Consider the following 56,689-nt stretch of genomic DNA (forward strand, 5'->3'; position numbering starts at 1 on the left):
CAGAATGTCGAGGCGGCCAATCTCTATGTGAAGCTGCTGCGTCAGCAGCCCGATCAGGGACGCTGGTGGCTTGGGCTTGGTGTGGCCGAGGATGGTCAGGGCCACAGCCAGCGTGCCCTCGATGCCTATCGCAATGCCCAGCTGCACGGCAACCTAGGCGAAGCATCCACCAACTGGCTGGAACAACGTATTGGCCAACTAACTCATTGATAAATAGTAGGTTCGATTAGCGAAGCGTAATCGGACGCGGTAACGGGTGTGAAGTAATAGGAATCGGAGTAGCAATGGCACAACCCAGACTGAAAATGCGCCTCGGCGACCTGCTGGTACAAGAGCAGATCATCTCCGATGATCAGCTGCAGCTCGCGCTGCAGCAGCAGCGTCAGACCGGCCGCAAGCTGGGCACCACCCTCATCGACCTCGGCTTTATCAGCGAGGTGCAGTTGCTGCAGTTCCTCGCCCGTCAGCTGGATGTGCCCTTCTTCGATCTCAACAACCTCACCATAGATGCTGCCGCGGTGCCGCTGTTGCCCGAGGTGCAGGCGCGCCGTTACCGGGCGCTGGCGGTCAATCTCACCGACGATCGGGTGACGGTGGCCATGTCGGATCCGGCCGATCTGAGTGCACTGGATGCCATCGCTGCTCTGCTCAGCCCGCGCATCATGGTGCTGGCGGTTGCCCGAGAAGGGCAGCTGCTGGAGTATTTCGACCGGCTCTACCGCCGTACCCGCGAAATCGAGAGCTTCGCCGAACAGCTGCAGGAGGAGTATCAGGACTCCGGCTTCGAGCTGGGCTCCAGCAATCTGGGAGCTAATGATGAGGGGGAGGCGACGGTGGCCAAGCTGCTGCGCTCCCTGTTTGAAGACGCGGTGCAGGTTGGCGCTTCGGATATCCATATCGAGCCGGACGAGAAGGTGCTGCGCATTCGCCAGCGGATCGACGGCATCCTCCATGAAAATATTCTCAACGAGGTGCGCATCGCCCAGGCGCTGGTGCTGCGTCTCAAGCTGGTGGCGGGGCTTGATATTTCCGAGAAGCGCTTGCCACAGGATGGCCGTTTCAACATGAAGGTGCGCGGCCGTGATGTGGACGTGCGGATGTCCACCATGCCGGTGCAGTATGGCGAGTCGGTGGTGATGCGTCTGCTGGATCAATCCTCGGGCATCCTCTCGCTGACCGAAACTGGGATGCCGCCCGATATCCTGACCCGTTTCCGCCGTCAGCTCAAACGGCCACACGGCATGATCCTGGTAACGGGCCCGACCGGTAGCGGCAAGACTACGACCCTCTATGGTGCCCTCTCCGAGCTCAATCAGGCGAGCCAGAAGATCATCACGGTTGAAGACCCGGTGGAGTACCGTTTGCCTCGAATCAGCCAGGTGCAGGTCAACCCCAAGATTGGTCTCACCTTCTCCCACGTGCTGCGTTCTACCTTGCGTCAGGACCCGGACATCCTGCTGGTGGGCGAGATGCGCGACAACGAGACGGTGGAGATCGGCCTGCGCGGCGCCATCACCGGTCATCTGGTGTTGACCACCTTGCACACCAACGATGCGGTGACCAGTGCCCTGCGCCTGATCGATATGGGGGCTCCCGGCTATCTGGTGGCGAGCGCCCTGCGTGCGGTCGTCGCCCAGCGACTGGTGAGACGGATCTGCGAACACTGCGTCGAGGAGAAGGTGCCGGATGAAGGACAGACGACCTGGCTTACCGTGCTCTCGGGAGAGGCCCCCGGTCAGCACACCTATCACAAGGGGCGGGGTTGCCAGAGCTGCAACTTCACCGGCTATTCGGGCCGGATCGGAGTATACGAGTTGCTGGAGCTGGATCAGCCGATGATGGATGCACTGCGCCGCAATGACGCTGAGGGTTTTGCCAAGGCGGCCCGTCAGCATGAGCACTATCGGCCGTTGGCCCTCACGGCCCTCGATTATGCCCGTGAGGGGATCACCTCGGTGGATGAGGTGCTCCGGTTGGCCGAGGATTTGGGGTAAGCGATGGCTAACTTTGCCTACAAGGGGCGCGACAGCCAGGGCAACGCTACCAGTGGTGTTGTTGAGGCGGCCAACGAAATGGCGGCGGCCGAGCAATTGATGCGCCGTGGCGTGATGCCTACCGAGCTCAAACCGGGCAAGGCCAAGGGTGCTGAGCTTAACTGGTCGCTGCTGCTGGAAGGTGGCGTCAAACTCGACGAGCTGGTGATCTTCTGCCGCCAGATGTATGCCCTGACCCGGGCCGGGATCCCGATCTTGCGCGCCATCGCCGGGCTGGAGGAGAGCACCCACAGCAAGCCACTCAAACGTGCACTCCATGCGCTGGGAGAGGATCTTGGCAACGGCCGCCCCTTGTCGAGCTCGATGCAGGCTCACCCCAGAGTGTTCAGCAGTCTCTTTATCGCCATTATTCACGTCGGGGAGAACACCGGTCAGCTGGAAGAGGCCTTCCTGCAGCTTGCCACCTATTTCGAGCTGGAGCTGGAGACCCGCAAGAGGATCAAGACAGCGATGCGTTATCCCAGCTTCGTGCTGATTGCCATCGGCATTGCCATGGTGATCCTCAATATCATGGTGATACCGGTCTTTGCCGGCATGTTTGCCAAATTCGGGGTGGAGCTGCCGCTGGCGACCCGGATCCTGCTCGCGACTTCTCACTTCTTTGTGCACTACTGGTGGCTGATGCTCGCCACCCTGATTGCTATTGTCGTCAGCTGGCGGCGCTGGGTTGCTACCCCCAAGGGCAAGCTGACCTGGCATCGCTGGCAACTCAGGTTGCCTATCGTTGGAACCATCATAGAGCGTTCTCTGCTGGCCCGTTTTGCCCGCAGTTTTTCCATGATGCTTAAAGCCGGGGTGCCGCTCAATACGGCACTGACGCTGGTTGCCGATGCGGTGGATAACGCTTGGATGGCTGGCCGGATCCGTGATATGCGGGCCGGGATCGAGCGGGGCGAGAGCCTGCTGCGCACCGCCAGCAGCAGTGGTCTATTTACCCCGTTGGTAATGCAGATGATTGCGGTGGGTGAAGAGACCGGTCAGGTCGATGACCTGCTCCATGAAGCTGCCGAATATTACGAGCGAGAGGTCGACTATGACCTCAAGAGCCTCACAGCGCGGATCGAGCCGATTCTGATCGGGATTGTGGCGGTCATGGTGCTGATCCTAGCGCTGGGTATCTTCACTCCGATGTGGGACATGATGAGAGCCGTAAGAGGCAAGTAATTTGCTGGCGTAGTTGCGGGGAGTCGAGGGCTGGATGAGCAGACAGGCAGTGCAGGATGACCGCTGGCTCGGCGGCTATAGGCGGATTGCGGTGGTGATTCTGCTGATGATTATTGTGGCTACGCTGGCGCGCACTTATCAGCACAACCGGGAGGAGGCGCAGCAACTCACTCTCACCCTGCTGGGTGTGCAATTTGCCGAACGGGCACAACGTTTGCACGGCCTCTGGCTCGATGAGCGGCGGCCCCAGACGCTCTACGTGGGTGAGCAGGGCTGGCATTTCGATGAGCGAGGCTGGCCGTTAGGTATGTTGCCACTGCAATCCCCTTCCGCTGATTGCCGGCAGCTGTGGCTGGCGCTGATGGGAGAACAGCAGGAGGAGCTGCCTCCTCTGCAGTTTTTGGCCCGCGCTGATGGCAGCGGTTGCGACATCGGGTGGGATGGTTATTGGCTCTTTTATCAATTTTCTGACGGGCGCGTGATTAAATCACCTTGAACAAGGGCGATAACAGGGCCTAACGGCATGATTTTTTTGAGTCTGCATGAAATAATGCAGGCTCTATTGGGGAGGGTGCATGACAATGAAATCAACGGCACTGAGAGTGCCAATGAGAGGGATGATGAAACGGACGGCGGGTTTCTCTCTGATTGAGCTGGTGATCGTCATTGTGATCCTGGGGATCCTGGCGGTCACGGCGTTGCCCCGTTTTCTCGATGTGACTGACGAGGCGAAGAAGGCCAGTGTCGAGGGGGTCTCCGGCGGTTTTGCTACCGGAGTATCTCTGGTGCGGGCCCAGTGGGAGGCTGAGGGACGGGCCAAACAGGATAGCCTCAACACAGTGCTCTATGACGGTTCCCGTTTCTATCTCACAACACCGACCGATACCCAGATCAGCAATGGCGAGTTATCGCCGGGTTATCCGATGGATACCGCGGCTGGCGGCACTCCCGATGTGGATCCTGCCAATCTGACGGCTGCGCGGTGTCTGAAAATTTGGGAGGGGTTGCTGCAAAACCCACCCAAGGCTACGGCCAGCTTCAGTGAAGTGCGCGGTAGTGGTAATGACCTGAAATACTATGCCACCGTGAGCAGTAATGGACTGGATTCGGTCTGCCGTTACTATCTGGTCAATAGTTTAAGTAAGGGCAGCGATGGCAAGTATCAGGATCCGCAAGGCAGTACTGATGCATTTATGAGTTTCAGTTACCGTCCGGCCTCCGGTCAGGTGACCACCAACATTAATTGACAGAGGAAAGTGCAATGAAAAAACAGGCGGGTTTTACCCTGATCGAACTGGTTATCGTGATCATCATTCTGGGTATTCTGGCAGTGACTGCCGCACCCAAGTTTCTGAATCTGCAGAATGATGCAAATGAGGCTGCAGCACAGGGTGTTGCTGCTGCAATCAAAAGTGGAGCTCAATTGGTATATAGTCGTTCAGCTATTGATGGGACTGAGACAAGCGGTGCTTCTTCAGTTGCTGTCGGCACAGAACGAGTAACCACTAAATTTGGTTACCCTACTGCTGATGATGCGGGTATCGGTAAAACCATTACTGTTGATGGCGGTTGGACACAGAATAATGATGGTATCTATAAGTCTAATCAGAACAATAGTTGCCAAGTTATATACACAGCGCCTTCTGTTGCTGGGGCTACATTCTCTGTATCTCTGAGCGGTGCTAGCTGTTCGTAATTGTAATAATAGCGAGGCTTCGGCCTCGCTTTCTCTTTCCCTGATGAGAAGCTCTATGCCTGCAACCAAGGGCTTTACCCTGATTGAACTGGTACTGGTGATCCTGTTGCTCGGGATTCTGGCCGCCTTTGCCGTGCCCAAATGGCTGGGCAAAGGCGGCTTTGAAACTCAAAGTTTGCGTGATGAGTTGCTGAGCCGGCTGCGCTTGGTGCAAACCGTCAATATGCATGAGCCTGCCAACCGCTGCACCCAGCTGGTGGTCGATTCATCCAGTTTTGCTCATATTACCCAGGCTGTTGCCGGCGGGGTTTGTCCTGCCCCCGGAGCTATTGCCAGCTGGAGTGGCAATCAACGCACCCGTGGTCGTCCGGTCGCACCTTCTGCCGGTATGACTATTTCCCTCAATAACAACAGCAGCTTTGTGCTCCGTTTCGATCAGATGGGACGACCAATCGGGGTTTGCAGCGCGGGATGTACCCTGCAGGTAAGCGATGGTCGCGAGACGGGGGCAATCAGGATCGAGTCAGAGGGCTATATCCATGAGAACCCCTGAACGCGGTTTTACCCTGATCGAGCTGATCGTCGGCATAGTGCTGCTGGCGGTGGCGCTGACCGGCATTCTCGGTTTACTCATCAATCAGGCGCCGCAGGCGGTTGATCCGGTGCAGCAGGTGCGTGCCGCCCAGTTGGCCCAGCGCCTGACTGGCGAGATCCTGCAAAAGTCGTTTGATGAGCAGTCGGATCATAATGGCGGGCGTTATCGCTGTGGCGAACAGGTTGCCGGTGTGACGATTGCACCCTGTTCAGGCAGTTATGGTTCTGATGGTGAGCCAGCCCCCTACGCCTACAACGATGTGGATGACTTCGATACGGCAGGCAACTGGCGGGATGCCAGCTGGTTTACCCAGACTTCGTCAGGTATCGGCAGCGCTGAGTATCGCAACTATCAGGTCAAAATCGCTGTCAGTGCCGTTGATTTCAGCGATGGTACCTTCAAGAACTGTACGGCACCCTGCTCGGTAGGCAAGCGCATCGATTTGCAGGTTCGCCTGCCCAATCAGAGCGTGCTCGATTTCTCCTTCTATCGGGGGAATTACTGATGGGCAGGGTCATTCAACGGAGCCGTAGCGCGGCCCCTACCGCTTTGCGCTCAGCCAGCGGTTTTACTCTGGTCGAGCTGGTGATGGTAATTTTGCTGCTCGGGATAATGGCTACCTTTACCAGCCAGTTTATCGGTATTGGCACCCAGATCTACGGCGATGCCAGCAGCCGTGAGCAGCTGATGAGCGATGCCCGCTTTGCCATGGAGCGGCTAAACCGCGAGCTGCGCAATGCGGTGCCCGGTTCTGAGCGGATCGAGACTGCGGGCGGCCTCTGGGTTGATTCCGGTGTCTGCCTGCGCTTCTGGCCCATCAGCACCTCCAGCCGCTACCTTGCCCTGAACAAAACGGTATCAGGCAGCAGCTCCACGCTGGAGCTGGTGATGGCAACGCCTGCCGCTGCGACGGATCCCCTGAGCACTGATGCTACTGCAGTCAAAGTTGGTGACCTGATGGTGGTCTTTCCGTTACCCAATTCCAGTGCGAGTTCCCTGAGCAGTGGTTGCGATTACGGGCGCTGCGTGGCCAACGTCACAGCAGTGCAGACTCCGGTATCCGGTGCACAATCCATCCGCTATACCAGTGCCGAGAGTCTGGCTGGCCTTTCGCCGGGGAGCCGGGTTTACTTTGCCAATCAGCAGGTTCGCTATTGCGTGGAGGGCAGTACGATCACCCGGGCAAGTGCTGCCATCAGTGCATCCTTGCCTGCCACCGGCGTGTTGATGGCCGATTCTCTTGCTTCCGGCAATTTCTATCGGGAAACCTCAGCCTTCAACGCGGAAGGGGAGTTTGGCATGCGCTTCGTATTCGAGCGCAAGGGGGAGTCGGTCACGTTCAACCACAAGATCGAGGTGCTCAATGTCCCTTGATTCGCGCCCGCCCAGAGCTATGCAGGGGAGCGCCCTGATGATCGCGCTCTTCGTCATTGTGGTCATGGCACTGCTGGCTGCGGCCATGGGCCGTTTTCTGGTCGACAGCGGCGAGAAAAATACCGTGGAGGTGCGCAGTGTGCGGGCCCTGCTGGCGGCACAGAGTGGGCTGGAAGTGGCGCTCTATCGGTTGTTTCCCAATCGTACTCTCGCCCAGCCGGCTCCTCCCGCGTTGTGCCCGGCAACCACTACAGTCAACTTTACCGCCAATCCCGGGCTTGCGGGGTGTCAGGCTGTGGTTCGTTGCGGCAGTGTGCCAGTGACCTACAACGGAACCGTGACCAACGGCTATAGACTGGAGAGTGTTGGTACATGCGGAACAAGTGACCTCACCTCGGACAGCCCTGATTTTATGGTGAGCAGAACCGTGATGGTGGAAGCTTTTGATGGAGGTACACCCTGATGCGCAAGGTTTGGTTGATTCTAGCCTTCTGGCTATTCAGTAGTGCAGCCGGGGCGTTTCAGACTATCAACACATCCACCTATTTTCCTGCGGTGGTTCAAGGCCATGGGGGGACCAGCAACTGGCTATGTGGCTGGTTTGGCAACAACTCAACGCTGACCATGTACAACAATACAAGAATTACCGGAACCGGGGGGGCGGCACTCAATTTTTGCTACTCCAACATGGGGTCTGGCATGCCTATCGACAGTTGTGACAATGCCAATACCTCTCGGAGAATGTGTTCTATTGCAGTCAGAACTATTCAGGGGCTATCGACAGGCGGTGGTAATGCTTTTCTGACCGGTAATGGCAGCAGTGGCGGCGTCTCTTTTTGCACTGCCGGGCAAAGTATCAACCTGGGTAGTGCAAGCCAGTACCAGTTTTCCAGTCTATCTCTCTATAACAGTTGTACCGTTACCTTCTCCTCTGCCCGTAGCGATTACCGGATCCAGAAACTGGAAGCGGGTAGCGGTGCCAAGCTGGTGCTGCCAAGCGGGGATTACTGGGTCGATCAGTTGATCCTCAATCAGGGGGCCGAGATCGAGATACAGGGGGATGTGCGGATCTTCGTCAATCAGTCTGCGCAGCTCAATGGCGCCGTTTTGAATCGCTCCAGCATGGGGTCCTTGCTGCTTTTCGGTTATCAGGACATCACGCTCAACAGCGATACCCTGCTCAATGGCTATGTCTATTCAGATGCCTCTCTGGTGATGAACAACACCTCGGTCATCAATGGACGTGCTACCAGCCGCTCCCTGACCATGGCCAGTAGCAGTGCCATTAATGATCAGGCGTTTACCCCGTCACTGACCTGCTTTAGCGATAACTTCTCGTCCGGTACCCTGGGCAGCGACTGGGTGGTGAAAACCAGCAGCGGCTCCTTCACTCCCTCAATTGTCAGTGGTCGCTTGCGTATCACTCAGGCTGTAGGCAATCAGGCTACCTCGACGACCTATCAGCGCCTATTTCCTGCTGCGAGCAATCTGGTGACTATCTCATTTAACCACTATGCATACGGCGGCAACGGGGCTGATGGGATGGCGGTAGTGCTATCCGATGCGACAGTGACACCGCAGCCTGGAGCATTTGGTGGTCCGCTTGGCTATGGTTTCAAGCCAGGTATCTCCGGCTTTGCCGGAGGTTGGTTGGGGATTGGCTTCGACGAGTTCGGTAACTACTCAGGCGAGGGCGGCACGACCAACGTCGGGCAGCGTCGGCAGGCGGTGGCTATCCGCGGTTCCGGTTCGGGAACCAGTGGTTACAACTACCTGAAAGGTACATGTAACAACGGTACGACCAACACAAGCACCAACTGCCTGAGCCCGACGGTCGATGGCAATGGCGGCTCCAATCACAAGTACCAGCTCACCATTGATTCCCGTATTACCGGGCAGTCGTTGGTCAAAGTGGAACGGGATACCGGTAGCGGCTATGTCACACTGATCGACTGGTTCAATGCCCAGAGCCTGAGCGGTCAGTCTCAGGTTCCCAATGACTTCCTGCTTTCTCTGACAGGCTCCACCGGCGGCTCGACGAACATCCACGAGCTCGATAACGTTCAGATTTGTGCTTTGCGATCCAATCCCGTCGGGGTGCAAATCGATCACTTCGAACTTTATCACTCCGGTCAGGCACTCACTTGCAATCCAGAGACGGTGACGATCAAGGCGTGTGCCAATGCAGCTTGTACCACGCTAATCACAGACCCGGTGACCGCGACTCTGAGTATTACCCCTACTTCTGCCAGTAATGGTTGGATAGGTGGCAATACGGTTACTTTTACCGGCGGCACGACAACGGTGCAACTGCGTAACAATACGGCCAGTTTGGTGACCATAGGGGTATCCGGCTCTTCGCCAACGACCAAGCCTTTCAGTACCACACTCTGTAAAGCGGGTAGCGGTACACTCAGCTCGGCGGCCTGCACTCTGAGTTTTGCCGACAGCGGCTTCTTCTTCGATGTGCCTGATACCTATTCCAATCAGCCACAGACGGTCACCATCAAGGCGGTCAAAAAAAGCGATGTGACCAAGCAGTGCGTGCCGGGCTTTGCCAGTCAGACCAAGAGCGTCAAGTTCTGGAGCAGCTATATCACCCCTGCCAATAACCCCTATAACAGCCAGATGAGCGTCAACGGCAGTACGATTGGTGCCAGTCAGGGCGCTGCAACCCCCCTCTCTCTCGCTTTTGATGCTCAGGGGCAATCTTCCATAACGGTCGCGTATCCCGATGCCGGTCAGGTGCAGCTGGATGCCCGCTATGACGGTAGTGGCAATGAAGCCGGCCTGATCATGACAGGATCGGATCAGTTTGTGGCTCGGCCGGTGGGGCTCTGTGTCACCAGCTCCAGTGGTAGCTGTTCCGGCAATTACGCCAATTGCCCGGTTTTCCGAAAAACCGGGGCGACTTTCCCGATCCAGATCCAGGCTATGGCCTGGGAGTCAGGAAGTGACAACGATCTCTGCACGGGGAATCAGGCCACCCCCAACTTTGTCCTGAATGGTATTGCCCTTGGCACTACCCTGGTTGCGCCAACACCTGGTACCAATGCCACGGTAGGAACCGCAACCTATAACCATGCGGCGGCAACCAACAGTATCAACACCGTCAACCAGACGGTGAACGAGGTTGGGGTATTCAACATGACGGCAACCCCGCCAGCCAATGGTTACTTCGGTTATACCATCCCTTCAGCCCAGAGCGTGCCACTGGGGCGTTTTGTGCCGACCGACTTCAATCTGGTCAGTGGCGACATAATGCCGGCCTGCAACGTCTTCTCCTATATGGGGCAACCTTTTGGGGTGACGCTGGATGTCCGGGCTCGCAACCAGTCCGGGGGACAGACCCAGAACTATACTGGCGCCTTCGCCAAGGGCAGTGCCTATATTTCCGTCGCCAACAACAAGGACGGCAAATCTCTGGCGAGCCGGCTGACCAGCCTTGCTTCGCTGCCATGGGCCAACGGTAAGGCGGTGTTGAATAACGGCACCACGTCGTTGGCTCGTCTTTCTGACACCCAGCCGGATGGTCCCTATAAGTCGCTGCTGTTCGGCCTCTATATGAACGACAACGACGGCGGCAATACCTTGATCGCTACGCCTGACTTCAACGATGCAGTAGTTGGCAATTGTAGCGGGGCTGCTTGCAATGCAAGATTGATCGATAGCGTGCCAATGCAGGCCTATTTTGGGCGCTTGTTTGCTGGCACTCAGGCCGGTTTGGCGTCGGCAGATTTGGCGGTGCCGTTGCAGCTGCAATATTACGAAGCGGGCAACTGGGTGTTAAACAAGCTGGATCAGTGCACTCCGCTATCCCTTGCAGGTCAGGGGATTGCGTTCCTTAATCCAAGCCATTCATTTGATGCTGCAACCAGTAGCCTCAATCTGGGAACCGGGCGTACCATCAAGCTGGGGCTGGGCAGCACACCGCCCGGTGCCATGTCGGGTACGGCAAAAGATGGCGAGATCCTGTTCCAGTTTGCCAGACCCGGGATCGCAGTACGTATTCCTTACAAGGTGGATCTGGCGAAGCAACCCTCCTCACCGCTCTGGCTCTCCGATCCGCTGACCCTGCAAGGGGAGGCCATCTTCGGTTCGACCCGCGGTAATGACAGAATTATCTATCGCCGTGAAATATTGCGTTGAAGTGCCACAACAGGTGGTAAGGAGCATCTTCTCCCCCCAACACCCTGTTTATGAGGGCTGGCAAGCCTGAGCAAGTGAGTAATGACTCGCACTTTTGTCGCGCTTGATTGATTGGCGACAGTTTGAGCGCTTGCCCATTGGGGTGGGCATTGGTAAAGTTAGCCGGTTTTCTGCACCTCCAAATTCTTAGGATTTCCCGTAGCCATGTTCAAAAAGCTCAGAGGCGTCTTTTCCAACGATCTGTCGATCGATTTGGGAACTGCCAACACCCTGATCTATGTAAAAGATCAAGGGATCGTCCTTAACGAACCCTCAGTTGTCGCCATTCGCCAAGAGCGCGGGAACGCCAAATCGGTCGCTGCTGTCGGTCATGCCGCCAAGCAGATGCTGGGCCGTACCCCGGGCAACATCTCCGCGATCCGCCCGATGAAAGACGGCGTGATTGCCGATTTTTACGTGACCGAGAAGATGCTGCAGCACTTCATCAAGCAGGTTCACGACAACAACTATTTCCGCCCCAGCCCGCGTGTGCTGGTGTGTGTACCGTGTGGCTCCACTCAGGTTGAGCGTCGCGCCATCAAGGAATCCGCTCTGGGTGCCGGTGCCCGCGAGGTTTACCTGATCGACGAGCCTATGGCCGCAGCCATCGGTGCCGGTCTGCCGGTCTCCGAAGCGACCGGTTCCATGGTGGTTGATATCGGTGGTGGTACCACTGAAGTGGCCATCATCTCCCTGAACGGTGTGGTTTACTCCCAGTCTGTCCGTATCGGTGGCGACAAGTTTGACGAAGCGATCATCAGTTACGTGCGTCGCAACTACGGTAGCCTGATCGGTGAAGCCACTGCCGAGCGCATCAAGCACGAGATCGGCTCCGCCTACCCGGGCGAAGAGGTGCGCGAGATTGAAGTCCGTGGTCGCAACCTAGCTGAAGGTGTGCCGCGCAGCTTTACCCTCAACTCCAACGAGATCCTGGAAGCGCTGCAAGAGCCGCTGTCCGGTATCGTGGCTGCCGTGATGGTTGCGCTGGAACAGTCTCCGCCGGAACTGGCTTCCGACATCTCCGAGCGCGGCATGGTGCTGACCGGTGGTGGTGCACTGCTGAAAGATATCGACCGTCTGCTGATGGAAGAGACCGGTATCCCCGTCGTCGTTGCCGAAGATCCCCTCACCTGTGTGGCCCGTGGCGGCGGCAAGGCGCTGGAGCTGATCGATATGCACGGTGGCGATCTGTTCCACTACGAATAAGACCCAAAGCCGGCCAGCGTGCCGGCTCTTTTTTGACGACCCATGAAACCCATTTTTGGTAGAGGCCCTTCGCTTCAGTTACGGTTGTTTCTCGCCGTCATCATCTCCATTGCTGCCATCGTCGCGGATTCCCGCTTCGGTGTGTTCAGCCACGTCCGCGTCTACCTCAGTTCGTTAGTCAGTCCGTTGCAGTACATGGCCAATGCGCCCGGCACCCTGCTCGACACCATGTCGACCCAGGTGCAGACCCGCGCCGATCTCATCGAGCAGACCAAGCAGCAGGAGCAGCAACTGTTCACCCTGCGCGCCCGCCTGCTCAAAATGGATCAGCTGGAGCACGAGAACCAGCGGCTGCGTGAGCTGCTCGGTTCGCCGGTACACAAAGAGTCCCGCAAGATGGTGGCCGAGCTGCTGTCGGTGGACTCCGACCCCTTCAGCCATCAGGTGCTGATCAACAAGGGGGCGCTGGATGGCGTCTACAACGGTCAGGCAGTGATCAACGATCAGGGTGTGATTGGTCAGGTGCTCCATGTGGGCTCCACCACCAGTCGCGTCCTGCTGATCACCGATTCCAGCCACGGCATTCCGGTGCGGGTGCTGCGCAACGATTTGCGCGCCATCGCTTCCGGCAGTGGCGAACTCGACAAGCTGGAGCTGCGCAACCTGCCGCGCAACACCGATATTCAGGTGGGTGATCTGCTGGTCACCTCCGGTCTTGGCGGCCGCTTCCCGGAAGGTTATCCGGTGGCGACCGTGACCCGCTCCGAGTATGTGGAGGGCAAGCCCTTCGCCCAGATCGAGGCCAAACCGCTGGTCGAGCTGGATCGGTTGCGCTATCTGCTGCTGCTGTGGACCGATAAGAAGCCCGAGGTAAATGACAAGGATGGCGAACGCCCGGCCCCCGCTGCCGCTGCGTCCGCCGCAGGAGCCACTCGCTGATGCTGCAACCCGCCAGTGGCAGGATCTGGATCTGGATCTCGATCCTGCTGGCTCTAAGCCTGTCGATCCTGCCGCTTCCCTTTGAATTTGATCCATTCCGTCCGGACTGGCTGGCCATGGTGCTCATCTACTGGGCACTGGCGTTGCCGCACCGGACCAACGTCGGTACCGCCTGGGTGGCCGGTCTGCTGCTGGATGTGCTGCTTGGCAGCACCCTCGGCGTGCGCGCCATGGCGATGGCCATTACCACCTATCTGGCGGCCTTCCAGTTCCAGAAGATCCGCAACTTCTCCCTCTGGCAGCAGGCGCTGATCATCGGCTGCCTCTCGCTGGTGGGCAAACTGACGGTCTTCTGGGCCGAGCACCTGTTTAGCCGGGCCAGCCTCAACTTCGCCTACTTTTGGTCGACGTTGACGACGATGCTAATATGGCCTTGGGTGTTTCTGGTGTTGCGCAAAGTGCGGCGTCGCTTCAATATCAGGTAAATATGAGCAAAAACAACGAACTGCAACTCTATCTTGCGTCGGGTTCTCCCCGTCGTCGCGAACTGCTGACCCAGCTTGGCTACCGTTTCGAGGTGTTGAAACTCGATGTGCCCGAGCAGCGGGAAGAGGGCGAAAAGGCGCAGGATTATGTCTGCCGCCTCGCCCGCGACAAGGCGATGGCCGGTGTGGCCATCGCGCCTGACGCATTGCCGGTGCTGGGCGCCGACACCATAGTGGTGCTGGGCGACAGAGTGCTGGAGAAACCTTCCGATCTGCTCGATGCCAAAGACATGCTGGAGGCGCTCTCCGGCAAGGTGCATCAGGTTATGACGGCGGTGGCGCTGGCCAGCAAGGATCGTTGTGACGTGCGACTGGTCACCACCAACGTGGCATTTCGCAAGCTGGACGAGGCCGAAATCGAGGCCTACTGGCAGACCGGTGAGCCCTGTGACAAGGCTGGGGCCTACGGCATTCAGGGTATTGCTGGCAAATTCGTCAGCCGTATCGAGGGGAGCTACAGCGCCGTGGTCGGCCTGCCCCTGCTGGAAACGGATCTGCTGATCAAGCATCATCTGGAACAGCTCAGGTAATTTCCCGTCAGCTGTGCTGCTGCGTTCGTCCTTGCGCGCGTTGTACCGGATTGGCTGTATAAGAATTCAAAACTGGAACAGGCAAGGTTACTTATGTCGGTAGAACTGCTGGTTAACGTTACCCCCTCCGAAACCCGGGTCGCCCTGGTCGAAAACGGTCTACTGCAGGAAGTGCACGTAGAGCGTCAGGCCAAGCGCGGCATTGTCGGCAACATCTACAAAGGCAAGATCAGCCGGGTACTCCCGGGCATGCAGGCAGCCTTCGTCGATATCGGCATGGACAAGGCGGCCTTTTTGCACGCCTCCGATATCGTACCTCACACCGAGTGTGTGGCGGTGAAGGAGAAGGAGCAGTTTCAGGTCGGCAACATCGCCGAGCTGGTGCGTCAGGGGCAGGACATCATGGTGCAGGTGGTGAAAGATCCGCTGGGCACCAAGGGGGCCCGTCTGACCACCGACATCACCCTGCCATCCCGCTATCTGGTCTTTATGCCGGGAAGTGCCCACGTCGGCGTCTCCCAGCGTATCGAGTCCGAAGCCGAGCGCGAGCGTCTTAAGCGTACCGTGGCCGGTTATGTGGATGAGCTGGGCGGTTACATCATCCGCACCGCCGCCGAAGGGGTGGGGGAGCAGGAGCTGGAGCAGGATGCAGCATTCCTGAAACGGCTGTGGCGCAAGATCCTCGAGCGCAAGCAGAAGTATCCTCCCTGCAAGATCCTCTATGAGGATCCCAGTCTGGCGTTCCGGGTGGTACGCGACTTTGTCGGTGCCGAGCTCGACAAGATCCGCGTTGACTCCCGCCAGAGCTTCGATCAGCTCAAGCGCTTCACCGAGGAGTACGTGCCGGAGCTGGCCAGCAAGCTGGAGTACTACCCCGGCGAGTCGCCCATCTTCGATCTCTACGATGTGGAGAACGAGATCCAGCGGGCGCTGGAGCGCAAGGTGGAGCTCAAATCCGGCGGCTACCTCATCATCGACCAGACCGAAGCCATGACCACGGTGGATATCAACACCGGCGCCTTTGTCGGCCATCGCAATCTGGAAGAGACCATCTTCAATACCAACGTCGAGGCGACGGCGGCCATCGCCCGTCACCTGCGCCTGCGCAACCTTGGCGGCATCATCATCATCGACTTCATCGACATGCAGTCCGAGGATCACCGCCGCCGGGTACTGCACAGTCTGGAGCAGGCGCTGTCAAAGGACCGCGCCAAGACCAACGTCAACGGCTTCTCCCAGCTCGGTCTGGTGGAGATGACCCGCAAGCGCACCCGCGAGAGTCTGGAGCATGTGCTCTGCTCCGAATGTCCCGAGTGCAAGGGGCGTGGCCGGGTCAAGACGGTGGAGTCGGTCTGCTTCGAGATCCTGCGGGAGATCATCCGGGTCAATCGCGCCTACGATGCGGATCAGTTCACCGTCTACGCCGCGCCTGCGGTGGCCGATTACCTCCATGGCGAGGAGTCCCACAGTCTGGCGGAGCTGGAAGTGTTTATCGGCAAGCAGGTGCGGGTGGTGAGCGAACCCCTCTGCGGTCAGGAGCAGTTCGACGTGGTGATGATGTAATTGGTCTATCGCTGGTTGAGTCGGGGCTGGTTGGCCCTGGGGGTTCTGTTCGTACTGCTGGCCATGCTGGTCACCCTGGTACGGGTCGGAGGCCCTTTGCTGAATCAGTACCGGGAGAGTCTTATCAACTCTCTGCTCGGCGATTCGCAAATCAAGGTCAGCGTTGATCAGATTGGGCTGAGCTGGACACAGTCCGGCCCGGCCCTCGAGCTGCAACAGCTTGCTGTCGCCCCCGACTCCAGGCGCTATACCATCAAGCTCGGCAAGGCCTGGGTTCATCTCGATTTCTGGCGTACCCTCAACCAGCTCAAGCCGGTCTTTGGCGAGCTGATCCTGAGCGATGGCGATATCACCCTCGATTTCAGTCAGCCGGCTGACGACAGCCCATCCGGTGATCCCCAGCAGAGTGCCCTGCTGCGCTTTCTGCTGACCCAGCTCTCCACCTTCGATGTGCACGATACCCGCCTCAGCGTCACTACTGCGCTCGGCGACATGCGGGCGCTCGATATCGCCCATCTGCGCTGGCAGAACCGCGGCAAGCGCCATCAGGGGGTCGGCAAGGCCTATCTCATCAACGGGGTGGGCGAGAGCACCCTCGACCTGATCCTCGATGTTGAAGCACCGGAAGCGCGTCTCGATCGACTCAAGGGGCAGCTCTATCTTGGTGCCAACCGCCTCGATATCAGCCCCATGCTGGCGCGGATCCACGCTGGCGAGCCGACCATCACCGGTCTGCTCGACTTTCAGCTCTGGAGTGATTTCGCCAACGGTCAGCTGGGCAATACCCTGCTGGCATTCGGATCCAACTACCTGATCTGGAAGGATCCCAAGAACGGGGATATGCACCGTTTCGGCCTCGATGGCGGCAAGATCCAGCTACGCCGGGACGGCACCGACTGGCAACTGGCGAGCCACAACGTCACCTTCAAGCTGGACGGCAAACCCTGGTTGCAGAGCCGCTTGCAGCTGGAGCGGATCGGGGATCGGGTGCAGGGCTATCTGCCCAGCATAGAGTTCGACAAGATTACCCAGATGAGTCAGCTGGTCTCGGCACTCTACCCGACGCTCTGCGAGACCCTGCGCCAGACCAATCCGCAGGGCTCGGTGCAGGATCTCACCCTGCTGGCCAACGCCAATTGGCAGGATCTCTCCCTCAGCGGTCGCTTCAGCAAGGTGCGCCTCAAGGCGTGGCAGGATGTACCCGGGATGCAGGATCTCAACGGCGAGTTCTGGCTGACCCCTACGGGAGGCAGTGCCAGACTGGCGCTGGCCAAGGACACGCTGGATCCGGCCCGCCACTTCAAGGAGCCGATCCCGGTTGATAATTTCTCGGCCCGTCTCGACTGGTGGCGCGAGACACAAGGCTGGGTGATCTACGGGCAGGATATCGCGTTGGATAACCCGGATTTGACCCTGGCCAGCCGCTTTCGCCTCGATCTGTTCGAGCACCCTTTCCTCGCGCTGACCGGCCGCATCGATGTAAAAAATGCGGGTCATGCCTATCGCTACTTCCCGCTGCAGGTGATGGACAAGGAGCTGGTTGATTACCTCAGTGGTGCCATCAAGGGGGGCAGGGCCAAAGGGGCCGACCTGCTCTGGTATGGCGAGTTCAGGGATTTCCCTTACGAGAAGGGTGAGGGCATCTTCCAGGTCGCGGTACCGCTGGAACAGGCGACCTACGAGTTCTTCCCTGGTTGGCAACCACTTACCGACCTGCAGATCGATCTCTTGTTCCAGAATGCCAGCCTCGATATGCGCAGCCGCTCTACCAAACTGGGCAAGGCGAGCTCGGATTCGGTGCATGCCTGGATCCCCGATCTCGCTCCGGGTGGCCATCTTTACGTGGATGCGCAGGTTCAGGGCGAGGGCAAAGCCATCAGCGACTATCTGCAGGACTCCCCGTTGGGCAGTTCGGTGGGACAGGCGCTGGAGGAAATCGAGGTGCGTGGCCCGCTCAAGGGGGCGCTCAAGCTCGATATCCCCCTCGACGGCGAGAGCGAGGTGAAGGCGAGCGGCGATGCCACCTTCAACAACAACAAGGTGCGGGTCGCCAGTCTGGATCTGCCGCTGGAGAAGGTTCAGGGGCGGCTCGAATATGACAACGAGCAGACCCGCTTCAGCAACCTCAAGGCGACCCTGTGGAATCAGCCGCTCACCCTCAACTATCAGGGGCGCCAGCATCCTGACCGCTATCAGGTCGACCTCGATTTCAAAGGCCAGTGGGATAGCCGGCGCCAGCCCATTGCCATCTCCTCATATGGCATCCTCAACGGCCGCAGCAACTGGGGCGGCAAGCTGGGGCTGACCTTGCCCGATGACAAGCCGTTCAGCTTCCAGCTGGGCCTCGACTCCACTCTGCAGGGGATGGCACTCGATCTCCCTTCGCCGCTGGCCAAGAGCAGTGGCAGCCGCCTGCCGCTCACCGTGATCGCTCGTGGCCGGGATGGCAGTGCCGATATTCGCGCCGTGCTGGGGGCGGATGTCGATATGCAGACCAGATTGGTTTATGGCGAAGGTGTGCCCTATCTGAGCCGGGTGCGGGTCGATGTGGGTCAGCCGGGCGCGCGGGTACTGCGCGATGTTCCCATGCTGCTCGCCATCAACCAGCAGGAGGCTGATGTCGGCAGCTGGCTGGCCCGACTCAAGCAGTGGCTGCCCTCCGGCAATGCGCCGACCGGTACTGCCGTGGTTGGCCCCTCTTTCCTGCCGCAGGAGTGGTGGGTGGATGGCCGGCTGGCGCGGGCGAATATCGGCAGCGCCACCATCAAGGCGACTCACTTCACGGTGGGGCCGGTCAATCAGGCGACCGAGGTGATGCTCGACAGTCCCGATGTGATGGGGGTGATCCGCATTCCTGTGGTGGCCAACCGCCCGGTCGACGCCAAGTTTGCCCGTATCTACTGGTCCGGCAAGAGCGAAGAGTTGAGCCCGGATCCCGACGCCAAACAGGATAACGCCATCATGGCCTCCATCCCCTGGTTGAAGGTGAGCTGCGTTGATTGCCGTTTTGGCGAGCTGCCGCTTGGCGAAGTGAAAGGCGAGCTGCTGCCGGGCGCCAACAAGGTGACCCTCAAGGATCTGGATATCCGGCTGGCGGGCAGCCAACTCACCGGCAGCGTCGACTGGCTGGCCGATGGCAACCGGATGGAGACCCGCGCCCGTGGCAAGCTGACCAGCAAGAATAGCGAGCTGCTGCTCAAGCGGCTCGGCTATACCTCACCCATCGGTGATGCGCCCGGCTCCCTCGCCTTTGATCTCAACTGGCAGGATGTGCCCTACCGCCCGAACCTGCCAACCCTGGGGGGCAGTGCCAACTATCAGCTGGAAGGCGGCACCCTGCGCGAGGTGAACGACAAGGGGGCCCGGCTGCTCTCCCTGCTTAGCCTCGATTCCCTGCTGCGCAAGTTGCGTCTCGATTTTCGCGATGTGTTCGACAAGGGCTTCTATTTCGAATCCATGTCTGCCTCTGCCAAGATCAAGCAGGGGGTGGTGGATAATCAGGACTTCTTTATGAAAGGGGCCGCCGGCAATCTGCGCGGCGAAGGGATTGCCGATCTGGTGCGCTGGCGGCTCGATTACGAGCTGAGCTTCTCCCCCAATCTGGGGGGGACCCTGCCGGTCGTGGCCGCCTTCTCCATCACGCCGGTGACCGGCCTTTATGTACTGGCCCTTTCCAAGCTGCTGGAGCCGGTGGTGGATGTGGTGACCCGCATCGATTTTCGCATCTCGGGCCCGCTCGACGATCCCAAGCTGATCGAAGCTGGCCGGGATCGCGCTCGCATCAAGCTCAACCAGCAGCAGAAAGAGGCGGTCGATGCGGTGGCGCCCAAGCTGCCTGCGGCCAAGAGCACTCCCTTTCTGTTGAATCCGCAACCGGGTAGCCCGAACCAGCCCTGACCTGCACCATCACAAGGAGTGAGCCATGATCCGACATATCCTGCTGATCGCCTTCAAACAAGGCACCTTGCCTGACCAGATTGAGACTGTGCGAGCCGCCTTTCTGGCCATTCCCCATCAGGTCAGCGGTGTGACCGCCGTCGAGTGGGGCCGGGATGACAGCCCGGAGGGGCGGGCCGAAGGGTTTACCCATAGCGTGCTGATGACCTTCGCCGACGAGGCTGCCCGCCAGCGCTATCTGCCCCACCCGGATCACGATGCTCTCAAGGCCATCTTCCGCCCGGTGCTGGAACGTATCATAGTGCTGGATTACACCCTGCAACCCGGGGATGCGGTTGATGTCGGGGTTCTGTCATGATGGAGGATGAGCGCTGGGACAAGATTCCACCGCTTCAATTCGCGTTGTTGCAGGCCGTCGTGGAACATGGCAAAGCCCATCCTGCGATTGATGCCGGGGTTGTGGTCGGGTCGCTTGCAAAGGGCAAAGCAGACCGGGTGTCCGATGTCGATGTCTTGTTGCTGGCCGAGCCTGGCTTTCATAAACAGGGGGAGGCGCTTGTACGCTCCATTGTGGGTGAGCGGGCTGTCTTTCACTGCTGGCAGGGAAGACATGAAGAGGTCTGTTCATACTGGCGGTTCATCTTCCTCGACATGTCCAGCATCGAGATCCATATCCTTGATCGGGGGGCTGAGTTCCCCCTTGCCAAACCTTACTTGCCACTGTTCGATAAAACCTCCTCCCTTGGTGCGCTTGAGGTAGCTGGCCCCGCCCCAAGCCATTGGGACTTTCCTGCCTATATGGCCGAAGGGGATGGGTTGGTGTGGGAGTTGTTCGATTGCCTCAAATGGGCGGAACGGGGCCAGCGTGGCTTGGTCAGGCATCATCTTCGCAAGCTGCTGGCCGAGATGGATAAAGATCCGAATATTGTGGATCGCGATTAACGCGGACAAGGAGAGAGTCATGTGGTTAGCCGCAATACAGCTGGTATCTTGCCGTCACTGGCAGGATAACCGGGAGCAGATCGCCGCCGAGCTGGCCGCCTTGCCCAAAGAGCGGCCGCTGCTGGTGCTGCTGCCGGAGAACTTTGCCCTCTTTGGCGAACGGCAGGGCTATCTGGATGGTGCCGAGGCAATCGGCTCCGGCCCCAGCGCCTATCTGAGCGGAGCCGCGCTCATCCAGCAACAACTGGCGGAATGGGCCCGAGATTACGGCATCTGGCTGGTGGCGGGGGCTATGCCGACGACTATCGCCGGTTCCGACCATATCCACACCAGCTCGCTGGTGTTTGATCCAAGCGGTGAGCTCAGGGGCCACTACCACAAGATCCACCTGTTCGATGTGGATGTGGCGGACAATCATGGTCGCTACCGTGAGTCGGAGACCTTCTGCCCCGGCGAGGAGCCTGTGGTGGTGGACTCCCCCTTTGGTCCCCTTGGCCTCTCGATCTGTTATGATCTGCGCTTTCCCGAGCTGTATCGCCAACTGGCCCGAGCCGGAGCTCGCGTGCTGCTGGTGCCCGCCGCCTTTACCGCCGTGACCGGCGAGGCGCACTGGGAACCGTTGCTGCGGGCCCGCGCCATCGAAAATCAGTGTTATGTGGTGGCTGCCAATCAGGGCGGCACCCACGAGACGGGGCGCCAGACCTGGGGCCACAGCATGGTGATCGATCCCTGGGGCCGGGTGCTGGCCAGCAAGGAGTTCGGGCGTGGCACCGTATTGGCGCAGATGGAGCCCGGATTTATCGACGAATTGCATTGCACCATGCCAGTGCTGACCCATGCCCGTTTGTTGTGATGGCGCGGTTTGTTGCCAACCCGTCGGCAAGACGATTTAAAACATCTCGTTACGAGAGTGGAGAAGAAGATTGAGTCTATTGAGCCAGGTTAGTGCCTCCCTGTTGGCCCCCAACGATCTCGACGAAGGGCGCTTGCAGCAGCTGCTCGGCAGCCTGATGAGTCATCAGGTGGAGTTCGGTGACCTCTATTTCCAGCGCAGCTGGCACGAGTCCTGGATGCTGGAAGATGGCATCGTCAAGGATGGCAGCTACAACATCGATCAGGGGGTCGGGGTGCGCGCCGTCAGCGGCGAGAAGACCGGCTTCGCCTACTCGGACGAGCTGAGCCTGCTGGCGCTGCAACAGTCGGTGACTGCTGCTCGTGGCATCGCCGCTGCCGGTGCTCACGGCAAGGTGAAGGCGTGGGCGCGCACCGAAGCGAACCTGCTCTATCCCGCTATGGATCCGCTACAGACCCTCGACAAGCAGCAGAAGATCGCCCTGCTGGAGCAGATGGACAAGTTCGCCAGAAGTCTGGATCCCGCCATCAATCAGGTGATGGCCTCTATCAGCGGTGTTTACGAAGAGGTGCTGGTGGCTGCGACCGACGGTACCCTGGCTGCCGATATTCGCCCGCTGGTGCGGCTGTCAGTGACCGTCATCGCCGAGAAGGGCGATCGTCGCGAGCGCGGCAGTGCCGGTGGTGGTGGCCGTTTTGGTTACGACTGGTTCCTCGAACTGGACGGGTTGGAGAGCCGCGCCTTTGGCTATGTGCGCGAAGCGGTGCGTCAGGCGCTGGTCAACCTCGACGCCATCGATGCGCCGGCCGGCACCATGCCGGTGGTGCTCGGCGCCGGCTGGCCCGGTGTGCTGCTGCACGAGGCGGTGGGTCACGGTCTGGAGGGGGATTTCAACCGCAAGGGCTCTTCCGCGTTTGCTGGCCGCATCGGCGAACAGGTGGCCTCCAAGCACTGCACTATCGTCGATGACGGCACCCTGCCGGGTCGGCGTGGCTCCGTCAGCATAGATGACGAGGGGACGCCGGGTGGCTACAACGTGCTGATCGAGAATGGCATTCTCAAGGGTTACCTGCAGGACAAGCAGAATGCTCGTCTGATGGGCGTGCCGCTCACCGGCAACGGTCGCCGCGAATCCTACGCCGCCATGCCGATGCCGCGCATGACCAACACCTACATGCTGGCGGGTCAGTACGATCCGGCCGAGATCATCGCCTCGGTGAAGAAGGGCATCTATGCCCCCAACTTCGGCGGCGGTCAGGTGGACATCACTTCCGGCAAGTTTGTCTTCTCCGCCTCCGAGGCCTACCTCATCGAGGATGGCAAGATCACCGCCCCCATCAAGGGCGCGACTCTGATCGGCAACGGCCCCGAGGCGATGAGCCAGGTCTCCATGGTGGGTAGCGATCTTGCACTGGATCGCGGCGTCGGCATCTGCGGAAAAGAGGGGCAGAGCGTCCCAGTCGGTGTCGGCCAGCCCACCCTCAAGCTGGACCAGCTCACCGTGGGTGGCACCCAGTAAGTGAAGTTAGTCGTAACCAAGCTATATGCAGACCCCGGCCATGTGCCGGGGTTTTTGTTATCCGGAGTCATTGAAAACAAAAAGCCCCGGTCAGTGGGCCGGGGCTGGTAAGGATACAGAGTATCAGTTGACTGATATTGCGCGGGCGTCGATGAAGTAGCGGGCGTTGCCCTGCTTGTCGATCTGGATCTTGGCCACCAGTTGCTCCTGATCCTTGTATTCCCAACGTTGCTCGATCTTGGCGAGGGATGGGCTTGTGACCCCAACCACGTTCAGGTACTCATGAAACAGGCTATGGCTCCCTATTTCGGTCAGCATCTTATCCATCTGCATACTCTCCTGAAGTTGAGTGGGTATTCATCAACAAACCTATCAGCGTCCATCTGAATACAGTCTGTATGAAAAACAAACTAACTCATTCATGTGTCAATAACATGATCAGGAACAAGATCAGTGCAGATCGTCAGGGACTTTTTGATACCGTTTTCAATCACTGCTGGTGCGGCTTCGGCAGTTGATCAAAATGGCCGTCCATCTGCGGCAAATGGGGAGTTGTTTGAACCTCTGGTGCGCCATGGAATACTGGGTCCTGCGCAACTTCCTTGATGCCGTTGATGCAGAACTGCATACCCATGCAGACCAGCAGGAAGCCCATGATGCGGGTCATGGCATCGATGCCGGTGGCACCGAGGATCTTGCAGACCGGGTCGGCCAGTTTGAGCACGCCCCAGCTGATCAGGCTCATCAGGGCAAATGCCGTTACCACGCCACCATAAATGGACAGACGCTCGTACTCGGCCGGCAGCTCGGCAATCTGGGCTGCACCGCTGATCACCAGAGCCATGGTACCCGGGCCACACATGCTGGGCATGGTGAGCGGAACGAAGGCGATGCTCTGGTTGATCTCCACCCCGCTGGACTGGCTGGGGGCGGGGAACAGCATGCGAAAACCGATAAAGCCGATGATGAGGCCGCCCGCCAGACGCAGACCCGGAATGGAGATCCCGAACAGATCCAGGATGGAGGAGCCGATGAAGAAGGTGATGCAGAGGGTGCAGAAGAGATAGATGGCAGCCAGATTGACCTGGCGGCGCACATGCTCGCGCGACATCCCCTTGCTCAGCCCCAGCAGCAGAGTGGCCGTGGTGGGCGGGTTGACCATGGGCAGCAGCGCCAGCAAGGTGAGTAATACGACCTGAAAGAACATCTTGAGCCTCGGATAAAGAGTTGAAAGTCATGGGATCGAGCGGGTGGCATGCCCCAGAGGGAGGCTATCTTATGTTGGTCAAACTGAACATAAGCAGTACAACAAAGCCCCGGCATCTGCCGGGGCTTTGTTGTTCGAGTCAGGCCGCTTGCGGCGCTTGCTGTGGCCGGTTGCGCTGCTGCAGCCAGAGCCAGCAGCCGATGACAAAACCCAGTGCCGACAGGCTCACCACGTAGTGGGAGGGGGCCAGCACATCGCTTGCCATCCAGAGGGTAACCAGCATCGGAGTCAGTCCGCCAAAGATGGCGTAGGCCACGTTGTAGGAGAAAGAGAGGCCGGAGAAACGCACCACCGGCGGGAAGGCATTGACCATCACGTAGGGAACCGCGCCAACAATCCCGACTGCGAAGCCTGCCAGCATATAGAGCGGCACCAGCTGGCTCATGCCGGAGGCGATCCCGTGATAGAAGGCGTAGCTGGAGCCAGCCAGCAGCAGGGAGCCCAGCATGAAGGTGGGGCCGCTGCCCAGCAGGTCGATCACCCGGCCATAGAGAATGCAGCCAAGGGTGAGGGCAACGATGGCCAGTGAGTTGGCAGTCAGCGCCTCGGCCGGAGTGATGCTATAGACCTTCTGCAGGTAGGTGGGGGTCATCAGGATCACCACCACGATCCCGGCGGAGAGCAGCCAGGTGAGCAGCATGGATACCACTACGCTGCTCTTGTGGCTGCGCAGTACCGTCTTGAGGGGAAGCTCGTCGGCCAGTGCTTTATTGGCCTGCATCTCGGCAAAGACCGGGGTTTCGTGCAGCCAGCGGCGCAGATACATGGCGACGATGCCGAACACACCACCGAGGACGAAAGCGAGTCGCCAGCCCCAGTCGGTCACATCGCTCGGGCTCATGCCGCGGTTGATGGCGGTGGCTACCAGAGAGCCGAGCAGGATGCCGGCCGTCAGCCCGGCAGTGAGCGTGCCGCAGGCGACACCGACCCGGCAGGCAGGCACGTGCTCCGCCACGAAGACCCAGGCTCCCGGTACTTCGCCACCGATGGCGGCGCCCTGCAGGATCCGCAGCAGCAGCAACAGCAGCGGTGCGGCGATACCGAGCACCGCATAGGTTGGCAGCAGACCGATCAGCAGGGTGGGCAGCGCCATCATGATGATGCTGAGGGTGAACATCCGCTTGCGACCGATGAGGTCGCCAAAGTGGGCCATGATGATGCCGCCCAGCGGACGAGCCAGATAGCCGGCGGCGAAGATGCCGAAGGTCTGGAACTGGCGCAGCCACTCCGGAATGTCGGCCGGGAAGAATAGTTCACCGATGACCACCGCGAAGAAGACGAAGATGATGAAGTCGTAAAACTCCAGCGCACCGCCGAGGGCGGCCAGTCCCAGCGTTTTGTAGTCCTGCCGGTTGAGGGGGCGGGCGTGATCGTACTGTTGTGTCACTGTCGTCATATCCTTATGTTTCCCATCGCTTTTTTAGTTATTGTTGAGCCCGGGCAAGGGGCATGTACAGGTGATCGAGAGTATGCTGCTCGCCGCTTGCATGTAAATCGCGCAATTCGCAACACTGTCTTGCATCTTTTTGGGGCAGCCTTTTGGGAAAACCGGAGCGCCCCGCAACGGAGGATTGATGGAAAAGAAACGGGTACTGCTCTCATGGAGCAGCGGCAAGGATTGTGCGTGGGCACTGCATCAGCTGCGGCAAGATCCAGCCATCGAGGTAGTAGGGCTGTTCACCACCCTCAATCAGGAGTTCGAACGGGTGGCGATGCACGGGGTGCGTAAGCAGCTGTTGACCGAGCAGGCCGCCTGTGTCGGTCTGCCCCTCATCACTATCGATCTGCCCTGGCCCTGCAGCAACGAGGATTACGCCCGCATCATGACCGGCTTTATCGCCGATGTGGTTGCGCAGGGGATCCGCCATATGGCGTTTGGCGATCTCTTCCTTGAGGATGTGCGAGCCTACCGGGAGAAACAGTTGGCCGGTACCGGCATCGAGCCGCTCTTCCCGCTCTGGGGCAGCAACACCAGGGAGCTGGCGCAGCAGATGATGACGGCAGGGCTGAAGGCGAGGATCAGCACCCTGGATCCGAAAAAGCTGGATGGTGCGCTGGGTGGCCATGAGTTTGACGAGGCACTACTGGCTGCTCTGCCCGAGGGGGTTGACCCTTGTGGCGAGAACGGCGAGTTTCACACCCTGGCCTACGACGGCCCCATGTTTGCACGCCCACTCGGGATCCGGGTCGGTGAGACAGTGGTGCGCGATGGCTTTGTCTTTACCGATCTGCTGCCAATCGAAGATTAATTATCGGGCGCCAAATGCTCCCTTTTGCCGGGAGATTCACAGTTTGCCAGGCAGCAAGGGGGCACTATTGGCCCCCTCTTTTGTTTGAAAATAAAGGCGCTTTTTTATGAAACTGAACGCCCGTCCGGCGCTGCTTGCCACCTTGTTGGCTACCATCCTCGCCATGCCAGCAGTTGCCCGTGAGGCAGCTACGCTCCAGCCGGTTCCTGCCGGTGTTACCACTGTGACTCTGGCCCAGCAGGCCCCCATCCACTGGGTCTCGGTGGAGCAGATTACCAAGAGCCTGGATGGATTGCCGCCAATGGCGGTCGGCTTTGATATCGACGACACCCTGCTCTTCTCCAGCCCGGGGTTCTATCGCGGCAAGCAGGAGTTCTCTCCCAACGACGAGAGCTACCTGAAGAACCCGGCCTTCTGGGAGAAGATGAACAACGGTTGGGATGAATTCAGCGTGCCGAAAGAGGTGGGCAAGGCGCTCATCGCCATGCACCTCAAGCGCGGCGATCACATCTATTTCGTCACCGGTCGTTCGGCCACCAAGACCGAGACGGTGAGCAAGACTCTGCAGCAGACCATGAATATTCCGGCCGACCAGCTCAACCCGGTGATCTTTGCCGGCGACCAGCCGGGGCAGAATACCAAGGTGCAGTGGCTCAAGGATAAGCAGATGAAGATCTTCTACGGCGATGCCGATGGCGACATCAAAGCGGCGCAGGAGATCGGCATTCGCGGCATTCGTCTGCTGCGTTCGGCCAACTCCACCTATCGGCCACTGCCGCTGGCAGGTGCGTTGGGGGAAGAGGTGATCATCAACTCCCAGTTCTGATCGCCTGGTATTCAGCAGATGTAAAAAGGGCGGGGCCATCGGCACCCGCCCTTTTTGCATCCGTCATCAAGCTCGGGTCAGTCGTCTGCCCAGGGCATCTCGGGCAGGCTGTCGAGGAACTCGCCATAGCGGGTCAGATTGAAGGGGCCCTGAGCGGCCTCCATTGCCATCAGCTCGGCACCGAGGGCGCAGGCGATATATTGCAGTGCCTCCTCCCGCGGGGTGCCCTTCATCACCAGTCTCATCAAGGTAGCTTTCACGTGGGGTGGGTGACCGTCGTTGAGCTGGTTCTCCACCATCTCCAACAACGCGTCTTCGTCAAAAAATTCCTGAGAGTCGTTCATCGGTTTTTCGCATCAGTGAGTGAGGAGCGCAGTATAACCCGAAGCGGAGCGACTCCCGTTTACCATCCACATAAACAATCCGATCACGCAGCCATTTGTTACTCATAATTAACGGGAGTTTGCCGCGGCAAACAGGTTGGAACACAGATAACATGGATGGACACGCCTATGCCCACGATAGATTCCCTGCTGGCTGAGCCCAAGCTACTGCCCCAGATCCCGGAAGTGATGCGCGATTTGATCCAGACCTTCAATGAAAAGGATCCGGATCTGCTGAAGATCAGCAAGCTGATCAACAAGGACCCAGTCATCTCCGCCAAGCTGCTGCGTTTGGCCAACTCGGCCAAGTTCGGCAGCAGTCGCCAGATCGGTACCGTCAATGAAGCTGCGGTGCGGCTTGGACTGGCGATGGTGCGCAACATGGTGCTGGCCTGCGGGCTGACCGAATCGGTCACTGCGGTGCCCGGCATTGACCTCAAACATTTCTGGGGCTGCGTCTTCAACGTAGCGGAGCTGGCGCGTCGTCTGGCGGTGAAGAAGGGAATGAAGGGGGATGAGGTCTTTACCTGCGCCCTGCTCTATGACCTTGGCCGACTGGTGATGCATGTGGGGCTGCCGGAAAACACCGTCCACCACATTCACGATCTGGAATTGCACAAGGGGCGGGCCAAGGCGGAAGAGCTGGTGGTCGGCTTCAACTATGCCCAGGTCGGTGCCGCCATGGCGCGATACTGGAAGTTCCCCGAGACCATCAGCAATGCGGTGGAGTATCACTACAATCCCATGCTGGCCAAAGAGTTCTCCGCCGAGGCCGCATTAATCCATTTGGCTATCGTGTTGGCAGCGCAATCCGATGTGGGTGAAGAAGCGCCACCCGAGTGGCCTGCCAAGGTAGCGGAGAAGCTGGGGATCTCTTGGGCCGATTGCGCAGCCCAGTTCACTGCGTTGCGTGAGCAGGGTAATGGCTATGCCGGGTTGCTGGCTGCCTGACTGACTGCTCTGCTACCGCTGTGTGACATCGTAAAAAGGGGCCGAGGTTGGCCCCCTTTTCATGGCCGTGAGCCCGCTATTGCTTGTCAGCCGGTTGCCGAGGGGGCACTCTGCTGACTTCGCCTGTTTTGAGAGAGTCCTTGCCATGATTACCTCCCCCCGTCTCGTACTGCGTGAACTGACCATCGCCGACGCCCCCTTCATTCTCGAACTGCTCAATGATGCCGATTTCCATCGTTACATCGGCGATCGGGGAGTTCGCACACTCGAACAGGCGCAGGAGTATATCCAGCAGGGACCGGCGGTGAGCTATGCCCGTCATGGTCATGGCCTCTATCTGGTCGAGCGCAGGGAAGATGGCGCGAGCCTCGGTATCTGCGGTCTTATCAAGCGCGACAGCTTGCCTCGTGAAGATATCGGCTACGCCTTCCTGCCGCAGTATCGCGGTCATGGTTACGCCATTGAGGCCGCACAGGCAGCCATCGCCGATGGCAAAAGCCGGTTGGGGATCGGGCAGGTGATTGCCATCGTCACGCCGGGTAATGAACGTTCCATCGGCCTGTTGGCCAAGCTGGGGCTGGTGCGTAGTCGGCTGGTCAAATTGAGCGAAGATGCTGATGAGTGTCTGCTGCTTGAAGCTGAAGGGTGAGCTTGCAGGGAGAAATATCGCCGGTTGGCTGCGTGTATCGTCAGGGAAGATGAGGTCGCATCAAAGTGGCCGCCGTGAGTTGCGGCCCTTGTGCATCGGTGCTGCCCGGTCGGGCAGGGGATCAGTTGAGCTCTTCGATGGAGAACTCGCCGGCGATACCATCACAGGAGATGGCGAAGCCGCCGCTGAAGCGGGTGCTGAACTGGATCAGAAACGCATCGTAGTCGTGCTCTTGCACGGGCAGGTTGATGGGTTTGCTGCGACGCAGGGGTTTACGAGTTTGTACGGTTTTCATCATGGTATTTCTCTATATAAATTAAGTAATTGCTCCTTGTGTTGGCAAATGTCAGGTCAATGAGTGCGTGCAACGGTGTTGTTGGCGTGCGCGCAGGTATACCCAGCCCGTTCGCGGGCCTCTGCTCTTGCAAGGTGCAAGGAATATGCGGTTGCATAGTTCAAATTGAGTGGGCAGAGCGGGTCTGCACCGTGAGAGCCGGGCAACGCAGGCGGACAGCCTGAACGGTTCTCAGGGCGAGTAAATCAGAAGAAGGTTATGCGGGTACTGACAGGATTCATCGTGAGGTGAAGCATTGCAGGGCAAACATAAACAGGGCTGATTAACTAGCCGGCGCGCATTCTCTCCTCGAAATGAATAAAAAGCAAACAATTATTTTCGGCTGTTTGGCTGGGCCTTGTCCGGCACAGGTTTGCCAGCAACAACAAGGGCTCCCGCAGGAGCCCTTTTGCATCTGTCAGCCAGCGGATGATCAGTAGTCGCCGTTGGCGCGTTTGGCGGCGGCGATCATCGGAGTGATGGTCATGCCCTGCACCACGATGGAGAACATCACCACCGCGTAGGTCATCACCAGGATCACCTGACGCAGGTCAACACCGTGGCTCGGGATCATCATGACGCCGGAGGGGAGTGCCAGTGCCATCGCCATGGCCAGACCGCCGCGCAAGCCACCCCAGGTGAGGATCCGCACCGAGAAGGTGTTGTAGGTGCGGAACTTGCGGAAGGCCATATAGGGCACCGAGACGCTGATGAAGCGGGCGGCGAGGCAGAGCGGCACCGCGATGACCAGCAGTACCCAGTCATGCCAAGCCAGATCCAGCAGTACCAGCGCCAGACCGATCAGCAGGAACAGCAGGGCGTTGAGGAACTGATCCATCAATTCCCAGAAGTGATCCAGGTGATGGCTGCTCTGCTCGGAGAAGCCGGAGTGACGAGTCCAGTTGCCGATCATGATGCCGGTCACCACCATGGCCAGAGCGCCGGAGACGCCGATCATGTTGGCGAAGGCGAAGCCGGCGGTCGGGATGCAGAGGGTGAGCAGCAGCTCCAGCGAGCCGTCGTCGGTGGCGCTGATCATCACGTGAGCGATGACGCCCAGCACGACGCCAAACAGGATGCCGCCGAGGGCCTCATGCAGGAACAGGCCAGCCACGCTGCCGAAGGTGGGCTCGACGCCGCCGAAGGCGACGGCAAACACGGTAGCGAAAATAACGAGGCCGACACCGTCGTTGAACAGGGATTCCCCTTCGATCTGGATGGCGATCTGGGGCGGCGCCTTCATCTTCTTGACGATGGCCAGTACGGCGATGGGGTCGGTGGGGGAGATGAGCGCCCCGAACAGCATGCAGTAGACCAGCGGCAGCTCCCAGCCCAGCAGCTTGGCGATGAACCAGAAGCCGTAGCCGATGATGAAGGTGGAGAGCAGGGTGGCAATAATGGCCAGAATGGTGATTTCCCACTTCTGGCTACGCAGCGCCTTGAGGTTGATGCCAAGACCACCGGCAAACAGCAGGAAGCCCAGGATCCCCTTCAGCAGGAAATTCTGGAAGTCGATGCTCTCCATGGTTTTGATGGCAAGAGGCTCCAGATTGAACCATCCCAGTTTACCGAACAGCACCAGCAGCGCAGAGATCAGCATGGAACCGGCGGTGATGGCGATGGTGGTCTGGATCTTCACAACATACTGGTTGGCAAAGGCAATAAAGATCGCCAACGCTGCCAGAAAACAGAGTGTGTAGTAGACGCTCATAGTTATTTTTTACTCGTAGATAGATAGCAAGCACGTATCCCCATGCGGGACGGGCATAGGGTACTCTCGGGGTCTATGTTACTCATTACCTATAAATGAGTATATGGCTGCGATTTTGGACTGATAGACGGCTAGATTTCCAATTCGCTAGTTTGCTGTTAGGATGCTGTTTACGCAGTTGCACGGATGTAAGAGGAACACGCGGTGGCGAATGAAAAGTCGAACAGAAAGTCGGATGTGACAAACAAGCTGGAAGCCTGTCTCAAGGAGCGGATCCTGATCATCGACGGGGCCATGGGCACCATGATCCAGAGCTACAAACTCGGGGAGGCGGACTACCGCGGTGAACGGTTTGCCGACTGGCATACCGACATCAAGGGCAACAACGATCTGCTGGTGCTGACCCGCCCCGCCGTCATTCGCGAGATCCACGAGCAGTACTGCGCCGCCGGTGCCGACATCCTCGAAACCAACACCTTCAACGCCACCCGCATCGCCATGGCCGATTACGAGATGGAAGATCTCTCGGCCGAGATCAACCGCGAGGCGGCCCGTCTGGCCCGCGCGGTAGCGGACGAGTGGACGACGAAGGAGCCCCACAAGCCGCGCTTCGTGGCAGGGGTCTTGGGGCCGACCAACCGCACCGCCTCCATCTCGCCGGATGTGAACGATCCGGGCAAGCGCAACGTCACTTACGACCAGCTGGTGGCCGCCTATACCGAATCGACTCATGCCCTGATCGAGGGTGGCGCCGACATCATTCTGATCGAGACCATCTTCGATACCCTCAACGCCAAGGCGGCCGCCTTCGCGGTGGATCTGGTATTCGAGGAGCTGGGCTACAGCCTGCCGGTGATGATCTCCGGCACCATCACCGACGCCTCCGGCCGCACCCTCTCCGGCCAGACCACCGAAGCCTTCTATCACTCGCTGCGCCACGTCAAACCGGTCTCGTTCGGTCTCAACTGTGCGCTGGGACCGGATGAACTGCGGCAGTATGTGGAGGAGCTGTCGCGCATCAGCGAGACCCATGTCAGCGCTCACCCCAACGCCGGTCTGCCCAACGCCTTTGGCGAGTACGATCTCGATGCCGCCGAGATGGCGGAGCATATCCGCGAGTGGGCCCAAAGCGGTTTCCTCAACATGGTTGGCGGCTGCTGCGGTACCACCCCGGCTCATATTCGTGCCATGGCTGGCGCGGTTGCCGGCATCAAGCCGCGCGCTTTGCCCGAGTTGCCGGTAGCCTGCCGCCTGTCGGGTTTGGAGCCGCTTATCATCACCCCCGAATCCATGTTCGTGAACGTGGGGGAGCGCACCAACGTCACCGGTTCGGCCAAGTTCAAGCGGCTGATCAAGGAGGGGCTCTACGACGAGGCGCTCGACGTCGCCAAGCAGCAGGTGGATAACGGCGCCCAGATCATCGACATCAACATGGACGAGGGGATGCTGGACGCCGAAGCGGCCATGGTGCGCTTCCTCAACCTTATCGCCGGCGAGCCGGACATCGCCCGGGTGCCGGTGATGATCGACTCCTCCAAGTGGGAGGTACTGGAGGCGGGCCTCAAGTGCGTGCAGGGCAAGCCGGTGGTCAACTCCATCTCCATGAAGGAGGGGGAGGAGAAGTTTATCCAGCAGGCCAGACTGCTGCGCCGCTACGGTGCCGCCGTCATCGTGATGGCGTTCGACGAAGCGGGTCAGGCCGACACCCGCGCCCGCAAGTTCGAGATCTGCCAGCGAGCCTACCGAATTTTGGTGGATCAGGTCGGTTTCCCGCCGGAAGACATCATCTTCGACCCCAACATCTTCGCGGTGGCGACCGGTATCGACGAGCACAACAACTACGCGGTGGACTTCATCGATGCGGTGAAGGACATCAAGGAGAACCTGCCCCACGCCATGATCTCCGGCGGTGTCTCCAACGTCTCGTTTTCATTCCGTGGCAACGAGCCGGTGCGGGAGGCCATTCACGCCGTTTTCCTTTACCACGCCATCAAGAACGGCATGGACATGGGGATCGTCAACGCCGGCCAGCTCGCCATCTATGAAGACATTCCGGCCGAGCTCAAAGAGAAGGTCGAGGCGGTGGTGCTCAACCTCAATGGCAACGCCACCGAGGAGCTGCTGGCGATCGCCGAGAAGTATCGCGGTGCCGGCGCCCAGGCGGAGGATCCGCGGGATCAGGCGTGGCGCAGCTGGCCGGTGGGCAAGCGGCTGGAACATGCGCTGGTCAAGGGGATCACCGACTTTATCGAAGAGGATACCGAGGAGGCGCGCGCCCAGGCCGAGCGGCCGCTGCACGTCATCGAAGGGCCGCTGATGGATGGCATGAACGTGGTCGGCGATCTGTTCGGCGCCGGCAAGATGTTCCTGCCGCAGGTGGTGAAATCGGCCCGGGTGATGAAGCGGGCGGTCGCCTATCTGCAACCCTATATCGAGGCGGAGAAATCGGGTGGCTCCAGCAACGGCAAAATCGTGCTGGCGACCGTGAAAGGGGATGTGCACGACATCGGCAAGAACATCGTCGGGGTGGTGCTGCAGTGCAACAACTTCGAGATCATTGACCTCGGGGTCATGGTCCCCTGCGAGACCATCCTCAAGACCGCGCGGGAAGTGGGGGCCGACATGATCGGTCTCTCCGGTCTCATCACCCCGTCGCTGGACGAGATGGTGCACGTGGCCAAGGAGATGGAGCGCCAGGGCTTCAAGCTGCCGCTCTTGATCGGCGGCGCCACCACCTCCAAGGCGCACACTGCGGTGAAGATCGAGCAGAACTACTCGGAGCCGGTGGTCTATGTCTCCAACGCGTCTCGCGCGGTGGGAGTAGCCCAGAGCCTGCTCAGCCCGGATCTCAAACCCGACTTCGTCGCCCGTATCGACAAGGAGTACGAGATCGCCCGCGAGCAGCACGCCCGCAAGCAGCCGCGCTCGCGCCCCATCACGCTGGCGGAGGCGCGTGCCAACCGCCATCAGCTGGACTGGGCTGGCTACCAGCCACCCAAGCCCCGCGAGCCGGGTGTGCAGAAGTTCGAGAACGTGCCCATCTCGGTGCTGCGCCCCTACATCGACTGGACGCCGTTCTTCCTCAGTTGGGAGCTGGCGGGCAAGTTTCCGCGCATCCTCGAAGACGAGATTATCGGTGAGGAGGCGACCAGGCTGTTTGCCGATGCCAACGCCATGCTGGATCAGCTGGAAAAGGATCAGAGCGTGCGCTGCGCCGGCATCATCGGCCTGTTCCCGGCCAATGCGGTGGGGGACAGCATCGAGGTCTACAGCGACGAGTCCCGCAGCGAAGTGAAAAAAGTGCTGCACCACCTGCGTCAACAGAGCGAGAAGCAGGGCTTCCCCAACTACTGTCTGGCGGACTATGTTGCGCCGAAAGAGAGTGGCAAGCCTGACTGGATCGGTGCCTTCGCGGTGACCGGCGGCATCGGTGAGGAGGCTATCGCCAGGGCCTACAAGGCGGATCACGACGACTACAACGCCATCCTCATTCAGGCGGTATGTGACCGGTTGGCGGAAGCCTTTGCCGAGTACCTGCACGAGCAGGTGCGCAAAGTGCACTGGGGCTATGCCCCCGACGAAGCCCTCAGCAACGAGGAGCTTATTCGCGAGAACTATCGGGGCATCCGTCCGGCGCCGGGTTATCCGGCCTGCCCGGAGCACACAGAGAAGGGCACCCTGTGGGAGCTGCTGGATGTCGAGCATGCCATCGGCATGCAGCTGACCGAATCCTACGCCATGTGGCCGGGGGCTGCGGTGTCGGGCTGGTACTTCTCCCACCCCGAGAGCAAATACTTCGCGGTGGCGCAGATCCAGCAAGATCAGGTTGAGGATTACGCCGTCCGCAAGGGGATGACGCTGGCTGAAGCCGAGCGCTGGCTCGCCCCCAATCTGGGGTAACGAGAGCGCCAATCTGCTCGGCCTTTGAGCGAAAACGGCGGACTTTGCGAGCAGCCTATGGAGAGCGCGCAGAGCCGCCGTTTATTGTTTCACCGCGCCGTGTTGAATGGGCTGGCTTCTGCGTTATTTGGCTTGTTGTCAGGAGAAACAATTGGCGTTGTCTTGGCGCTGTGGCACCTTATACTCTCCCGCCCCATCCTGCCCAGGCATAGCCTTCTAGCGGAATTGTCATGAAGATCGCCATTTTATCCCGTGAGCCGAAAAACTACTCCACCCGCCGTCTGGTCGAGGTGGCACAGGCGCGCGGTCATCAGGTCGAGGTGCTCGACACCCTGCGCTGTTATATGAACATCGCCTCCCACAACCCCTCCATTCACTACGAAGGACGGGAGCTGGAGAGCTATGACGCGGTGATCCCCCGCATCGGGGCCAGCATCACAGCCTACGGCACCGCCGTGTTGCGCCAGTTCGAGATGATGAACACCATGGCGCTCAACAGCTCGGTGGCCATCAGCCGCTCCCGCGACAAGCTGCGGGCGATGCAGCTGCTCTCCCGTCACGGCATCGGTCTGCCCATCACCGGTTATGCCCACAGCACCCACGACGTGCCCGACCTCATCACCATGGTGGGCGGTGCACCGCTGGTGGTGAAGCTACTGGAGGGTACCCAGGGGATCGGCGTGGTGTTGTGCGAAACCCAGAAGGCCGCCGAGAGCGTGATCGAGGCTTTCATCCAGACCAACAACAACATTCTGGTGCAGGAGTATATCCGCGAGGCCAATGGCGCCGACATCCGCTGTCTGGTGGTCAACGGCAAGGTGGTGGCGGCGATGCGCCGTCAGGCCCAGCCCGGCGAGTTTCGCTCCAACCTGCACCGTGGCGGCACCGCCGAGGCGATCCGGATCACTCCGGAAGAGCGCGCTACCGCGGTGCGCGCCGCCAAGATCATGGGGCTGGACGTGGCAGGCGTGGATATCCTGCGCAGTGCTCGCGGCCCGCTGGTGCTGGAGGTCAACTCCTCTCCCGGCCTGCAGGGGGTCGAGGCGGCTTCCGGCAAGGATGTGGCGGGCAAGATCATCGAGTTCCTCGAGCTCAAGGGCGGGCGCAAGCACAAGCCGGTGGAGTGATCCCGGATTTGCATCAGCCAAAAAACAGGGCGCCTTCGGGCGCCCTGTTGCTATCTGGTTGGTGCCGCTGCGCCCTCACCCTTTCCCGGAGGGAGAGGGAACTGTTCGGCAGCGATCATCGCCAGCCTTGCGCTGAATACGTCACCCTCCAGTCGGGTCTCAATTTGCCAGCCCAGCTTTTCGCAGATGCGCTGGATGATGGTGAGGCCGCAGCCGTAACCGAGGATCTGATCCGGCGCTGCTGCCGTCGGGTTGCTGATGGTGAGTACTGGGCCGCACAGCTCGATGTCGATATGGCCCTCGGCGTAGCTCAGGGCATTTTTCAGCAGGTTGCCAAGGGCGATGGCGAGCAGGGAGAGGGGGGAATCGACCTCGCTCGCCTCGTCCAGCACCAGACGGATATCGAGCGCTTCTCGCTGCAGCAGCGGGGCGAGCCGGGCCAGCTCCTGACGGATCAGCGGCGCCACCTGCTGCTTCGGTCGCTCGACCTCCTCCTTGCGTCCCAGCAGCAGAAAGGTCTCGGTGAGTAGCGCCATCTCGTCGGCGGCGGCCCGGATGCGGGTGACGGCGCGCTCGGCGGGGGCGGGCAGATCGCTCACCTTGCCGAGCAGGGCGGCCGAGCCCTGGATCACCATGTTGGGGGTGCGCAGCTCATGGCTGGCAAAGCGGCTGAACTCCTGCTCGCGGGCAAACACGGCGCTCACCTCCTGCTTGCCGGCCAGCAGTGCCAGCTCGATATCCCTGAGCTCCTGCCAGGGGGCATCGGGGATGAAGTCCGCCTGATCCGGGGTGAGGTGGGCGACCCTGTGTTGCAGCCGCTGCAGCGGCCCCGTGATATGGCGTACCAGCCAGATGCCGAAGCCGAGGCAGCCCAGCAGCAGGGCCAGCCCGATCAGCCGGGTGGCCAGATGCAGCTTGTCCTCGTAGGGGTCGAGGTAGTCATCGGCATCGTCGTTGAAGACCAGATAGAGCATCCCCTTGCCGGAGGGATGGCGCGCCACCAGAAAGTGTTTGTCCTCCTTGCCCAGCTGGTGCTCGAAAAAGCCGGGGGTCTGGTAGGGTTGCAGCCACCTGGGCAGGCGTCCCGACTCGGTCCAGTAGCTGGAGAACTGGCGCGGACTGGGCGCCGCCGCCGCGGCCCCGAGGCGCAGCCAGTCATCGCTGTAGCGGGTTACTTCCGCCTCCAGCCAGTGGCGCAGGCTCAGCTCCTCCATCTTGTCCTCGGCCACCATCATCAGGCCGGAGAGCAGCACCAGCAGCACCACGCCGGCTCCGCCGAGCGCCATGATGAGCCGGTGGCGCAGGCTTGGCAGGCTCATGCGCTCACCAGTCGGTAGCCCTGACCGTGCAGGGTTTCCAGCATGGGGGTGGGGAAGGGTTTGTCGAGGATGTTGCGCAGGGCGTAGATGTGGCTGCGCAGGGCGTCGGAGTCGGGCTCCTCCTCTCCCCAGACGGTATCCAGCACCTCCTGACGAGTGACGATGGCCGGTGCGCGGCGGGCCAGCAGCGCGAGGATCTGGAACGGGATCTTGCCGAGCTTGAGGGGAACGCCGGCACGGGTCGCCTGCCCGCTGGCGGCATCGACGGTCAGCTCGCCAAAGGTGATGGCGCCGATGTCACCGCGGGGGCCGCGCAGGCTGAGGGCTTGCAAGCGCACCTCCAGCTCCTCCATGGCGAAGGGCTTGACCAGATAGTCGTCGCCACCTGCCTTGAAGCCTGCCAGCTTGTCTTCCAGACTGTCGCGGGCGGTGAGAAAGAGAACCGGGGTCGAGATCCCCTCTTCGCGCAGGCGGGCGACCGTGCTGAGCCCGTCTAGACGGGGCATCATCACATCCATGATGATGACGTCGAAGCGCTGTTCGGCCAGCAGTTGCAGTGCCGCCTGACCGTGATAGGCACAGTCCAGCCGGTGGCCGGCCAGCTCCAGATAATCCATGATGGTTTCTGCCACCTGAGGATTGTCTTCCACTACCAAAATCTTCATGCTTTGTACTCCTGGTTGGCGAGCAGCTTCACGCTCTTTTCACACCGGATACATCATCCTGTCGCCAGTGTAACCCCGAGGATCCACGATGAAGAAGTATCTCTGTGCTCTCCTGCTGCTGATCTTGCTGCCGCTCGGATCTGCGCAGGCTGCCGAATTCAAACTGACCGGCCGCACCACTTGGCAGCTTGGCCAGCTGATGGTGAACGGTCTGCCGTTCGTGATCGACGACCAGACCCGCTTCAAGGATTGGCTCAACGAGGATGATCTCGGCGGCACCTGGGTCGAGATGAATGGGGTGGTGGAGAACGGCGTGCGCTATGTGCGCAAGGTCGAGGCCCTCGATGAAGATGACAAGGACGAGATGGATCTGGAAGGGCCGGTCGAGGGCGGGCGGATCTGGGGCTACACCACCTCGGACAACAGCCTGGCCCCCTTCGAGGGACGCTGGCTCGAACTGGAGTGCAAGTTTGATGGCATGCGCCTGAGCCGCTGCCACGAGGACAAGTGACCCGATCGCTGCCGCAGATTCGCAATGTTCCTGAATGAAGCCCATGCTTATCCGGCATGGGCTTTTTGTTCAGGGACGAACGACATGGAACAGAGAACAAAGTGGTGTGCGTGGCTGTATGGTTTGCCGCTCTGTGCCGCGCAGGCGATTGCCGACGAACTGTGGCTGGTGGATCTGGAACATGATGACGGCATCCATCTGCAATTTCAGGGGGCCGAGGTGGAGCGGGGCAGCGCTCCGGTCTGGCGACAGGGTGAACCCTGGGCAGAGCCACTGCGGCCGGGTGATCGCCTCTCCCTGCTGGTGGCCGATGGCGTTGCCACCCGGATCGAGCTGCTGACGGCCAGATCGCCGACGGGTGCCGGGCAGTGGCAGCGGGCAGAGGATCGCCTGCAATCCTTCGATGAACGGCAACTCACACTGGCAGCTTTGGGTACTGTGCCACTCAACCCGCAGGTGCGCTGGGTCAACGGCTCGGCTGCCGATCTCCATGAAGGGAGTGCACTGGTGTTGACCCGCGACGAACGGGGCCGCTTAAGCGAAATTCTTGTCGTCAATCCAGAGGAGTAGTTGACCCGTCTACGATAGGCGGGTTTATCCTCTGCACGCTGGATGAAGGAACCCCTATGTTGACGATTACCCGGCTGGCCAGAGAACTGGGCCTGAGCCGCACCACCCTGCTCTATTACGAACGTCTCGGTCTGCTGCTGCCCGCCCTGCGCGGGGAGAACGGCTATCGCCGCTATGGCGAGGCCGAGCTGGAACGGGGGCGGCAGATCGCCAGCTTTCGCGCCATGGGGCTGCCGCTCGAAGAGATCGGCACCCTGCTGGCGGCAAGGCAGGAGAGCCACTCCTGCCTCGATGGTCACCTGCTGCGACTGGAGCAGGAGATCGCCGAGCTGAGGCGGCAACAGCGGGCCATCATCCTCTATCGCCAACAGACACACGAGGAGATCCCCATGGTAGACAAGGCTCGCTGGGTTGCCATCATGCAGGCCGCAGGCATGACCGAAGAGATGATGCGCAACTGGCATATCCAGTTCGAGAAGATGGAGCCACAGGCCCATCAGGAATTCCTCGAATCCCTGCAGATCCCCGCCGCGGAGATCGCCGCCATCCGCACCTGGTCGCGCGGGGAGTAACCCCGTCTGACCACTGCACCAGCCGTTGCCCCACATTGTTAACGGCTTGTGCTTTGGATTTTCCCCCTTATACTGGCGCCATCTTGTCGGAGTGCTGACCGTCGAACGACGCGAAGCTGAGACCGTTAATTCGGGATCCGTGGAACCTGATCAGGTTAAAACCTGCGAAGGGAACAAGGGTAACTTGCGGGTTACCGCGCCGGAGGAGGAACAAGCCTCTTCCGCTCATCGAAGGGGTAACCCTGATGGGTCAGGGCGCACAGGAGGGAGTCTGTCCCGTCCGGTTGTCCAGCACGTGGGGCGCCTTGCCCACAGCGTGCAGAGAGCGGGAAGCGGCAGAACAGCGGCGTAGAGATCCATCCCGCGTGCACTCCCTCCCGAGATAAACCCCCCGCCGCAAGTTCATCTTCTCCTCGAACTCCAGACAAGCAAACACCCATAACTTCAACCAGTTAATGTGAGTTTTGCTATGTCTACTTCTGTATCTGATACCGCCAAATCCAGCCGCCGCGAGCAGCGCTCCAGCGCTCAGGCCTTTATCGACAGCCTCAAGGGGATGGCTCACCCCAACTCCCGCCGCATCTTTATCGAAGGCTCCCGCGCCGATATTCGTGTCCCGCTGCGGGAGATCCAGCTGGCCGACACCTTCGTCGGCGGCACCAAAGAAGATCCCAAATTCGAACCTAACGAGCCGGTGCCGGTCTACGACACCTCGGGCCGTTACGGGGAGGATGGGGTCGCCATCGACGTGCGCCGCGGCCTGCCGCGCCTGCGGGAGAACTGGGTGCTGGAGCGCGATGACACCGACGAGCTGCCGGGGCTCAGCTCCACCTTCACTCAGGAGCGGCTGGCCGACGAGGGGCTGGATCACCTGCGCTTCGAGCATCTGCCAAAGCCGCGCCGTGCCAAGCCGGGCCGCCGGGTCACCCAGCTCCACTATGCCCGCGCCGGCATCGTCACTCCCGAAATGGAATTTATCGCCATCCGCGAGAACATGGGGCGCGAGCGGGTGCGCTCTGAACTGTTGCGCACCCAGCATCCGGGCCACGATTTTGGTGCCCGTTTGCCCCAGAACATCACCCCCGAATTCGTGCGTGATGAGGTGGCCGCCGGTCGCGCCATCATCCCCAGCAACATCAACCACCCGGAAGCGGAGCCGATGATCATCGGCCGCAATTTTCTGGTGAAGATCAACGCCAACATCGGCAACTCGGCGGTCACCTCCAGCATTGAAGAGGAGGTGGAGAAGCTGGTCTGGTCCACCCGCTGGGGTGCCGACACCGTGATGGATCTCTCCACCGGTCGCTACATCCACGAGACCCGCGAGTGGATCCTGCGCAACAGCCCGGTGCCCATCGGTACCGTGCCCATCTATCAGGCGCTGGAGAAGACCAACGGCATCGCCGAAGACCTCACCTGGGAGCTGTTCCGCGACACCCTGCTCGAACAAGCCGAGCAGGGGGTGGACTACTTCACCATCCACGCCGGCGTCCTGCTGCGCTTCGTGCCGATGACCGCCAAGCGCCTCACCGGCATCGTTTCGCGCGGCGGCAGCATCATGGCCAAGTGGTGCCTGTCGCACCACAAGGAGAACTTCCTCTACCAGCACTTTCGCGAAATCTGCGAGATCTGCGCCGCCTATGACGTGGCGCTGTCGCTGGGCGATGGTCTGCGTCCGGGCTCCGTCTATGACGCCAACGACGAGGCCCAGTTCGCCGAGCTGCGCACCCTGGGTGAGCTGACCAAGATCGCGTGGGAGTACGACGTGCAGGTGATGATCGAGGGGCCGGGTCATGTGCCGATGCACATGATCGAGCGCAACATGACCGAGCAGCTGGAGCACTGCCACGAGGCGCCGTTCTACACGCTGGGCCCGCTCACCACCGACATCGCGCCGGGTTACGATCACTTCACCTCCGGCATCGGCGCCGCGCTTATCGGCTGGTACGGCTGCGCCATGCTCTGCTACGTCACCCCCAAGGAGCATCTGGGGCTGCCCAACAAGGAGGATGTGAAGCAGGGGCTGATTACTTACAAGATCGCCGCTCACGCCGCCGATCTGGCCAAGGGTCACCCGGGTGCCCAGATCCGCGACAACGCCATGTCCAAGGCGCGCTTCGAGTTCCGCTGGGAGGATCAGTTCAATCTGGCCCTCGACCCCGACACTGCCCGTGCCTACCACGACGAGACCCTGCCGCAGGAGTCCGGCAAGGTGGCTCACTTCTGCTCCATGTGCGGGCCCAAGTTCTGCTCCATGAAGATCACTCAGGATGTGCGCGACTACGCAGCAAAGCTGGAGGCCGTTGAGATCAAGCTGGTCGGCATGGACGGCCAGCAGGAGCAGGTGGTAGCTCAGGTGGAGAGCGGCATGGCCCGGATGGCGGAGACCTTCAAGGAGACTGGCGGCGAGATCTACCATCAGGCGGCGGCGCTCAAACAGGCCGCAGGGGAGGAGGCGTGAGCAGCGCAAGCGGGGCTGTCAGCCCGGCCAATCTGCCGCCTGTGACGGACTCCCGCCCAGTTGTCTGGACCATCGCCGGTTCCGACTCCGGCGGTGGCGCCGGCATTCAGGCCGACTTGCACACATTGCACGACCTCGGTGTGCACGGCTGCTCGGTCATTTCCGCCATCACCGCCCAGAACTCGGTGGCGGTGAAGATGGTCGACCCCGTACTGATGCAGACCTTCACCGCCCAGATCGACGCCCTCGGCGTCGATCTGCCGCCTGCCGCCATCAAGATCGGTCTGCTGCCGACCCGGCTCCATGTCGAGGTGCTGGCCCGCCGGTTGGCGGCCATCGAGGCGCCCTTCGTGGTCTACGATCCGGTGGCCATTGCCAGCAGCGGCACCCCGATGGCGGAGCCCAATATGCTGGAGGCGGTGCGCGAACAGCTGCTGCCACGTCTGTCGCTCATCACCCCCAACGGTCCCGAGCTGGAGGCCCTGACCGGCTTGCCGGTCAGCAGTCCCGAGCTGGTGCGCCTCGCTGCCCGCCGCCTGCGTGAACTCGGCGCTCGCGCCGTGCTGATCAAGGGGGGCCATCTGGAGTGGAGCGGCGATCTCTGCCTCGACTACTACCAGGATGAGCAGCGTGAATTTTGGCTCGCAGCGCCGCGCCTGAATACCCGCCACGGCCACGGTACCGGCTGCTGCTACGCCAGCGCCATCGCCGCCGTGGTGGCGCAGGATTATCCGGTGGAGGATGCCATCACCCTGGCGCGTGCCTACCTGCAACAGGGGCTGGCGGCGGCGCAAGGAGTGGGCGCAGGCCCCGGCCCCATCGCCCATCTCGGTTGGCCCGCCGATCTGGCTCACTTCCCCCGTGCCGTATTGGCGGGTTCAACCCTCGATCGCCGCTTCGGACTTTATGAGACAAGCAGCGCCCGCCTGCCGCAGGGCCCCTTCGCGCCGACCGAACACAACCTCGGTCTCTATCCGGTGGTGGACTCGGTCAAGTGGCTGCGCCGCCTGCTGGGGCAGGGGGTCAAGACCATCCAGCTGCGGATCAAGAATCTGCCCGCCGCTCAGGTGGCACCGGCCATTCGCGATGCGGTAGCGCTCGGTCGCCGCCATGGGGCGCGGCTCTTTATCAACGACTACTGGCAGCAGGCCATCGAGGCGGGTGCCTGGGGCGTGCATCTGGGGCAGGAGGATATGGAGACGGCGGATCTCGCCGCCATTCAGGCGGCCGGGCTGCGCCTTGGCATCTCCACCCACGGCTACTTCGAGCTGATGCGGGCCCGCGAGCTGGCCCCCTCCTATATGGCGCTGGGTCATATCTTCCCGACCAACACCAAGGCGATGCCTTCGCGCCCGCAGGGGCTGGTGCGGCTGCATCGCTACCGCGCCCTGATGGCGGAGTGGCCGACGGTGGCCATCGGCGGCATCAGCGAGGAGCGGGTGGCGGCGGTCAAGGCAAGCGGGGTCGGCAGTATCGCGCTGGTCTCGGCCATCACTGCCAGCGACGACTGGCAGGGGGCGACCGAGCGGCTGCTCGCTGCCGTGGGGGCAGGGGATGAGCCGCGCTCGGCCACTGTTATACGGGAGGCTGAACATGCTCTCTGATGCGGAATACCTCAGATACGGTCGCCAACTGATGCTGGCGGAAGTGGGGGAGGCGGGTCAGGCGCGGCTGAAAGATAAGTCTGTGCTGATCGTCGGCCTCGGCGGGCTCGGCTCGCCGCTCGCCCTCTATCTGGCTGGCGCCGGGGTGGGCACCTTGTGGCTGGCCGATGGGGATACGGTGGATTCCAGCAATCTGCCGCGCCAGATCCTGTTCGATAGCGAGGCGGTCAATCACTCCAAGGCGGAGCTGGCCCGCGAGCGCTTGGCGGCCCACAACCCACTGGTGGAGCTGATTGCCATCAACCAGCGGCTCGATGCCGCCAGCCTGCCGGAGTTTGTGGCCGAGGTGGATCTGGTGATCGACTGCTGCGACAACCTCGCCACCCGGCAGGCCATCAACGCCGCCTGCGTGGCTCAGGGCAAGCCCTGGATCTCCGCTGCCGCAGTGGGTTGGCAGGGGCAGCTGATGGCGCGCACCAGCAGTGAGCACGCCTGCTACGCCTGCCTCTATCCGCTGGATACCAAGGTGAGCCAGAGCTGCGAGACCAGCGGCGTCACCGGTCCGCTGGTCGGGGTGATGGGCTCCTTGCAGGCGCTGGAGGCATTGAAACTGCTGCTCGGGATGCCGAGTCCGGTCGCTGGCACATTGCGCCGCTTCGATGCTTTGACCCATCAGTGGCAGACCCTCACTCTCGCCCCCGATCCCGATTGCCCGGTTTGTGGCTTGAACAAGGAGATCACCCCATGACCTTGACCATTCGACTCAACGATAAAGCCCAGTCGCTGGCGGCAGGGCAGAGTGTGGCCGACCTGCTGGCGGCGCAAGACGTTAATCCACAGGGGGTGGCGGTGGCCCTTAACGGCGCCGTGTTGCCCCGAGGCCGCTGGGCCGAGACCCGTCTCAATGACGGGGACGAAATTCACCTCTTTACCGCCATTGCGGGAGGCTGACATGCTGACCATTGCCGATCACACCTTCTCATCGCGCCTCTTTACCGGCACCGGCAAGTTTGCCCGCCCGGAACTGATGGCCGCCGCCATTGAGGCGAGCGGCTCCCAGCTCGTCACCATGGCCATCAAGCGGCTCGAACCGGGCAAGGCCCACGACGATATCCTGAGCCCCTTGCTGCAACTCGGGGTCAAGCTGCTGCCCAACACCTCCGGCGCCAAGACCGCTGCCGAGGCGGTATTTGCTGCCCATCTCGCCCGCGAGGCGCTGGGGACGAACTGGCTGAAGCTGGAGATCCACCCCGATCCGCGCTATCTGCTGCCCGATCCCATCGAGACGCTGAAAGCCGCCGAGCAGCTGGTGAAAGAGGGCTTTGTGGTGCTGCCCTACTGCGGCGCCGACCCCGTGCTCTGCAAACGGCTCGAAGAGGTGGGCTGCGCCGCCGTGATGCCGCTCGGTGCGCCCATCGGTTCCAATCAGGGGCTGGTGACCCGGGAGTTTCTCGCCATCATCGTCGAGCAGGCCAATGTGCCTGTGGTGGTGGATGCGGGCATAGGTGCGCCGAGCCACGCCGCCGCCGCCTTTGAACTGGGTGCCGATGCCGTGCTGGTCAACACTGCCATCGCGGTGAGCGGCGACCCGGTCGCCATGGGCCGCGCCTTTGCGTTGGCCTGCACCGCCGGTCGCAGCGCCTATGAAGCTGGCCTTGGCGCTCGCGCCCTGCAGGCGCAAGCCTCCAGCCCGCTCACCGATTTTCTGGGGGCGTTATGAGTCATGATGCTGGCTCGGGGCAAGAGCCAATCGCCATGTCCTCTTTCTCGGTTTCTCCCGAGGCGGATGTGTTTAGCCCCCCTCTCCCCTTGGGAGAGGGGCCGGGGGTGAGGGCACTGGGTGTAAGGGTTAAGGAGCCTACCTTTCTCGACCGCTGGCAGGAGCTTGATTGGGACGATATCGGCATGCAGATCCGTGCCAAGACGGCCGCCGATGTGGCACGCGCCCTGAGCGCACCACGCCGCACCCTGAGCGATTTTATGGCGCTGATCTCGCCAGCCGCCGAGGCGTATCTGCCGCAGATGGCGGCCGAGGCCGAGCGGCTCACCCGTCAGCGTTTTGGCAACACCATCGGCTTCTATGTGCCGCTCTATCTGTCGAACCTCTGCGCCAACGACTGCACCTACTGCGGCTTCTCCATGAGCAACCGCCTCAAGCGCAAGACCTTGAATGTAGAGGAGATTGAGTGCGAGTGTCTGGCCATCAAGGCGCGCGGTTTTGACAGCGTGCTGCTGGTGACCGGCGAGCACGAGCACAAGGTGGGGCTCGCCTATTTTCGCGAGGTGATGCCCATCATCCGCCGCCACTTCAGCACGGTAGGGATGGAGGTGCAGCCCCTCTCGCAGGCCGAATATGCCGAGCTGAAGAGCCTCGGCCTCGACGCCGTTATGGTCTATCAGGAGACCTACCACGCCCCCACCTACGCCCGCCATCACCTGCGCGGCAACAAGCGGGACATCGCATGGCGCCTCGCCACGCCGGATCGGCTGGGCCGCGCCGGTATCGACAAAATCGGGTTGGGGGCGCTGATCGGTCTCTCCTCGGACTGGCGCGCCGACAGCTACTTTGTCGCCGAGCATCTGAGCTGGCTTGAGCGCCACCACTGGCAGAGCCGCTACTCGCTCTCCTTTCCGCGCCTGCGCCCCTGTACCGGTGGGCTGGAGCCTGCCGTGGTCATGTCGGATCGCCAGCTGGCCCAGCTTATCTGTGCCTGGCGCCTCTTCTCGCCGACGCTGGACTTGTCCCTCTCCACCCGCGAGTCGGCCACCTTTCGCAACGGTGCGGTGCGCCTTGGCATCACCCAGATGTCGGCCGAGTCGCGCACCCAGCCGGGTGGCTATGCCGAGGGGGATACAGAGGAACTGGAGCAGTTCGCCATCCACGACGACCGCCCGGTGGGGGAAGTGGCCGCCGCCGTGCGGCAGGCCGGGTTGCAGCCGGTGTTCAAGGATTGGGAGCCGTTTTTGGGTCGTTAACGACGTTTACACCTGCAGTAAGAGATAGCGGCAAGCAGATCGGAGGGGCATATCCCCGCCACTGCTTGCCGCTTTGCTTTGTTTGCTCCAGCAGGATTGTCTCTCTGGTGTAACGATTGTCGTTGGCATTGTTTCGCTGGCGTAAAAATAGCTGTGGGTAAATGGAACTCTGTGCGAGGGGTTGCCTTATCCACCCTATGTCCGATTTTGAGCTGGGTTTAGGAACATAAAAGGGCTTCCAGTTCCTCTGTAGGCCATCGAGGTTGAACAATCAAAAACGAGATGACATTTTCTTGGTGGCTTGACAAATCAAAGAAAACGCAAGATCATGCAAGGACATTTCACCGAGCACCCTTCTGGGCTACACCAACTCCTTGTTAGAGGATCTCTAAGTATGCAAAAACCGTGGGAATTAAATCCGGCATTATCACAAGAGCGACTAAAACGACTTGCATCTCTTATCCGAGATGTCAGAGATGATGTTATTGACAGGCATGATGATGAACTTGGTGATACTGCCCGTGCGACAGGTATGAGAGCGTATGAGTGCTCGCGTAACAGAATTATTCGTGCGGCTGCAGATAATGCGGGATGGCCATGGCTTGGAATTGTCAAACCAGATGGAAAATTTACCTTCTCTGTTAGTTCTGTTCCCGTTCGGCTATATCGTGGGAGACCCTCTTGCCCAGAGGAACGCAGATTAATTCCTTCTGTTGAAGCGATGAAACAAATGTCGCTATTGCCCCCAGAGATTGGGGATGCCGCAACTGTGCTTTGGTTTTTTGCCATTGAAGTAGATGAGTTTCGCTATGTAGAACGAGTCACGTTTGCTGGTTTTCAGAATAGTGTTCAAGTTTCCTGTTGGGAAATTGCACTTGATGAGCGTGTAACAGCTTTGGGTCTTATTAACGAAGACCTTCCTGAGCCTATTAAAACTGATAAAGCATCTATCTCCATCAAGAGAAAAATCAAAAAAGTGGAGGATAGTGACAATGGTTAGTAGATTATGTCCATGACTTTCTATGGTGAGCGACTTCGTCTGGCTCGCATATTAAATGGCTTTACCCTGCAAGAGTTGGGTGAAGCTGTATCTGTATCTAGGCAAAGCATACATCAGTATGAAAGTGATATTCGTGCTCCTGCATCTGATGTCACGAATGCTCTTGCTGAGTATCTAAGAGTACAGCCAGATTTTTTTGAAAGACCTCTTTCTGGTGATGTGAAACCAGAACAATGCCATTTTAGAAAGAGACAGACCACCCCTGTGGGTGTGAAAGAACGAGTTCAGGCATACAGTACAATCCTTGAGCAATTAGTGACAGAGTTGCATGAGCATTTGGATATGCCTGAGAATAAATTTAATCTTATCGACAACAGTAAAATAGATGTATTAACTTCGCCGATAATTGAAAAGATTGCGGAAGGAGCAAGAGAACGATGGGGGCTATCGCTAGATGCACCCATCGATAACATGATCAATGTTGTTGAAAATCAGGGTGCAATTGTTACTTGCTTTGATGGTGTTTCTGAAAAGGTTGATGCTTTATCAGTTAATAGAAAATATCCAATAATAATTCGAAACTCCGCCAAAGAAAGTGTATGCAGAATGCGTTTTGATCTAGCCCATGAGTGTGGGCATCTAGTTATGCATGATGGGATTGAAACTGGTTGCAAGCAAACTGAACGTGAAGCGGATGCCTTTGCTAGTGCCTTTCTTTTTCCTCGAAGCTCTTTTGCAAGAGAGTTTCCATCTTGCTTGGGAAGAGATGGCATTATTAATTGGAAAAAAGTATACGATCTCAAGATTAGATGGAAGGTTAGTGCAAAGGCAATAATATATCGCGCCCATTTTTTGGGTTTTATTAACGCACAGCAATATAGAGGTGCCAATGTTTGGTTTAGTCAGACACGGCAAACAAGGAAAGAAAGATTAGATGATGAACTGGCTATGGAAGAGCCACATGTTTTACAGGAGAGTATCTCGTTACTTAAGAATGAATTAGGAATATCATTTGATATGCTTGCTAAAAAGCTTGGAGTACATGCAAGACTGTTAGCAGATATCTGTGGTGTTCACTATGAAGAAGTTGATGAGATTGAATTTGACGATGTAGTTGTTCCTTTCAACTTCTGACTATTATCGATGGCCCCTATAGGGGCCATTACATACAGTACGTGATTTATTTAAAAATAATTTCTTATAGTCTTTGTGAAAAACATCTACTCTAAATCTAAAAAATGTGTAACGATTTTTATAAATCAGAGTGAACCTATCACTCTAGATAATAGCATTTTGCTTATCCAGTGTAATAATCTGACTTAGTGTTAATTTTTTCTGCCAATTAAATAGTAGAGCTTGAAGTTTTTATTTTAGAGATGAAAAGGATTACTAGTCCCTGTTGCCAGATATTCCTATATCCAAAGTACGTAGGTTATCTTTTCCAACTCAAAGCTGCTTGAGGTATTCGGTTAGCGAGAAGGGCTGAGCAAATTCCTTCATCCCGGCCAATCTATCCAGCTCTGCTTGGCCGACTTGCTGCAACTGAGCTTGCTGGGAGGGAGTGAGCGTGGTGGCTCTCGCCTTGATCAGGGTGTCGAGAAAGGTACGGTCTCCCGCTACCGCCTGATGGAACGCCTTGAGCGCCAGCACATCTACTTCTGCTGCGGTGCAGCGCTCCATGCTTTTCTCATGCAGGTAGATCAGCACTGTCGTCTGTTGTTCCTTCTCCAGTGACCAGAAGGGGTCGCTTTTTGCGGGCAGTGTGGCGCTGTGCTGTGACTTGATTGCTTCGCACCGCTCAAATGCAGGATCCAGGTCGTGTAGTGACAGGGCAAAGGCGCTGGAGCTGGTTGCAAGCAGCGCAAAGAGCAAGGCAAGGCGCCTGTAGAAGGAGAGATTCCTGCTATCCGGCGCCTTGTCTCTTGCAGGGCTGTTGCGGCTGTTCATCGGCTTATGACTGCTTTTTCAGGAAGTAACTGATATGCCCCGGCGGCATATCGGGCAGCTGGCCAAAGACCTCGTAACCCTGCTTCTGGTAGAAGGGGAGGGCCTGAAAACTGGTGGTTTCCAGATGGTAGTTGTTGATGCCCTTGCTTTGGGCGTACTGCTCCATGGCGCCCAGCAGGCGGCCGCCCCAGCCATCACGGCGGATGCTTTCGTCAATCCAGAGCCAGTCGACGTGCAGCCACCCCCACTTGATGTCGGCGATGATGCCGCCGTGTACCTTGCCCTCTCTATCCTTGATAAAGCTGGCGATCCGCTCGCGCCGAAGCTCGTACAGTTGAGGGCCAGCCTGGCTTACGTTGTAGCCCGTCAGGCCAATGCGCAGCGCTTCAACATCATCGTCCTGAGGCGGTTGGGGTGGGGTGAGTTGCATAGTGCTTCCTGCTTGATGGTGGTTGTCTCTAACGGGTTGCCGCTTCCAGCGCGGCTATCTCCCTGCCGCCAATCAGCTTCAGATTTTGGCTGATCTGCTCCACCGGCCAGTCCCACCAGGCGATGGCGTTGAGACGGGCGATGGTGTCGTCGTCGAAGCGGTAGCGGATCACCTTGGCCGGGTTGCCGCCGACCACGGCATAGGCGGGTACGTCACCGGTGACCACGGAGCGGGCGGCGATAATGGCGCCGTTGCCGACTTTTACTCCCGGCATGATCAGGGCGTCATAGCCAATCCAGACATCGTTGCCGATGACGGTATCCCCCTTGTAGGGGAGGCTGCCCGGGGCGGGGGCGGCGCTTTCCCAGCCGTTGCCGAAGATAAAGAAGGGGTAGGTGGAGAAGCCGGAGGTCTGGTGGTTGGCGCCGTTCATGATGAACTTCACCCCGCGGGCGATGGCGCAGAACTTGCCGATGATGAGCTTGTCGCCGATGAAGGGGAAGTGGTAGAGGACGTTGCGCTCGAAGCCCGCCGAATCCTCCGGGTCGTCGTAATAGGTGTAGTCACCCACCTCGATATTGGGCCCCTTGATGGTGTTCTTGATAAAGCACACCTGGGGGAAGCCGTTCATGGGGTGGGGATTGGCGGGATCGGGTCCGTGCATCTGGTCTCCTTGGATGGGCCGGGCTAGAGCGCCGGGAAGTAGCAGGCGCTCATGTCGATGGGGTGATCGGGGCAATCGGGCAGATAGAACTGCCAGCCCGCATCGGAGAAGGCGCGCAGCTCGGTCTCGACAAACTTGATGGCGAGGCTCAGGGCCTGCAGGCTGTCGATGCCGTAGATAAAGGTCTTGTCGCTCAGCCCCGCCAGCTTCACCTTGCAGCGCCAGTCACCGCCAGCCGAGCGTGGATCCGGCTCGGGGGCCTTGATGGCGATCTTGAGGGTGAGCTGTTCCCCTTCGAGGCTGACCGCCTCGAAACGAGCTTTGACGATGGCATTCTTCATCCTGCAACTCCTTGTGCAATTCCCCTCCTGCGGCATCGGGCTGCGTCTCCATGGAGGGATAAAAATGGGGGCGAGCTACAGGAGCCTAAACGAAGCCTCTTTTTGAAACAATGGGATATGGGTGGCGAACTACGGGATTGCGGGTTGCGTCGGGTTGTTTCACCAAACGGGATAAACTTGCTGTAAAGGAATCTTGGCACTGCTGGAAATCTGTCCCATATGGTGATGGTTGGCGGGCTGTCGAGTTGGGGCACAATAGCCAGTCCCTGTTGGCCACAGAAGTACAGGAGCATCCATGACTCTTTCGGTATCGCAGCTTTACGAGGTGATGGCGCAGTTGCCAGATCCGGTCTTCATCCTGAGTGAAGATGGCTATTACGTGGAATACATAGGAGGCATGGAGCATCAATCCTATCAGGACGGCAATCCGCTGGCTGGCAAGCGGCTGCTGGATGTGCTGCCGGAGGCGATGTCCCTCTGGGTGATGGAGCAAGTCGCACTGGCGCTCAACAGCGGTCTGGTGCGGGTGGTGGAGTATGAGTTGGCGGCCAGCGAGGTGGGTGGCATCAACGCCGGTGTCGGGCCGCAAGGCGTGCAGCGCTTTGAGGGCAAGATTGCACCGCTCCCCTCCCTCTATGACGGCAAGCGGGCGGTCGCCTGGGTGACCCGCAATATCACCCGCCAGTTCGAGTTGCAGCAGCGCCTGCAGCGCCAGAGCGAGACCGACCAGCTGACCGGCCTCCATAACCGCCGCTACTTCTTCGAGCATTGCCAACAGGTGAGAGGCAGCGAGGCACCCTGTGGCCTGCTTATGCTCGATATCGATCACTTCAAGCAGATCAACGACCGCTTCGGCCATCAGCAGGGTGATCTGGCACTGCAACGCTTTGCCGCCTGCGTCGATGGCCGGCTGCGGGCAGAGGATCTGTTTGTGCGCAGCGGTGGCGAGGAGTTCGTGATCCTGCTGCCACGGCTTGATGAGGCCGGGTTGCTGGAGATTGCCGAGCAGATCCGCGCCGCGGTCGAGGCGCTGCCCGCCGAACCGGTCGGCATGACGGTCAGTCTGGGGGCCACGCTGGTGGCGCCCGGAGAGGATATCAATGTGGCGCTGGCCCGGGCCGACGAGTGGCTCTACGAGGCCAAGCGGACGGGGCGCAATCGGGTGGCGCACTGTCCGGCCGCCCCCGAAAATTAATGAACAAACCCTTGTTGATGCAAACATTAATTGGATGAAAAGTTCGCCATATTATTTCACTGATATCTCGCGAGCTATGGTGGTAATATTGGCTGCCCGATTGCTGTTCTTATTTGTGTTGTTGGGCAACAGAACAAGGGTTTATCGGTATGTTATCAAACGGGGATAAATGGGTGTGCTGGTGACGAATACGATACATCTCGCCCCGTTTTGAAACAATCCGATTCAAACGGTCATGAATTATTAACCTTGACCCGGATGGCGATTTCAACGATGGTAGCGTGGCATCTCCATTTCACTCCGGTGGCCCTGTTGGCCGCTGGCGGATTTGCTTTTTCTGCACCTGCGGCCAAATGCCGCCTGATATTGCCAGCCTGTTATTTGGGCCAATAAAAATAATGATGACAGATTAATAAGGTATATATTGCAATGAGTGTATCTATTGCTGAAAAGAGTAACCCGGTTTCAAAATTGAAATGGGAGAAAAGTGATTCGGTATGGACCATGGGCTTATATGCCACTGCGGTCGGTGCCGGTACGCTATTTCTCCCAATTACCGTCGGTAGTAATTCGCCGGTTATTTTATTGTTTATTTTGCTGCTCGCATTTCCGCTCTCTTATTATTCCCATCGGGCGTTGAGCCGCTTTGTGCTCTCCAGCTCCCACAAGGAGGGGGATATCACCCACGTGGTGGAGGAGCACTTCGGTGCGCGGGCGGGCAAGCTGCTGATGCTGGTCTATCTGACTGCCTTCTACCCCATCATTCTGGTCTACAGCATCTCCATCACCAACGCGATCCAGAGCTTTGTGGTGCACCAGCTGGGAGATGCCGAGATCCCGCGCGGTCTGCTGGTGCTGGGGGTGATGCTGGGTCTGCATCTGGTGCTGCTGGCGGGCAAGCAGATCGTGGTGTCGGCCATCAGCGTGCTGGCGCTGCCCATGGTCGCCTTTCTGATCGGCCTCTCCATCTATCTGCTGCCCCAGTGGAGCCTCTCCTACTTCAGCGAGAGTCAGGCGGTGGACTGGCGTGATCCGGCGTTCTGGAAATCCCTCTGGCTGATCGTGCCGGTGATGGTGTTTTCGTTCAGCCATGCGCCCATCATCTCCTCCTTCAGTGCGGCGCAGAAGAAGCGCTGTCAGGAGAGCGCCGACCTGCGCGCCAAGCGGATCATCAAGTGCAGCAGCCTGCTGATCTGCGGCAGCGTGCTCTTCTTCGTGGTGAGCTGCGTGATGAGCCTGAGTCAGGCCGAGATGGCGCAGGCGCGCATCGACAATATCTCCGTGCTGTCGGCGCTGGCGAACAAGTTCTCCAATCCGCTGATCGCCTATGTGGGGCCGCTCATCGCCATTCTGGCCATGTCCAAATCTTTCCTCGGCACCTCCATGGGGGTGAGCGAGGGGACGGTGAGCATGGTGAGCGGTGCCTGTCAGGGGCTGGGACTTTCCCTGCGTGAAGCGACCATCGCGCGGGTCTCGTCGGTGATTCTGTTCGTGGTGACCGGGGTGATTACCTACCTCAATCCGAACGTGTTGGAGATCATCGAGAAGGTGAGCGGGCCGCTCATCGCGGTGATCCTGTTCCTGCTGCCGGCCTGCTCCATCTATCGTCTGCCCGCCCTCAAGCGTTATCGCGGGGCGAGTACCCTCTTCGTGCTGGTGATCGGGCTGCTGGCCATCTCGGCCCTTATCTACGATCTGCTGTAACGGCAGATCCCGCACAAGTCAAAAAGGGCGACCATCAGGTCGCCCTTTTTCTTTGCCTCTCATTTAGCCGAGCAAACTGGTGGCGCTTTGGCCCGCCATCAGCAGGCCGATGGCCAGCACGCCGAACCAGACCAGGGTCGCGCTCACCAGCAGATAGCCGCCGGCGACAAACAGACCATCCCGCTGCAGCATGCCGGTGGCCAGCAGCAGAATGGCCCAGGCGGGCAGGGCATTGGTGAAGGGAATGGCGCCAAGGGGCAGCATCAGCAGCAGGGCGGCCAGCATGATCAGCAGGCCGTTGCAGCGGTTGATGGTGGTGCTGGCGGTCAGGGCAAGCAGGCGCGGGCGGATAACGCGATCGACCCGGGCCAGCAGATCGGCACCCTTGTGCAGGGTCGGCTTGAGCTGGTCGGCGGCAAAGCGGCGCTCCATCAGGATGGCGGGCAGCCAGGGTACCCGGTTGAGGGTAATGCCAATGCCGATAAAGAGGATCAGCAGGCCAAACGGGGTACTGACGCCGGGGATCGAGACCGGCAGCAGGAAGGGGACAGTGAGCAACACGCAAAACAGCAGCATCCCCTGCTCGCCGACCAGAGCGAGCATCTGGCGCAGGCTGATATGGCTCTCCTCGATGGCGTGGGCGGTGGCCCGCAGGGTATTGGCGAGGGTGTGTTGCGGGTCGTTGAGGGGGGCTGTCGCCATCTCCGGCATCCTTCTGCTGTCGGCTTGTGCCGGGCCACCATGACCCGGATTGGGCGTCAGCATACGTGGCCGGAGTTAATGGCCGATGAATGGCGCAGGTGCTTTTAACGCCGCTGAAAATGAGCCGGTACAGGTGCCATTTAGGATGGCAATGAGGTGGCTCTGGTATGCTTTTTGAGCAAAATGGATTGGCCGGAGGTGAGGATGAGACGAGTCGGGATGGTGATGATGGGGGCACTGCTGCCCCTTGGGCAGGCGTGGAGCGGCGAGGGGGAGGCTGGATTGGGTTGGCAGGTGACACCATTTTACGGCTACAGCTCTGCCATCGATTTCAAGCGCAGCGAGGATCCCCAGCCTGCACCAGTGTCGACCAGCATTGACGAGCTGAAGGGGCAGGACTCCGGCAGCTGGGGGCTCTTCATCAGCAAGGAGGTGGATGACCCCGGCATGATCGAGCTGCTCTACAGCCACCAGTCCACCACCCTCTCACCCGATCAGCCGGATCGCCTGACGGTGGATACCCTGCACTTTGCCGGTGCACTGAGCCTCGCTGACAACCTGATGGCGCCCTATATCGGTGCCGGTATCGGGGTAACGCGCTTTGCCGCCTACGATAGCGAGGTGATGCCCTCCATGTCGCTGGCGCTCGGGGTTCAGCCCCGCCTGTCCGAACATCTTGCCCTGCGGGCCGAGGTGCGGGGCTACGGCTCGCTTGCCAACGACAGAAGCGAGTTTCTCTGCAATCCGGATCAGTGCGTGTTCAAGGTGAAGGGGGATCTGGTGACCCAGTGGCAGGCCAATATCGGGCTCACCTTCCGCTTTTAGGCGGGGTAATTTTACGGATGGAAAAGGGGCCATAAGGCCCCTTTTCCATCCGTGATGTTATGGCCAGGTCATCCATCACCCGGTCGTGCTCCAGAGTGGGTTCACTCTCCGTTATTGGCCGGGATAGCCGATACATAGCGGTCTCTGCCTGCCTCCTTGGCACTGTAGAGCGCCTGATCCACCCGCTTGAACAACGAGACCGCCGGCTCCTGCTGCCCGCGGATGCCGAACCCGATGCTGACTGTCAGAGGATGAGCCGGATCGGGGGCTATGGTGCGGGTTGCTGCCAGCAGGGTCGCTGCGAGCTGCTCCAGTTCCATCTGGTTAGCGTCGGGCAGCAGGATTGCGAACTCCTCACCACCGACGCGGGCTGCCAGCCCTCCGGCCGGGCAGTGCTGTTGCAGCAGGGCACCAAACTGCTGCAACACCTTGTCCCCCATGTCGTGGCCGAAGTTGTCGTTGATCCATTTGAAGTGATCGAGATCGAGCAGGAGCAGCACCTGATACTCACCCTGCCCCAAAAACAGCTGCTGATGAAAGTAGCGCCGGTTGGGCAGTCGGGTCAGATCGTCAAACAGCGCCTGTTGTCTGAGCTGGCTATTGATATGAAAGAGGTGATGCATGGTGCTCAGGATACCGATGCTGCTCAGCAGGATACCGCTGGATCGCAGCAGATCCTCGGCGTAGATGGCGATCCAAAGCGGCTGGGCGACCAGTTCGTCCATGATGTCGGCGGTCGCC

The 56,689-nt window shown here is 59.7% G+C and carries 55 protein-coding genes and 1 riboswitch (2 of these 56 cut by a window edge); of the genes, 41 read left to right on the forward strand and 14 right to left on the reverse strand.

Going from position 1 to position 56,689, the window contains the following annotated elements; translation table 11 throughout:
- From AAHA41_RS16920 to tldD, 21 genes are all read left to right on the forward strand, one after another.
- On the forward strand, positions 1–210 hold the 3' portion of the coding sequence (locus tag AAHA41_RS16920) for a tetratricopeptide repeat protein (RefSeq protein WP_323069435.1). It extends 882 nt beyond the left edge of the window; the window shows 210 of its 1,092 coding nt (coding positions 883–1,092); its start codon lies off the left edge, out of view; the stop codon is at positions 208–210.
- Positions 211–284: 74 nt separating this feature from the next.
- The gene (gene mshE / locus AAHA41_RS16925) at positions 285–1,994 is read left to right on the forward strand and encodes an MSHA fimbrial ATPase MshE (RefSeq protein WP_042032249.1); all 1,710 of its coding nucleotides are present in this window, start codon (positions 285–287) and stop codon (positions 1,992–1,994) included.
- Between the two features lie 3 nt (positions 1,995–1,997).
- Positions 1,998–3,218 carry a type II secretion system F family protein gene (locus AAHA41_RS16930; protein WP_033112557.1) on the forward strand — a complete coding sequence of 407 codons (1,221 nt, stop codon included), beginning with the start codon at positions 1,998–2,000 and terminating at the stop codon, positions 3,216–3,218.
- A gap of 34 nt (positions 3,219–3,252) precedes the next feature.
- Positions 3,253–3,714 (forward strand): hypothetical protein, encoded by a 462-nt coding sequence (locus AAHA41_RS16935; RefSeq protein ID WP_323069438.1) that lies wholly within the window; start codon positions 3,253–3,255, stop codon positions 3,712–3,714.
- A gap of 79 nt (positions 3,715–3,793) precedes the next feature.
- On the forward strand, positions 3,794–4,465 hold the full coding sequence (gene mshB, locus AAHA41_RS16940) for an MSHA fimbrial major subunit MshB (protein ID WP_104016474.1): 672 nt from the start codon (positions 3,794–3,796) through the stop codon (positions 4,463–4,465).
- Positions 4,466–4,479: 14 nt separating this feature from the next.
- Positions 4,480–4,914: a prepilin-type N-terminal cleavage/methylation domain-containing protein gene (locus AAHA41_RS16945; protein ID WP_201963028.1), complete on the forward strand. Its 435-nt coding sequence runs from the start codon at positions 4,480–4,482 to the stop codon at positions 4,912–4,914.
- Positions 4,915–4,969: 55 nt separating this feature from the next.
- Entirely contained in the window at positions 4,970–5,467 is a 498-nt protein-coding gene (locus AAHA41_RS16950; RefSeq protein ID WP_323069442.1) for a prepilin-type N-terminal cleavage/methylation domain-containing protein, read from the forward strand.
- Positions 5,454–6,014, forward strand: a complete 561-nt coding sequence (locus tag AAHA41_RS16955) for a prepilin-type N-terminal cleavage/methylation domain-containing protein (protein ID WP_071914109.1) — start codon at positions 5,454–5,456, stop codon at positions 6,012–6,014. Before AAHA41_RS16950 ends, AAHA41_RS16955 begins: the two co-directional genes overlap by 14 nt.
- A 44-nt stretch (positions 6,015–6,058) precedes the next feature.
- Positions 6,059–6,883 carry a type II secretion system protein gene (locus AAHA41_RS16960; protein WP_143241830.1) on the forward strand — a complete coding sequence of 275 codons (825 nt, stop codon included), beginning with the start codon at positions 6,059–6,061 and terminating at the stop codon, positions 6,881–6,883.
- Positions 6,884–6,920: 37 nt separating this feature from the next.
- Positions 6,921–7,346, forward strand: coding sequence for an MSHA biogenesis protein MshP (locus tag AAHA41_RS16965; RefSeq protein ID WP_201968267.1), 426 nt, complete (start codon positions 6,921–6,923; stop codon positions 7,344–7,346).
- Positions 7,346–11,032, forward strand: a complete 3,687-nt coding sequence (locus AAHA41_RS16970) for a DUF6701 domain-containing protein (RefSeq protein WP_323069446.1) — start codon at positions 7,346–7,348, stop codon at positions 11,030–11,032. Before AAHA41_RS16965 ends, AAHA41_RS16970 begins: the two co-directional genes overlap by 1 nt.
- 204 nt (positions 11,033–11,236) lie before the next feature.
- Positions 11,237–12,277, forward strand: a complete 1,041-nt coding sequence (locus AAHA41_RS16975; protein WP_005340051.1) for a rod shape-determining protein — start codon at positions 11,237–11,239, stop codon at positions 12,275–12,277.
- A gap of 42 nt (positions 12,278–12,319) precedes the next feature.
- Positions 12,320–13,216, forward strand: coding sequence for a rod shape-determining protein MreC (mreC, locus tag AAHA41_RS16980; RefSeq protein ID WP_033112549.1), 897 nt, complete (start codon positions 12,320–12,322; stop codon positions 13,214–13,216).
- Positions 13,216–13,701, forward strand: a complete 486-nt coding sequence (gene mreD / locus AAHA41_RS16985) for a rod shape-determining protein MreD (RefSeq protein ID WP_033112548.1) — start codon at positions 13,216–13,218, stop codon at positions 13,699–13,701. The genes mreC and mreD overlap by 1 nt, the downstream gene beginning before the upstream one ends.
- Positions 13,702–13,703: 2 nt before the next feature.
- The gene (locus tag AAHA41_RS16990) at positions 13,704–14,291 is read left to right on the forward strand and encodes a Maf family protein (protein WP_033112547.1); all 588 of its coding nucleotides are present in this window, start codon (positions 13,704–13,706) and stop codon (positions 14,289–14,291) included.
- Between the two features lie 93 nt (positions 14,292–14,384).
- A complete protein-coding gene (gene rng, locus AAHA41_RS16995) occupies positions 14,385–15,854 on the forward strand; it encodes a ribonuclease G (RefSeq protein WP_005340056.1) in 1,470 nt (489 codons plus the stop codon).
- Complete coding sequence (locus tag AAHA41_RS17000) at positions 15,855–19,751, forward strand: YhdP family protein (RefSeq protein WP_323069448.1); 3,897 nt, start codon at positions 15,855–15,857, stop codon at positions 19,749–19,751.
- Between the two features lie 25 nt (positions 19,752–19,776).
- Positions 19,777–20,109 carry a Dabb family protein gene (locus AAHA41_RS17005; protein WP_323069449.1) on the forward strand — a complete coding sequence of 111 codons (333 nt, stop codon included), beginning with the start codon at positions 19,777–19,779 and terminating at the stop codon, positions 20,107–20,109.
- Entirely contained in the window at positions 20,106–20,693 is a 588-nt protein-coding gene (locus AAHA41_RS17010; protein WP_323069452.1) for a nucleotidyltransferase domain-containing protein, read from the forward strand. Before AAHA41_RS17005 ends, AAHA41_RS17010 begins: the two co-directional genes overlap by 4 nt.
- A 19-nt stretch (positions 20,694–20,712) precedes the next feature.
- On the forward strand, positions 20,713–21,546 hold the full coding sequence (locus AAHA41_RS17015) for a carbon-nitrogen hydrolase family protein (protein WP_323069456.1): 834 nt from the start codon (positions 20,713–20,715) through the stop codon (positions 21,544–21,546).
- A gap of 70 nt (positions 21,547–21,616) precedes the next feature.
- Entirely contained in the window at positions 21,617–23,065 is a 1,449-nt protein-coding gene (gene tldD, locus AAHA41_RS17020; protein ID WP_042032236.1) for a metalloprotease TldD, read from the forward strand.
- A 123-nt stretch (positions 23,066–23,188) separates the two neighbouring features.
- On the opposite strand, the gene AAHA41_RS17025 is transcribed toward tldD, so the two are convergent.
- The 3 genes from AAHA41_RS17025 to AAHA41_RS17035 form a co-directional block, all read right to left on the reverse strand.
- Entirely contained in the window at positions 23,189–23,392 is a 204-nt protein-coding gene (locus AAHA41_RS17025) for a hypothetical protein (protein ID WP_323065239.1), read from the reverse strand.
- Between the two features lie 163 nt (positions 23,393–23,555).
- A complete protein-coding gene (locus tag AAHA41_RS17030) occupies positions 23,556–24,272 on the reverse strand; it encodes a MarC family NAAT transporter (RefSeq protein WP_321149218.1) in 717 nt (238 codons plus the stop codon).
- A 139-nt stretch (positions 24,273–24,411) separates the two neighbouring features.
- Complete coding sequence (locus AAHA41_RS17035) at positions 24,412–25,728, reverse strand: MFS transporter (RefSeq protein WP_323069460.1); 1,317 nt, start codon at positions 25,726–25,728, stop codon at positions 24,412–24,414.
- A gap of 178 nt (positions 25,729–25,906) precedes the next feature.
- Between AAHA41_RS17035 and AAHA41_RS17040 the strand changes: the two genes are divergently transcribed.
- Entirely contained in the window at positions 25,907–26,581 is a 675-nt protein-coding gene (locus AAHA41_RS17040; protein ID WP_071914125.1) for an ATP-binding protein, read from the forward strand.
- A 106-nt stretch (positions 26,582–26,687) separates the two neighbouring features.
- Positions 26,688–27,407, forward strand: a complete 720-nt coding sequence (gene aphA / locus AAHA41_RS17045) for an acid phosphatase AphA (protein WP_323069463.1) — start codon at positions 26,688–26,690, stop codon at positions 27,405–27,407.
- Between the two features lie 77 nt (positions 27,408–27,484).
- Here aphA and AAHA41_RS17050 read toward each other — a convergent pair whose 3' ends face one another.
- A complete protein-coding gene (locus AAHA41_RS17050) occupies positions 27,485–27,751 on the reverse strand; it encodes a hypothetical protein (RefSeq protein WP_323069464.1) in 267 nt (88 codons plus the stop codon).
- Between the two features lie 168 nt (positions 27,752–27,919).
- Between AAHA41_RS17050 and AAHA41_RS17055 the strand changes: the two genes are divergently transcribed.
- Entirely contained in the window at positions 27,920–28,741 is an 822-nt protein-coding gene (locus AAHA41_RS17055; protein WP_323069465.1) for an HDOD domain-containing protein, read from the forward strand.
- Between the two features lie 145 nt (positions 28,742–28,886).
- Complete coding sequence (locus tag AAHA41_RS17060; protein WP_043851032.1) at positions 28,887–29,390, forward strand: GNAT family N-acetyltransferase; 504 nt, start codon at positions 28,887–28,889, stop codon at positions 29,388–29,390.
- 121 nt (positions 29,391–29,511) lie between these two features.
- Here AAHA41_RS17060 and AAHA41_RS17065 read toward each other — a convergent pair whose 3' ends face one another.
- Together AAHA41_RS17065 and AAHA41_RS17070 are read right to left on the reverse strand one after the other, a co-directional pair.
- Positions 29,512–29,688 carry a hypothetical protein gene (locus tag AAHA41_RS17065; RefSeq protein WP_104016499.1) on the reverse strand — a complete coding sequence of 59 codons (177 nt, stop codon included), beginning with the start codon at positions 29,686–29,688 and terminating at the stop codon, positions 29,512–29,514.
- Positions 29,689–30,157: 469 nt separating this feature from the next.
- Positions 30,158–31,435 carry a sodium:proton antiporter gene (locus AAHA41_RS17070; RefSeq protein ID WP_071914129.1) on the reverse strand — a complete coding sequence of 426 codons (1,278 nt, stop codon included), beginning with the start codon at positions 31,433–31,435 and terminating at the stop codon, positions 30,158–30,160.
- Positions 31,436–31,639: 204 nt separating this feature from the next.
- Here AAHA41_RS17070 and metH point away from each other — a divergent pair, with 204 nt between their 5' ends.
- Entirely contained in the window at positions 31,640–35,335 is a 3,696-nt protein-coding gene (gene metH / locus AAHA41_RS17075; protein ID WP_323069470.1) for a methionine synthase, read from the forward strand.
- 230 nt (positions 35,336–35,565) lie between these two features.
- Complete coding sequence (gene rimK / locus AAHA41_RS17080; RefSeq protein ID WP_033112532.1) at positions 35,566–36,462, forward strand: 30S ribosomal protein S6--L-glutamate ligase; 897 nt, start codon at positions 35,566–35,568, stop codon at positions 36,460–36,462.
- Positions 36,463–36,512: 50 nt separating this feature from the next.
- On the opposite strand, the gene AAHA41_RS17085 is transcribed toward rimK, so the two are convergent.
- Together AAHA41_RS17085 and AAHA41_RS17090 are read right to left on the reverse strand one after the other, a co-directional pair.
- A complete protein-coding gene (locus tag AAHA41_RS17085; protein ID WP_323069471.1) occupies positions 36,513–37,781 on the reverse strand; it encodes a HAMP domain-containing sensor histidine kinase in 1,269 nt (422 codons plus the stop codon).
- Positions 37,778–38,446: a response regulator transcription factor gene (locus AAHA41_RS17090; RefSeq protein ID WP_216994839.1), complete on the reverse strand. Its 669-nt coding sequence runs from the start codon at positions 38,444–38,446 to the stop codon at positions 37,778–37,780. Before AAHA41_RS17090 ends, AAHA41_RS17085 begins: the two co-directional genes overlap by 4 nt.
- A gap of 88 nt (positions 38,447–38,534) precedes the next feature.
- Between AAHA41_RS17090 and AAHA41_RS17095 the strand changes: the two genes are divergently transcribed.
- The 11 genes from AAHA41_RS17095 (at position 38,535) to AAHA41_RS17145 (ending at position 49,274) form a co-directional block, all read left to right on the forward strand.
- Positions 38,535–38,957 carry a hypothetical protein gene (locus tag AAHA41_RS17095; protein WP_323069473.1) on the forward strand — a complete coding sequence of 141 codons (423 nt, stop codon included), beginning with the start codon at positions 38,535–38,537 and terminating at the stop codon, positions 38,955–38,957.
- Between the two features lie 84 nt (positions 38,958–39,041).
- Positions 39,042–39,527 (forward strand): hypothetical protein, encoded by a 486-nt coding sequence (locus AAHA41_RS17100; RefSeq protein ID WP_323069474.1) that lies wholly within the window; start codon positions 39,042–39,044, stop codon positions 39,525–39,527.
- A gap of 56 nt (positions 39,528–39,583) precedes the next feature.
- Complete coding sequence (locus AAHA41_RS17105; protein ID WP_005342946.1) at positions 39,584–40,099, forward strand: MerR family transcriptional regulator; 516 nt, start codon at positions 39,584–39,586, stop codon at positions 40,097–40,099.
- Between the two features lie 77 nt (positions 40,100–40,176).
- A riboswitch (TPP riboswitch) is annotated at positions 40,177–40,289 on the forward strand.
- A 279-nt stretch (positions 40,290–40,568) separates the two neighbouring features.
- A complete protein-coding gene (thiC, locus tag AAHA41_RS17110) occupies positions 40,569–42,560 on the forward strand; it encodes a phosphomethylpyrimidine synthase ThiC (RefSeq protein ID WP_323069476.1) in 1,992 nt (663 codons plus the stop codon).
- Entirely contained in the window at positions 42,557–44,164 is a 1,608-nt protein-coding gene (gene thiE / locus AAHA41_RS17115; protein ID WP_323069479.1) for a thiamine phosphate synthase, read from the forward strand. The genes thiC and thiE overlap by 4 nt, the downstream gene beginning before the upstream one ends.
- On the forward strand, positions 44,154–44,912 hold the full coding sequence (locus AAHA41_RS17120; protein ID WP_323069482.1) for a HesA/MoeB/ThiF family protein: 759 nt from the start codon (positions 44,154–44,156) through the stop codon (positions 44,910–44,912). Before thiE ends, AAHA41_RS17120 begins: the two co-directional genes overlap by 11 nt.
- Entirely contained in the window at positions 44,909–45,115 is a 207-nt protein-coding gene (thiS, locus tag AAHA41_RS17125) for a sulfur carrier protein ThiS (protein ID WP_101323398.1), read from the forward strand. Before AAHA41_RS17120 ends, thiS begins: the two co-directional genes overlap by 4 nt.
- A gap of 1 nt (position 45,116) precedes the next feature.
- Positions 45,117–45,884: a thiazole synthase gene (locus AAHA41_RS17130; RefSeq protein ID WP_040069445.1), complete on the forward strand. Its 768-nt coding sequence runs from the start codon at positions 45,117–45,119 to the stop codon at positions 45,882–45,884.
- 35 nt (positions 45,885–45,919) lie between these two features.
- Positions 45,920–47,140, forward strand: coding sequence for a 2-iminoacetate synthase ThiH (gene thiH / locus AAHA41_RS17135; protein ID WP_323069489.1), 1,221 nt, complete (start codon positions 45,920–45,922; stop codon positions 47,138–47,140).
- A gap of 394 nt (positions 47,141–47,534) precedes the next feature.
- On the forward strand, positions 47,535–48,140 hold the full coding sequence (locus tag AAHA41_RS17140; RefSeq protein ID WP_005348717.1) for a hypothetical protein: 606 nt from the start codon (positions 47,535–47,537) through the stop codon (positions 48,138–48,140).
- A 12-nt stretch (positions 48,141–48,152) separates the two neighbouring features.
- On the forward strand, positions 48,153–49,274 hold the full coding sequence (locus AAHA41_RS17145; protein ID WP_005348719.1) for an XRE family transcriptional regulator: 1,122 nt from the start codon (positions 48,153–48,155) through the stop codon (positions 49,272–49,274).
- Positions 49,275–49,586: 312 nt separating this feature from the next.
- On the opposite strand, the gene AAHA41_RS17150 is transcribed toward AAHA41_RS17145, so the two are convergent.
- From AAHA41_RS17150 to AAHA41_RS17165, 4 genes are read right to left on the reverse strand one after another with little or no spacing between them, the layout of a single operon-like run.
- Positions 49,587–50,087, reverse strand: a complete 501-nt coding sequence (locus AAHA41_RS17150; protein ID WP_323070836.1) for a hypothetical protein — start codon at positions 50,085–50,087, stop codon at positions 49,587–49,589.
- Positions 50,088–50,091: 4 nt separating this feature from the next.
- Positions 50,092–50,517: a GNAT family N-acetyltransferase gene (locus tag AAHA41_RS17155; RefSeq protein ID WP_323070837.1), complete on the reverse strand. Its 426-nt coding sequence runs from the start codon at positions 50,515–50,517 to the stop codon at positions 50,092–50,094.
- Positions 50,518–50,545: 28 nt separating this feature from the next.
- Complete coding sequence (locus AAHA41_RS17160) at positions 50,546–51,181, reverse strand: Vat family streptogramin A O-acetyltransferase (RefSeq protein WP_323070838.1); 636 nt, start codon at positions 51,179–51,181, stop codon at positions 50,546–50,548.
- 23 nt (positions 51,182–51,204) lie between these two features.
- Positions 51,205–51,522: a hypothetical protein gene (locus tag AAHA41_RS17165; protein ID WP_071914160.1), complete on the reverse strand. Its 318-nt coding sequence runs from the start codon at positions 51,520–51,522 to the stop codon at positions 51,205–51,207.
- A gap of 295 nt (positions 51,523–51,817) precedes the next feature.
- Here AAHA41_RS17165 and AAHA41_RS17170 point away from each other — a divergent pair, with 295 nt between their 5' ends.
- Both AAHA41_RS17170 and AAHA41_RS17175 read left to right on the forward strand, forming a co-directional pair.
- A complete protein-coding gene (locus AAHA41_RS17170; RefSeq protein ID WP_323070839.1) occupies positions 51,818–52,717 on the forward strand; it encodes a GGDEF domain-containing protein in 900 nt (299 codons plus the stop codon).
- Between the two features lie 429 nt (positions 52,718–53,146).
- Positions 53,147–54,421 carry an HAAAP family serine/threonine permease gene (locus AAHA41_RS17175; protein WP_124243602.1) on the forward strand — a complete coding sequence of 425 codons (1,275 nt, stop codon included), beginning with the start codon at positions 53,147–53,149 and terminating at the stop codon, positions 54,419–54,421.
- Positions 54,422–54,484: 63 nt separating this feature from the next.
- Here the strand turns inward: AAHA41_RS17175 and AAHA41_RS17180 are convergent, their stop codons facing one another.
- On the reverse strand, positions 54,485–55,123 hold the full coding sequence (locus tag AAHA41_RS17180; RefSeq protein ID WP_323070840.1) for an exopolysaccharide biosynthesis protein: 639 nt from the start codon (positions 55,121–55,123) through the stop codon (positions 54,485–54,487).
- Positions 55,124–55,327: 204 nt separating this feature from the next.
- Between AAHA41_RS17180 and AAHA41_RS17185 the strand changes: the two genes are divergently transcribed.
- Positions 55,328–55,948, forward strand: a complete 621-nt coding sequence (locus AAHA41_RS17185) for an outer membrane beta-barrel protein (protein ID WP_323070841.1) — start codon at positions 55,328–55,330, stop codon at positions 55,946–55,948.
- A gap of 101 nt (positions 55,949–56,049) precedes the next feature.
- Here the strand turns inward: AAHA41_RS17185 and AAHA41_RS17190 are convergent, their stop codons facing one another.
- Positions 56,050–56,689 carry the 3' portion of a GGDEF domain-containing protein gene (locus AAHA41_RS17190; RefSeq protein WP_323070842.1) on the reverse strand. It continues 284 nt past the right edge of the window, so only the last 640 of its 924 coding nucleotides appear in the window; its start codon lies off the right edge, out of view; its stop codon occupies positions 56,050–56,052.

Origin of the sequence: Aeromonas sp. SER (assembly GCF_038739615.1) — a bacterium.
Classification (GTDB): Bacteria; Pseudomonadota; Gammaproteobacteria; order Enterobacterales; family Aeromonadaceae; genus Aeromonas; species Aeromonas jandaei.

Coding starts and splice junctions, on each gene's coding strand:
- mshE (WP_042032249.1), top strand. CDS start 285: ATGGCACAACCCAGACTGAAAATGCGCCTCGGCGACCTGCTGGTACAA.
- AAHA41_RS16930 (WP_033112557.1), top strand. CDS start 1,998: ATGGCTAACTTTGCCTACAAGGGGCGCGACAGCCAGGGCAACGCTACC.
- AAHA41_RS16935 (WP_323069438.1), top strand. CDS start 3,253: ATGAGCAGACAGGCAGTGCAGGATGACCGCTGGCTCGGCGGCTATAGG.
- mshB (WP_104016474.1), top strand. CDS start 3,794: ATGACAATGAAATCAACGGCACTGAGAGTGCCAATGAGAGGGATGATG.
- AAHA41_RS16945 (WP_201963028.1), top strand. CDS start 4,480: ATGAAAAAACAGGCGGGTTTTACCCTGATCGAACTGGTTATCGTGATC.
- AAHA41_RS16950 (WP_323069442.1), top strand. CDS start 4,970: ATGCCTGCAACCAAGGGCTTTACCCTGATTGAACTGGTACTGGTGATC.
- AAHA41_RS16955 (WP_071914109.1), top strand. CDS start 5,454: ATGAGAACCCCTGAACGCGGTTTTACCCTGATCGAGCTGATCGTCGGC.
- AAHA41_RS16965 (WP_201968267.1), top strand. CDS start 6,921: ATGATCGCGCTCTTCGTCATTGTGGTCATGGCACTGCTGGCTGCGGCC.
- AAHA41_RS16970 (WP_323069446.1), top strand. CDS start 7,346: ATGCGCAAGGTTTGGTTGATTCTAGCCTTCTGGCTATTCAGTAGTGCA.
- AAHA41_RS16975 (WP_005340051.1), top strand. CDS start 11,237: ATGTTCAAAAAGCTCAGAGGCGTCTTTTCCAACGATCTGTCGATCGAT.
- mreC (WP_033112549.1), top strand. CDS start 12,320: ATGAAACCCATTTTTGGTAGAGGCCCTTCGCTTCAGTTACGGTTGTTT.
- mreD (WP_033112548.1), top strand. CDS start 13,216: ATGCTGCAACCCGCCAGTGGCAGGATCTGGATCTGGATCTCGATCCTG.
- AAHA41_RS16990 (WP_033112547.1), top strand. CDS start 13,704: ATGAGCAAAAACAACGAACTGCAACTCTATCTTGCGTCGGGTTCTCCC.
- rng (WP_005340056.1), top strand. CDS start 14,385: ATGTCGGTAGAACTGCTGGTTAACGTTACCCCCTCCGAAACCCGGGTC.
- AAHA41_RS17005 (WP_323069449.1), top strand. CDS start 19,777: ATGATCCGACATATCCTGCTGATCGCCTTCAAACAAGGCACCTTGCCT.
- AAHA41_RS17010 (WP_323069452.1), top strand. CDS start 20,106: ATGATGGAGGATGAGCGCTGGGACAAGATTCCACCGCTTCAATTCGCG.
- AAHA41_RS17015 (WP_323069456.1), top strand. CDS start 20,713: ATGTGGTTAGCCGCAATACAGCTGGTATCTTGCCGTCACTGGCAGGAT.
- AAHA41_RS17025 (WP_323065239.1), bottom strand. CDS start 23,392: ATGGATAAGATGCTGACCGAAATAGGGAGCCATAGCCTGTTTCATGAG.
- AAHA41_RS17030 (WP_321149218.1), bottom strand. CDS start 24,272: ATGTTCTTTCAGGTCGTATTACTCACCTTGCTGGCGCTGCTGCCCATG.
- AAHA41_RS17035 (WP_323069460.1), bottom strand. CDS start 25,728: ATGACGACAGTGACACAACAGTACGATCACGCCCGCCCCCTCAACCGG.
- AAHA41_RS17040 (WP_071914125.1), top strand. CDS start 25,907: ATGGAAAAGAAACGGGTACTGCTCTCATGGAGCAGCGGCAAGGATTGT.
- aphA (WP_323069463.1), top strand. CDS start 26,688: ATGAAACTGAACGCCCGTCCGGCGCTGCTTGCCACCTTGTTGGCTACC.
- AAHA41_RS17050 (WP_323069464.1), bottom strand. CDS start 27,751: ATGAACGACTCTCAGGAATTTTTTGACGAAGACGCGTTGTTGGAGATG.
- AAHA41_RS17055 (WP_323069465.1), top strand. CDS start 27,920: ATGCCCACGATAGATTCCCTGCTGGCTGAGCCCAAGCTACTGCCCCAG.
- AAHA41_RS17060 (WP_043851032.1), top strand. CDS start 28,887: ATGATTACCTCCCCCCGTCTCGTACTGCGTGAACTGACCATCGCCGAC.
- AAHA41_RS17065 (WP_104016499.1), bottom strand. CDS start 29,688: ATGATGAAAACCGTACAAACTCGTAAACCCCTGCGTCGCAGCAAACCC.
- AAHA41_RS17070 (WP_071914129.1), bottom strand. CDS start 31,435: ATGAGCGTCTACTACACACTCTGTTTTCTGGCAGCGTTGGCGATCTTT.
- rimK (WP_033112532.1), top strand. CDS start 35,566: ATGAAGATCGCCATTTTATCCCGTGAGCCGAAAAACTACTCCACCCGC.
- AAHA41_RS17085 (WP_323069471.1), bottom strand. CDS start 37,781: ATGAGCCTGCCAAGCCTGCGCCACCGGCTCATCATGGCGCTCGGCGGA.
- AAHA41_RS17090 (WP_216994839.1), bottom strand. CDS start 38,446: ATGAAGATTTTGGTAGTGGAAGACAATCCTCAGGTGGCAGAAACCATC.
- AAHA41_RS17095 (WP_323069473.1), top strand. CDS start 38,535: ATGAAGAAGTATCTCTGTGCTCTCCTGCTGCTGATCTTGCTGCCGCTC.
- AAHA41_RS17100 (WP_323069474.1), top strand. CDS start 39,042: ATGGAACAGAGAACAAAGTGGTGTGCGTGGCTGTATGGTTTGCCGCTC.
- AAHA41_RS17105 (WP_005342946.1), top strand. CDS start 39,584: ATGTTGACGATTACCCGGCTGGCCAGAGAACTGGGCCTGAGCCGCACC.
- thiC (WP_323069476.1), top strand. CDS start 40,569: ATGTCTACTTCTGTATCTGATACCGCCAAATCCAGCCGCCGCGAGCAG.
- AAHA41_RS17120 (WP_323069482.1), top strand. CDS start 44,154: ATGCTCTCTGATGCGGAATACCTCAGATACGGTCGCCAACTGATGCTG.
- thiS (WP_101323398.1), top strand. CDS start 44,909: ATGACCTTGACCATTCGACTCAACGATAAAGCCCAGTCGCTGGCGGCA.
- AAHA41_RS17130 (WP_040069445.1), top strand. CDS start 45,117: ATGCTGACCATTGCCGATCACACCTTCTCATCGCGCCTCTTTACCGGC.
- thiH (WP_323069489.1), top strand. CDS start 45,920: ATGTCCTCTTTCTCGGTTTCTCCCGAGGCGGATGTGTTTAGCCCCCCT.
- AAHA41_RS17140 (WP_005348717.1), top strand. CDS start 47,535: ATGCAAAAACCGTGGGAATTAAATCCGGCATTATCACAAGAGCGACTA.
- AAHA41_RS17145 (WP_005348719.1), top strand. CDS start 48,153: ATGACTTTCTATGGTGAGCGACTTCGTCTGGCTCGCATATTAAATGGC.
- AAHA41_RS17150 (WP_323070836.1), bottom strand. CDS start 50,087: ATGAACAGCCGCAACAGCCCTGCAAGAGACAAGGCGCCGGATAGCAGG.
- AAHA41_RS17155 (WP_323070837.1), bottom strand. CDS start 50,517: ATGCAACTCACCCCACCCCAACCGCCTCAGGACGATGATGTTGAAGCG.
- AAHA41_RS17160 (WP_323070838.1), bottom strand. CDS start 51,181: ATGCACGGACCCGATCCCGCCAATCCCCACCCCATGAACGGCTTCCCC.
- AAHA41_RS17165 (WP_071914160.1), bottom strand. CDS start 51,522: ATGAAGAATGCCATCGTCAAAGCTCGTTTCGAGGCGGTCAGCCTCGAA.
- AAHA41_RS17170 (WP_323070839.1), top strand. CDS start 51,818: ATGACTCTTTCGGTATCGCAGCTTTACGAGGTGATGGCGCAGTTGCCA.
- AAHA41_RS17175 (WP_124243602.1), top strand. CDS start 53,147: ATGAGTGTATCTATTGCTGAAAAGAGTAACCCGGTTTCAAAATTGAAA.
- AAHA41_RS17180 (WP_323070840.1), bottom strand. CDS start 55,123: ATGGCGACAGCCCCCCTCAACGACCCGCAACACACCCTCGCCAATACC.
- AAHA41_RS17185 (WP_323070841.1), top strand. CDS start 55,328: ATGAGACGAGTCGGGATGGTGATGATGGGGGCACTGCTGCCCCTTGGG.